Source organism: Nostoc sp. (assembly GCF_036916735.1).
Taxonomy (GTDB): domain Bacteria; phylum Cyanobacteriota; class Cyanobacteriia; order Cyanobacteriales; family Nostocaceae; genus Nostoc.
The window spans coordinates 1-57,671 of sequence record NZ_JBALFV010000036.1; the positions used below are offsets into that span (position 1 = coordinate 1).

General features: G+C 40.8%; 51 protein-coding genes and 3 pseudogenes. 35 read left to right on the forward strand and 19 right to left on the reverse strand.

All coding sequences use genetic code 11. From position 1 onward, the window contains the following. Positions 1-627 precede the first annotated feature (627 nt). The 3 genes from thiD to V7L20_RS08845 all read left to right on the forward strand — a co-directional run bounded on the left by thiD (position 628) and on the right by V7L20_RS08845 (position 2,945). Positions 628-1,449, forward strand: a complete 822-nt coding sequence (gene thiD, locus V7L20_RS08835; protein WP_334743769.1) for a bifunctional hydroxymethylpyrimidine kinase/phosphomethylpyrimidine kinase — start codon at positions 628-630, stop codon at positions 1,447-1,449. A gap of 190 nt (positions 1,450-1,639) precedes the next feature. Beyond that, on the forward strand, positions 1,640-2,248 hold the full coding sequence (locus V7L20_RS08840) for a hypothetical protein (RefSeq protein WP_334743712.1): 609 nt from the start codon (positions 1,640-1,642) through the stop codon (positions 2,246-2,248). Between the two features lie 358 nt (positions 2,249-2,606). Next, complete coding sequence (locus V7L20_RS08845; RefSeq protein ID WP_012410794.1) at positions 2,607-2,945, forward strand: P-II family nitrogen regulator; 339 nt, start codon at positions 2,607-2,609, stop codon at positions 2,943-2,945. 102 nt (positions 2,946-3,047) lie between these two features. Here the strand turns inward: V7L20_RS08845 and rdgB are convergent, their stop codons facing one another. Together rdgB and V7L20_RS08855 are read right to left on the reverse strand one after the other, a co-directional pair. After that, positions 3,048-3,623 (reverse strand): RdgB/HAM1 family non-canonical purine NTP pyrophosphatase, encoded by a 576-nt coding sequence (gene rdgB / locus V7L20_RS08850; RefSeq protein ID WP_334743713.1) that lies wholly within the window; start codon positions 3,621-3,623, stop codon positions 3,048-3,050. Positions 3,624-3,705: 82 nt separating this feature from the next. Next, positions 3,706-5,142: a phosphoglucomutase/phosphomannomutase family protein gene (locus tag V7L20_RS08855; protein WP_334743714.1), complete on the reverse strand. Its 1,437-nt coding sequence runs from the start codon at positions 5,140-5,142 to the stop codon at positions 3,706-3,708. A gap of 489 nt (positions 5,143-5,631) precedes the next feature. On the opposite strand from V7L20_RS08855, the gene V7L20_RS08860 reads away from it, so the two are divergent. From V7L20_RS08860 to V7L20_RS08875, 4 genes are all read left to right on the forward strand, one after another. After that, positions 5,632-6,372 carry a pyridoxine 5'-phosphate synthase gene (locus tag V7L20_RS08860; RefSeq protein ID WP_334743715.1) on the forward strand — a complete coding sequence of 247 codons (741 nt, stop codon included), beginning with the start codon at positions 5,632-5,634 and terminating at the stop codon, positions 6,370-6,372. A 143-nt stretch (positions 6,373-6,515) separates the two neighbouring features. Continuing rightward, a complete protein-coding gene (locus V7L20_RS08865; RefSeq protein ID WP_334743716.1) occupies positions 6,516-7,235 on the forward strand; it encodes a SnoaL-like polyketide cyclase in 720 nt (239 codons plus the stop codon). A gap of 65 nt (positions 7,236-7,300) precedes the next feature. After that, on the forward strand, positions 7,301-7,630 hold the full coding sequence (locus V7L20_RS08870) for an MgPME-cyclase complex family protein (RefSeq protein ID WP_334743717.1): 330 nt from the start codon (positions 7,301-7,303) through the stop codon (positions 7,628-7,630). Positions 7,631-7,869: 239 nt separating this feature from the next. Then, positions 7,870-8,544 carry a hypothetical protein gene (locus V7L20_RS08875; protein WP_334743718.1) on the forward strand — a complete coding sequence of 225 codons (675 nt, stop codon included), beginning with the start codon at positions 7,870-7,872 and terminating at the stop codon, positions 8,542-8,544. Positions 8,545-8,668: 124 nt separating this feature from the next. Here the strand turns inward: V7L20_RS08875 and V7L20_RS08880 are convergent, their stop codons facing one another. From V7L20_RS08880 to folD, 3 genes are all read right to left on the reverse strand, one after another. After that, positions 8,669-9,124 (reverse strand): divergent PAP2 family protein, encoded by a 456-nt coding sequence (locus V7L20_RS08880; RefSeq protein ID WP_334743719.1) that lies wholly within the window; start codon positions 9,122-9,124, stop codon positions 8,669-8,671. 301 nt (positions 9,125-9,425) lie between these two features. After that, entirely contained in the window at positions 9,426-10,358 is a 933-nt protein-coding gene (gene crtE, locus V7L20_RS08885) for a geranylgeranyl diphosphate synthase CrtE (protein ID WP_334743720.1), read from the reverse strand. 165 nt (positions 10,359-10,523) lie between these two features. Then, complete coding sequence (gene folD / locus V7L20_RS08890) at positions 10,524-11,411, reverse strand: bifunctional methylenetetrahydrofolate dehydrogenase/methenyltetrahydrofolate cyclohydrolase FolD (RefSeq protein ID WP_334743721.1); 888 nt, start codon at positions 11,409-11,411, stop codon at positions 10,524-10,526. 249 nt (positions 11,412-11,660) lie between these two features. Here folD and V7L20_RS08895 point away from each other — a divergent pair, with 249 nt between their 5' ends. The 3 genes from V7L20_RS08895 to V7L20_RS08905 all read left to right on the forward strand — a co-directional run bounded on the left by V7L20_RS08895 (position 11,661) and on the right by V7L20_RS08905 (position 14,170). Further along, entirely contained in the window at positions 11,661-12,131 is a 471-nt protein-coding gene (locus tag V7L20_RS08895; protein WP_334743722.1) for a hypothetical protein, read from the forward strand. Positions 12,132-12,147: 16 nt separating this feature from the next. Next, positions 12,148-12,585, forward strand: a complete 438-nt coding sequence (locus V7L20_RS08900) for an NUDIX hydrolase (protein WP_334743723.1) — start codon at positions 12,148-12,150, stop codon at positions 12,583-12,585. A gap of 481 nt (positions 12,586-13,066) precedes the next feature. Continuing rightward, complete coding sequence (locus V7L20_RS08905) at positions 13,067-14,170, forward strand: AI-2E family transporter (RefSeq protein ID WP_334743724.1); 1,104 nt, start codon at positions 13,067-13,069, stop codon at positions 14,168-14,170. 117 nt (positions 14,171-14,287) lie between these two features. Here the strand turns inward: V7L20_RS08905 and V7L20_RS08910 are convergent. Further along, a pseudogene (locus tag V7L20_RS08910) lies at positions 14,288-14,503 on the reverse strand (sensor histidine kinase); the annotation flags it as partial. On the opposite strand from V7L20_RS08910, the pseudogene V7L20_RS32570 reads away from it, so the two are divergent. Then, positions 14,503-14,694, forward strand: a pseudogene (locus V7L20_RS32570) (alkaline phosphatase D family protein); the annotation flags it as partial. The pseudogenes V7L20_RS08910 and V7L20_RS32570 overlap by 1 nt on opposite strands. Before the next feature lie 216 nt (positions 14,695-14,910). On the opposite strand, the gene V7L20_RS08915 reads toward V7L20_RS32570, so the two are convergent. Further along, complete coding sequence (locus V7L20_RS08915) at positions 14,911-16,005, reverse strand: 2OG-Fe(II) oxygenase (RefSeq protein ID WP_334743725.1); 1,095 nt, start codon at positions 16,003-16,005, stop codon at positions 14,911-14,913. A 479-nt stretch (positions 16,006-16,484) separates the two neighbouring features. On the opposite strand from V7L20_RS08915, the pseudogene V7L20_RS32575 reads away from it, so the two are divergent. From V7L20_RS32575 to V7L20_RS08945, 4 genes and pseudogenes are all read left to right on the forward strand, one after another. After that, positions 16,485-17,683 (forward strand): annotated as a pseudogene (locus V7L20_RS32575) (AAA family ATPase). Further along, on the forward strand, positions 17,677-18,306 hold the full coding sequence (locus V7L20_RS08935; protein ID WP_334743728.1) for a DUF4276 family protein: 630 nt from the start codon (positions 17,677-17,679) through the stop codon (positions 18,304-18,306). The pseudogene V7L20_RS32575 and the gene V7L20_RS08935 overlap by 7 nt, the downstream one beginning before the upstream one ends. A 101-nt stretch (positions 18,307-18,407) precedes the next feature. Then, the gene (mutS, locus tag V7L20_RS08940; protein ID WP_334743729.1) at positions 18,408-21,110 is read left to right on the forward strand and encodes a DNA mismatch repair protein MutS; all 2,703 of its coding nucleotides are present in this window, start codon (positions 18,408-18,410) and stop codon (positions 21,108-21,110) included. Between the two features lie 336 nt (positions 21,111-21,446). Beyond that, on the forward strand, positions 21,447-21,833 hold the full coding sequence (locus tag V7L20_RS08945; RefSeq protein WP_334743730.1) for a hypothetical protein: 387 nt from the start codon (positions 21,447-21,449) through the stop codon (positions 21,831-21,833). Positions 21,834-21,887: 54 nt separating this feature from the next. Here the strand turns inward: V7L20_RS08945 and V7L20_RS08950 are convergent, their stop codons facing one another. Beyond that, a complete protein-coding gene (locus V7L20_RS08950) occupies positions 21,888-23,249 on the reverse strand; it encodes a lipid-A-disaccharide synthase (RefSeq protein ID WP_334743731.1) in 1,362 nt (453 codons plus the stop codon). Positions 23,250-23,461: 212 nt separating this feature from the next. Here V7L20_RS08950 and V7L20_RS08955 point away from each other — a divergent pair, with 212 nt between their 5' ends. From V7L20_RS08955 to V7L20_RS08970, 4 genes are all read left to right on the forward strand, one after another. After that, positions 23,462-24,064: a hypothetical protein gene (locus tag V7L20_RS08955; RefSeq protein WP_334743732.1), complete on the forward strand. Its 603-nt coding sequence runs from the start codon at positions 23,462-23,464 to the stop codon at positions 24,062-24,064. A gap of 733 nt (positions 24,065-24,797) precedes the next feature. Then, on the forward strand, positions 24,798-28,784 hold the full coding sequence (locus V7L20_RS08960; RefSeq protein ID WP_334743733.1) for a magnesium chelatase subunit H: 3,987 nt from the start codon (positions 24,798-24,800) through the stop codon (positions 28,782-28,784). Between the two features lie 100 nt (positions 28,785-28,884). Further along, the gene (locus V7L20_RS08965) at positions 28,885-29,280 is read left to right on the forward strand and encodes a DUF262 domain-containing protein (RefSeq protein ID WP_334743734.1); all 396 of its coding nucleotides are present in this window, start codon (positions 28,885-28,887) and stop codon (positions 29,278-29,280) included. 150 nt (positions 29,281-29,430) lie between these two features. Continuing rightward, a complete protein-coding gene (locus V7L20_RS08970; RefSeq protein WP_334743735.1) occupies positions 29,431-30,687 on the forward strand; it encodes an AlbA family DNA-binding domain-containing protein in 1,257 nt (418 codons plus the stop codon). A gap of 197 nt (positions 30,688-30,884) precedes the next feature. On the opposite strand, the gene V7L20_RS08975 is transcribed toward V7L20_RS08970, so the two are convergent. The 4 genes from V7L20_RS08975 to V7L20_RS08990 all read right to left on the reverse strand — a co-directional run bounded on the left by V7L20_RS08975 (position 30,885) and on the right by V7L20_RS08990 (position 33,614). Next, complete coding sequence (locus V7L20_RS08975; RefSeq protein ID WP_334743770.1) at positions 30,885-31,304, reverse strand: type II toxin-antitoxin system VapC family toxin; 420 nt, start codon at positions 31,302-31,304, stop codon at positions 30,885-30,887. Beyond that, positions 31,295-31,558, reverse strand: coding sequence for a CopG family transcriptional regulator (locus V7L20_RS08980; RefSeq protein ID WP_334743736.1), 264 nt, complete (start codon positions 31,556-31,558; stop codon positions 31,295-31,297). Before V7L20_RS08980 ends, V7L20_RS08975 begins: the two co-directional genes overlap by 10 nt. A gap of 605 nt (positions 31,559-32,163) precedes the next feature. Further along, complete coding sequence (locus V7L20_RS08985) at positions 32,164-32,787, reverse strand: TenA family protein (protein ID WP_334743737.1); 624 nt, start codon at positions 32,785-32,787, stop codon at positions 32,164-32,166. Positions 32,788-32,843: 56 nt separating this feature from the next. Continuing rightward, positions 32,844-33,614 carry a pentapeptide repeat-containing protein gene (locus V7L20_RS08990; RefSeq protein WP_334743738.1) on the reverse strand — a complete coding sequence of 257 codons (771 nt, stop codon included), beginning with the start codon at positions 33,612-33,614 and terminating at the stop codon, positions 32,844-32,846. Positions 33,615-33,808: 194 nt separating this feature from the next. On the opposite strand from V7L20_RS08990, the gene V7L20_RS08995 reads away from it, so the two are divergent. The 3 genes from V7L20_RS08995 (at position 33,809) to V7L20_RS09005 (ending at position 36,761) form a co-directional block, all read left to right on the forward strand. Beyond that, positions 33,809-34,075 carry a type II toxin-antitoxin system HicA family toxin gene (locus V7L20_RS08995; protein ID WP_334743739.1) on the forward strand — a complete coding sequence of 89 codons (267 nt, stop codon included), beginning with the start codon at positions 33,809-33,811 and terminating at the stop codon, positions 34,073-34,075. Continuing rightward, positions 34,059-34,271, forward strand: coding sequence for a type II toxin-antitoxin system HicB family antitoxin (locus V7L20_RS09000; RefSeq protein WP_334743740.1), 213 nt, complete (start codon positions 34,059-34,061; stop codon positions 34,269-34,271). The genes V7L20_RS08995 and V7L20_RS09000 overlap by 17 nt, the downstream gene beginning before the upstream one ends. A 435-nt stretch (positions 34,272-34,706) precedes the next feature. Next, a complete protein-coding gene (locus tag V7L20_RS09005) occupies positions 34,707-36,761 on the forward strand; it encodes a bluetail domain-containing putative surface protein (protein WP_334743741.1) in 2,055 nt (684 codons plus the stop codon). 179 nt (positions 36,762-36,940) lie between these two features. Here the strand turns inward: V7L20_RS09005 and V7L20_RS09010 are convergent, their stop codons facing one another. Then, the gene (locus V7L20_RS09010; protein ID WP_334743771.1) at positions 36,941-38,002 is read right to left on the reverse strand and encodes an L-histidine N(alpha)-methyltransferase; all 1,062 of its coding nucleotides are present in this window, start codon (positions 38,000-38,002) and stop codon (positions 36,941-36,943) included. A 197-nt stretch (positions 38,003-38,199) separates the two neighbouring features. Here V7L20_RS09010 and V7L20_RS09015 point away from each other — a divergent pair, with 197 nt between their 5' ends. The 4 genes from V7L20_RS09015 to V7L20_RS09030 all read left to right on the forward strand — a co-directional run bounded on the left by V7L20_RS09015 (position 38,200) and on the right by V7L20_RS09030 (position 43,013). Further along, positions 38,200-39,993, forward strand: coding sequence for an ABC transporter ATP-binding protein (locus V7L20_RS09015; protein ID WP_334743742.1), 1,794 nt, complete (start codon positions 38,200-38,202; stop codon positions 39,991-39,993). A gap of 118 nt (positions 39,994-40,111) precedes the next feature. Then, on the forward strand, positions 40,112-41,899 hold the full coding sequence (locus V7L20_RS09020; protein WP_334743743.1) for an ABC transporter ATP-binding protein: 1,788 nt from the start codon (positions 40,112-40,114) through the stop codon (positions 41,897-41,899). 52 nt (positions 41,900-41,951) lie between these two features. Beyond that, entirely contained in the window at positions 41,952-42,206 is a 255-nt protein-coding gene (locus tag V7L20_RS09025; RefSeq protein ID WP_334743744.1) for a TIGR03643 family protein, read from the forward strand. Between the two features lie 255 nt (positions 42,207-42,461). Then, on the forward strand, positions 42,462-43,013 hold the full coding sequence (locus V7L20_RS09030) for a dihydrofolate reductase family protein (RefSeq protein WP_334743745.1): 552 nt from the start codon (positions 42,462-42,464) through the stop codon (positions 43,011-43,013). A 197-nt stretch (positions 43,014-43,210) separates the two neighbouring features. Here the strand turns inward: V7L20_RS09030 and trxA are convergent, their stop codons facing one another. Beyond that, on the reverse strand, positions 43,211-43,549 hold the full coding sequence (gene trxA, locus V7L20_RS09035) for a thioredoxin (RefSeq protein ID WP_334743746.1): 339 nt from the start codon (positions 43,547-43,549) through the stop codon (positions 43,211-43,213). A 215-nt stretch (positions 43,550-43,764) separates the two neighbouring features. After that, entirely contained in the window at positions 43,765-44,076 is a 312-nt protein-coding gene (locus tag V7L20_RS09040) for a hypothetical protein (protein WP_334743772.1), read from the reverse strand. A gap of 440 nt (positions 44,077-44,516) precedes the next feature. Here V7L20_RS09040 and V7L20_RS09045 point away from each other — a divergent pair, with 440 nt between their 5' ends. Further along, positions 44,517-44,666 (forward strand): hypothetical protein, encoded by a 150-nt coding sequence (locus V7L20_RS09045; protein WP_334743747.1) that lies wholly within the window; start codon positions 44,517-44,519, stop codon positions 44,664-44,666. 76 nt (positions 44,667-44,742) lie between these two features. After that, positions 44,743-44,952 (forward strand): hypothetical protein, encoded by a 210-nt coding sequence (locus V7L20_RS09050; RefSeq protein WP_334743748.1) that lies wholly within the window; start codon positions 44,743-44,745, stop codon positions 44,950-44,952. A gap of 112 nt (positions 44,953-45,064) precedes the next feature. On the opposite strand, the gene V7L20_RS09055 is transcribed toward V7L20_RS09050, so the two are convergent. Next, positions 45,065-45,388 carry a hypothetical protein gene (locus V7L20_RS09055; protein WP_334743749.1) on the reverse strand — a complete coding sequence of 108 codons (324 nt, stop codon included), beginning with the start codon at positions 45,386-45,388 and terminating at the stop codon, positions 45,065-45,067. A 673-nt stretch (positions 45,389-46,061) separates the two neighbouring features. Here V7L20_RS09055 and V7L20_RS09060 point away from each other — a divergent pair. Continuing rightward, complete coding sequence (locus V7L20_RS09060) at positions 46,062-47,732, forward strand: ABC transporter ATP-binding protein (protein WP_334743750.1); 1,671 nt, start codon at positions 46,062-46,064, stop codon at positions 47,730-47,732. 67 nt (positions 47,733-47,799) lie between these two features. On the opposite strand, the gene V7L20_RS09065 is transcribed toward V7L20_RS09060, so the two are convergent. Beyond that, positions 47,800-48,702, reverse strand: a complete 903-nt coding sequence (locus V7L20_RS09065) for a hypothetical protein (RefSeq protein WP_334743751.1) — start codon at positions 48,700-48,702, stop codon at positions 47,800-47,802. A 726-nt stretch (positions 48,703-49,428) separates the two neighbouring features. On the opposite strand from V7L20_RS09065, the gene V7L20_RS09070 reads away from it, so the two are divergent. The 4 genes from V7L20_RS09070 to patX all read left to right on the forward strand — a co-directional run bounded on the left by V7L20_RS09070 (position 49,429) and on the right by patX (position 52,707). Beyond that, the gene (locus tag V7L20_RS09070; RefSeq protein ID WP_334743752.1) at positions 49,429-49,605 is read left to right on the forward strand and encodes a hypothetical protein; all 177 of its coding nucleotides are present in this window, start codon (positions 49,429-49,431) and stop codon (positions 49,603-49,605) included. 166 nt (positions 49,606-49,771) lie between these two features. Then, a complete protein-coding gene (locus V7L20_RS09075; protein ID WP_334743753.1) occupies positions 49,772-50,350 on the forward strand; it encodes a hemerythrin HHE cation-binding protein in 579 nt (192 codons plus the stop codon). 189 nt (positions 50,351-50,539) lie between these two features. Next, entirely contained in the window at positions 50,540-52,399 is a 1,860-nt protein-coding gene (locus V7L20_RS09080; RefSeq protein WP_334743754.1) for an FAD-dependent oxidoreductase, read from the forward strand. Positions 52,400-52,506: 107 nt separating this feature from the next. Beyond that, positions 52,507-52,707 carry a heterocyst-inhibiting protein PatX gene (gene patX, locus V7L20_RS09085; protein WP_334743755.1) on the forward strand — a complete coding sequence of 67 codons (201 nt, stop codon included), beginning with the start codon at positions 52,507-52,509 and terminating at the stop codon, positions 52,705-52,707. Positions 52,708-53,542: 835 nt separating this feature from the next. Here the strand turns inward: patX and V7L20_RS09090 are convergent. After that, a complete protein-coding gene (locus tag V7L20_RS09090) occupies positions 53,543-54,601 on the reverse strand; it encodes a class I SAM-dependent methyltransferase (RefSeq protein ID WP_334743756.1) in 1,059 nt (352 codons plus the stop codon). A 286-nt stretch (positions 54,602-54,887) separates the two neighbouring features. Between V7L20_RS09090 and V7L20_RS09095 the strand changes: the two genes are divergently transcribed. Beyond that, positions 54,888-55,088, forward strand: a complete 201-nt coding sequence (locus V7L20_RS09095) for a hypothetical protein (RefSeq protein ID WP_100899525.1) — start codon at positions 54,888-54,890, stop codon at positions 55,086-55,088. A gap of 119 nt (positions 55,089-55,207) precedes the next feature. Here the strand turns inward: V7L20_RS09095 and glnA are convergent, their stop codons facing one another. Continuing rightward, positions 55,208-56,632, reverse strand: a complete 1,425-nt coding sequence (glnA, locus tag V7L20_RS09100; RefSeq protein WP_334743757.1) for a type I glutamate--ammonia ligase — start codon at positions 56,630-56,632, stop codon at positions 55,208-55,210. A 358-nt stretch (positions 56,633-56,990) separates the two neighbouring features. Between glnA and apcB the strand changes: the two genes are divergently transcribed. Next, a complete protein-coding gene (gene apcB / locus V7L20_RS09105; protein ID WP_334743758.1) occupies positions 56,991-57,500 on the forward strand; it encodes an allophycocyanin subunit beta in 510 nt (169 codons plus the stop codon). Positions 57,501-57,671 lie beyond the last annotated feature (171 nt).

Genomic DNA, 57,671 nt, shown 5'->3' on the forward strand with positions numbered 1-57,671 from the left:
TATCCTATTAACCGTTGATGGTTAAAGTAGAGATGTCAATACCGTCAATCGTCAGTGTTTTATTGAGGGTGATCGGACAATTTGCACGCAGACAAGGCAGCGCAAAGCCAAAGATATTTCCTGTCATCTCTGCGTTTTTTGAGTGGTCAAAGTTGAATTGGTTAAAACTTTAGTAGGTTTACCCTTTAACTTAAGGGAACTAATGTAACAACTTAGTCGAACTTGTTGTACGCGGTGTAATTGAGCCTTGTGAATTCATGTATTAAAACTAACCTTTACATAGGAAATCGTAATCAGTGAATATTCTGAATAAAGTTATTTTTTTTACAACATTAGCTAAAAATTTATGGAGATATCGTGGTAGAGTCCTGTTAATTTTCAGAGTGATATGGGAGTGGAGAGCGCTTTGTGGGAGGATTTGATGAAGTTTCTCTAAAAATTTTTAACCAAGCGATGCCTTCTTTACCAAACGCCCCGCTACCGCTAACAGCACTTTCAAGTCAGGTTGTCGTAAATTTTTGTAGTTGCGATCAGGAAGCAGGCTGGAAGCAAGAGGGTTTTAGCCTAGTTCATCAATCTTTGAGATATTTTGGTTTGATTGCGGCAACTTACTTAATTTTCATAACTATGAACACTGAAATAAACTCCAGAATACCCGTTGCTTTAACCATTGCTGGTTCAGATAGCGGTGGCGGTGCAGGAATTCAAGCTGATTTACGTACCTTTGCTTTTCACTGTGTCCACGGTACTAGCGCTATAACCTGCGTCACGGCACAAAACACTTTAGGAGTGATAAGGGTTGATGCCATGCCAACAGAGGCTGTTGTGGCACAAATTCAGGCAGTAGTTGAGGATATTGGCATACAAGCTGCAAAAACGGGAATGTTGCTTAATCAGGAAATTATCTTTGCTGTTGCCCAGCAGGTGGAAGCTTTACAAATCGATAATTTAGTAGTTGATCCAGTAATGGTGTCACGTACAGGGGCACAATTGATTGATGATGATGCTGTGAAGACTCTATGCCATACCCTGATTCCCAAGGCGGCTATAATCACGCCGAATCGCTACGAAGCCCAGATTTTAAGCGGTTTACAAATTAATTCCTTAGAAAATATGCAAGCTGCTGCTGAAATTATTCACAAGACTTTACGGACGAAGGCTGTTTTAGTCAAAGGCGGAGGTATGCAGGGAGATTTACGTGGTGTTGATATCTGGTTTGATGGGGACAAGTTGGAAGTTTTGACTTGTCAGCAAGTAGAGACAAAAAATACCCACGGTACTGGTTGTACACTATCGGCTGCGATCGCTGCTAATCTGGCTAAGGGAAAAAACTTGTGGCAAGCGGTACAACAGGCAAAGGAGTATGTCACTACTGCACTCACTTACGCCCTAGATATTGGCGAAGGGCAAGGCCCTGTAGGACACTTCTTCCCATTGTTGCGAAATTAACCTCGTGGTTAGTTATCAAGCTGTTGACTGACTATTGACTACTGACTACTAACCATATCCAAAATATAAATAAGAAATCTTTGCCCTTTCGCCATTTTTCTATTATTCTTGGGCATAGTTTCAGGGCTGACTATCTTTGTTAGCATCTCTGTACGATCTAATTACCTTGATTTTTAATACCAAGTCCCCGATGCGAACAACCATAGGTTCTGTTCACAGAAATTCGCCAACACCGACTACTCAAGCCTACCCTGCCTCTGTACCATTATCTGTATACAGGGAATTGTCAACAGAGTTGCAAGCAACACAGGCGAGGCTAGATGCACTCACCACCAAAAATCAGCAATTAGCACAAGAAAATCAACTTCTACGCCAAGAAATTGCCAAAGTTGTTGAGTCTTTTTCTTACCTGCAAAAGTTTGTAGATTCCCATGCTACACCCAGTTATCATCAAGTCCCCCAAGCTCCTGGCTACGCGAAAAGTGGTGCCAAACAGCCAGTAACCCAAGCGCGTCCACCTCAGCAAGTTTCTCGCCTATCTCCACCTGTTGTCCCCAAAGCCACACCCGAAAAAAGCAGTCGCCAAAACTTTTCTACACCTGTAATGGAAATAAATTTCCCGATACCAGAACCAGTTTTTATAGAAGAGCAACAAGTAAGTTATTATTCCACTACTGAGCCAGATGTTAAGGAACTCAATGGCTGGTGGTTAATTATTACCATATTGTTAATCATGCTTACTGCCTTTAGTGCTGGATATTTCGTTGTGCGTCCCTTGTTTGAACATCAGAAACGTTAGTTGACACTCCCACAATCAGCAGCAATAAGCATTTCGAGCTATCGAGCAATTTTTCTGCAATCACTCTCTAAATATCTGAGTATATCTGCTAAATGACGGAATTTATTTATTTTTAGGTTATAAACACTACATAAAATGCTAACTTGACAGCAACTTCTTTATGTTGGAGCCTCAAAGATTATCCAATTAATAAATTCTTGCCGCTTTTTATGTCCCAAACCTTCAGGCAAAGCATCTACACTTTAAAAAAGTGGTAATTATTACATATATTTTAGGAAAAGCACTGCTAGTTACAGCTTCAGACAACGGATCTGCTTAGATATATAAACGAAGCTAGTAAAAGTCAGGAGTCAAAAAGATGAAAAAAGTAGAAGCTATTATCCGCCCATTTAAGCTAGATGAGGTAAAAATTGCCTTGGTTAACGCTGGTATCGTCGGCATGACCGTTTCTGAAGTCCGGGGGTTCGGACGGCAAAAAGGCCAAACTGAACGGTATCGCGGTTCTGAGTACACCGTTGAGTTTCTACAAAAACTCAAGGTGGAAATCGTCGTTGATGACAATCAAGTTGATATGGTGGTGGACAAAATTATTGCTGCTGCCCGCACTGGTGAAATCGGCGATGGTAAAATTTTCATCTCGCCTGTTGAGCAAGTGATTCGGATTCGCACCGGCGAAAAGAACACAGAAGCAGTTTAAAAAAGTTAAGAGTTAAGAGTTAAGAGTTAAGAGTTACGATCTGTGAGTCAGAACTAAATGAGTCAAGATTTAGTAAAATTCATAAATCCAAACTCTCAATTCCTAACTCCTAACTCTCTCTAGCTGTGGAAGTAAAGCTGTAAAAGCCTTGCCTCGATGGCTAATTGAACCTTTCAACTCCCCTGTCATCTCAGCAAAAGTCAATTGCAATTCTTGCACATAAAAAATTGGATCATAGCCGAAACCACTATCACCACGCGGTGTATGGAGAATTTCGCCGCGACAAATACCTTCAGATTCTAATACGATCGCACCATCAGGACGAGCGATCGCTACTGCACAAACAAATTGAGCTTGTCGATTTACTTCGTTGCCTAATTCCCTCAAAAGCCTAGCAATGCGTTCTAAGTCGGTTTTGGCGTAACGTGCAGAATACACCCCTGGTGCGCCATTTAGGGCATCTACTTGCAAGCCCGAATCATCAGCAATTGCCCAGTTTCCTGTAGCTTTAGCAATTTGTGATGCTTTTAGGCAAGCGTTGGCAGCAAAGGTTTCGCCCGTCTCTTCAATTTCCAATTCTTCAGGTTTGAGGGTTAATTCCCAACCAGAATTTTCCAGGTAAGCTTGCATTTCCCGCAGCTTACCAGAATTTCCTGTGGCTACTACAAGTAATGTCATAAAAAGTTATCAGTTAGGAGTTAGGAGTGATAAGTTATGAGTTATTAATTCTTAACTCCTAACTCTCAACTCCTCACTAATTTTACTCCGCCCACTGTTTTGCCCAAGCAAGAGTTTGATGGACTTGCTCAATTGTTGGAGCTTCGCAGTACAGGCGTAAAACTGGCTCAGTACCGCTAAACCGAATCATTAACCAGCTTTTATCAGCTAGGCGATATTTGTAGCCGTCGATTGTCTGACAATCAATTACTGCTAACCCGGCAATTTCTGTTAAGGGTTGGGTTTGCAGTTGTTGTAAAAGACGCGATCGCACTTCCATACTTGCTAAGGGTAAATCAATGCGATCGTAAGCTGAAATAAACCCTGTTTGTTTTTGCAAGTAGCGGTAATACTCACCTAAATCCAAACCAGATTCTACAATCGCCTCTAGAACGTATAATGCTGAGAGCAGTGCATCGCGTTCGGGAATATGGCTGCCATAGCCAATTCCTCCTGACTCTTCGCCGCCCAGCAACACTTTTGCGACTAACATTCTATCAGCAATGTATTTATAACCAACTGCTGTCTCAAACACTGACAGATTATGTAGTGCTGCTACAAGGGGCATTAAGTCTGAACCACTAACAGTTTTGACTATTTCACCACTAAAGCCGCGCCGCAGGGTTAAGTGGTCAATTAATATCGGGATTAAGACTTGGGAACTTAGGAAGTTGGCTTCTGCGTCTACAGCCGCAATGCGATCGCAATCCCCATCAAATACTAACCCCACCGTTAAACCTGATTCATCTGTTTCTCGGTGAGTTTTAATAACTTCAAATAACTTTGAAAGGTATTTAGGCAAGGGTTCCGGTGCACCGCCACCAAAGAGGGGATCGCGTTCTGAGTTGATTTCTTTAACTTGATTGCCTAGTAGTCTCGCCAATCCGCCAGCCGCCGCACCATGCATAACATCGGCAAATAACGTCAATTTGCCAGATGCGATCGCTTCTCGAATTTTGGCAATATCAACTTTACCTTCTAATGCTTGGGTATAACTGGGCCAAGGATCAAATTTCTCTTGCTTCCCTGGAGTAGCTGCTAATGGTACTCCAACCGACAACTGCGCTTCGATCTCTTTTGTGACTTCTGGCGGTACCGATCCACCAAAACATCCCTTGACTTTTAACCCCAAATATCTGCCAGGATTATGGCTTGCTGTAATTACCAGCGCTCCCAAAGCATTGAGTTGTTTTGCTGCCCAGCTATAAGCTGGGGTTGGGGCATAAGTTTCGCTCAGTAGTACATCAAATCCTACAGAGGTGACAGTATCAGCAACAGCACGAGCAAAATCTTCAGCCATGAATCGGCGATCATAACCGACAATTATTGTCCGGCTACCCACCGTTGAAAAATATGTATCATATAATACTTTTGCGGCAACTGGCGCGACCAAGGCTAGGCGTTCAAAGGTGAACTCGTCACCAATAATGCCCCGCCAGCCGTCTGTACCAAACTTGATTGAGTTAGCTACAACTGGCATCTAAGTATCCTAACTGTCTACTTGAGGATTCTAGCATTTATACAGTGGAGAAAGTAAAAAAAGAATCTAGTAAGAATATTCAACAGAAAAGTGAGCAAATTTGTGCATTGTAGAGGTGCGCTCGTCTCGGAATTCTACTAATAATAATACAGACATTGTTTGAAGTCGTGTTAAATTCTAATCAGAACTTCGTTAATAAGTATTTGATACTTTGCAAACACAGAGCATAACTCTACTCTTGTGCCTTCAGCTATACTTAATCTTTGCTTTGACCAAATAATTATTAATTCATAATTCATATTTAAAAAATAGTTACAATAGCACCCACTGAATTTATAATAAGCGTGGTCTTAAAGAGCGTGAAGATTTTAGCAGTTCACACTGATTTAAATGATCAATTATGAATTATGTTGACTACTTCGCTATGCAAAACCAGTATTTCCGCTAAAATCAAATTCTGAAGGACTGTGGATTTGGGAGAAATTTGGGGTGCCTACACTTGGCGTTAACATTGACCATATCGCTACCATCCGGCAAGCAAGGCGGACAGTGGAACCTGACCCCGTGGCTGCGGCGGTGCTGGCAGAATTAGGGGGTGCAGATGGAATTACAGTGCATCTACGGGAAGATCGGCGGCATATCCAAGATAGGGATGTGCGTATATTGCGAGAAACAGTGCGATCGCATCTTAATTTAGAAATGGCCGCTACAGATGAAATGCTAGCGATCGCTCTCGATATCAAACCAGATTATGTAACTTTAGTCCCCGAAAAACGCGAAGAAGTCACAACAGAAGGCGGATTAGATATTATCGGGCAAATTGCTAGAATAGCTGAGATAGTCGATAAATTGCAAAGCGCTAACATTCCAGTTAGTTTATTTATTGACGCCGAACCAACACAAATCGAAGCATCTGTCAAGGTGCAAGCAAGATTTATTGAATTGCACACCGGACAATATGCTGAGGCTAAGGATGAAACAAATCGCCAGCGAGAATTAGCCGTATTAGCTAAAGGGTGTGAACAAGCGATTCAAGCTGGCTTGCGAGTCAACGCTGGTCATGGACTCACCTACTGGAACGTCTATCCGGTGGCTGCGCTTCTAGGTATGGAAGAACTGAATATTGGTCATACCATCATCAGTCGGGCAGCATTAGTAGGTATAGAAAGGGCAGTCCGTGAGATGAAACAAGCGATAAGAGGGAGTAGGGAATGGGGAATTGGGCATTAGGCATTGGGCATTGAGAATTAGTTATTTTTTCTTGCCTCCTCTACTCCCTGCCCCCTGCCCCCGCTCCCCACTCCCGTATCTTAAAAGAGGGGTTGTCACTGCGAAATCTAGAAATTGAGAGCAAACCTTCAGCAAAAACTTCTATGAGCGCAACACAATCTAACGACCTACCGCTTTGGGTACAGGATCGGGATAAGGTGATAGCAGAAAGCACTGATGTCGAGTGGCGCTATCAGACACCGCCTGATTATTCTCGTTCCAAGGAGAATCTCGCTCAAGAAAGTACTTATAATCACCTTGAAGGTACACTAGAAGCGATCGTGCAAAACTTGGTGCGAACCTTTGAGATGGAGGTATCCTTTAAAGCTAACCCGCAACAGTGGTTATCTATTGTGAATGACAAGTTTCGTGTGAGTACAAACGGCAAAGTAGAGTACACAGCAGCAGATGTATCAGCCCAAGGTACTTACAATTTGTTTATGGCTGATTCACAACATTACAAGGCTTCCGAAGAAAGCTTTGAATCATCCGGAAAACTCTTCCACACAACATTTCCCCAAGGATTTCCTTGGGAAGTACTGGAAGTTTTCTCAGGGCCACCAAATGTCACATTCAAATGGCGGCATTGGGGACATTTTAAAGGAGAATACAAAGGCTATGCACCTACTGGAGAGACAGTAGAAATTATCGGCATGAGCATTGCAAAAGTTACCGATGACTTGAAGATTATTTCCTTGGAACACTACTTTGACAATAATCTGTTCTTGGAAAAACTAACATCTGGTGGCAAACAGATAAATGCTCAAAAGCAGGGAAGTGCTTGTCCGTTCAGTTCTTGGTTCAAGAAATTGCACAAGAGTTAGTTTTTAGGGGTACAGAGTGCAGCACTGTGCCCTTAAATTATTCACATAGTAACCAAAGGATGAAAATGCAAACATATTATTACGTTTTGGCCAGTCAAAGGTTTCTTCTTGAAGAAGAACCAATACATGAAGTTCTCAAAGAACGCACCCGTCACTACCACGAACAAGAAAAACAAATAGATTTTTGGTTGGTTCAGCAACCAGCTTTCTTGGAAACACCTCAGTTTAAAGAGCAAAAGGCAAAGTGTCCTCAACCAGCAGTAGCAATTATTTCTACTAATCCCCAATTTATTACTTGGTTAAAACTGCGTTTAGAGTATGTCATCACTGGTGAATTCCAGGCTCCTTCTGAGACAATACCAAATGCTTTGGCATCACTTGCTACCGTATCTTAAGAATGGGAGATTAGGCATTTGGATTAGGGAAGAGGTGACAGGTGACAGGTTATAGGGAATAATCTCTACCCTGTAACCTGTAACCTATTCCCTTCTTTACTCCCACTCCTTAATTTTTTTCTTGAGTAAAAAAATATATTTTTTGACACTCCTTTTATTTCCATACTGAAGTAACTGGGTTTTCAGCTTTTTTCTTATAAAATCTTCTAAGACACCTTGATTTACATAATCTAACTTTTGTGCATAGATTTCAGATTTTACCAAGTGTTTTAGGATTAGCGATGTCTACGATGAGCTTCGCTTATGCAGGGTTGATTGGTAGCATGAGTTCTGTCTTTGCCCAACAAACCATTCCCCTTTGTCAACCACCAACTGCGGGTGAGTATCTTTTATTAGTAGTCAGTCCCACAGCAGATAATCAAAAGCAGTTGCGTAGTGCTTTACCGCCGGAACTGAAAACGATTACCTGCAAATATCTTAACGAAACTGTGACGCGGATAGGGGGCTTTAATAAAATTGATGATGCCAATCGATGGGCAAGGTATGTCAGCAATATTGTTGGCTTGTCTGCCATCATTACCACTCGACCAACAACGCCAGATGTGCAGCCACAGCAACAGGCACAGCTACAACAACCTCAGCAGACAGTTTATAATCCTCAAGCATTAGGAGAAGGTTATGCAGTGCTGGTAGATTATTACAATCGTCCAGAACTAGTAAATAGTGTGCAACAAGTAGTGGGAGGTAATGTAGGTTTTGTTTCTTATGGACAACGCCCTTACTTGTTGGCAGTGTATACGACTAACCAAACTGAAGCATACAATACTTTACAGAAGCTGAACAATGGCGGTTTTGTTGCCAGCATAGTAGATAGTCGTAAGGTAATTCTGCTGCGCTCAACTGTACGGTTGTAGTTATTAATCATTAGTCATTAGTCATTAGTCATTAGTCACTTGTACTAAGCGAACGTGAGTGCGTCTCGCACAGAAGCCGAAGTATTAGTCATTGGTTAATAAACTCTGGACTGTAGACTATTGACTAATAAGCAGACCTAGCTAACCAATAGATGGTCATGCCCAAAGCCGACCCAGCTATTACCTGAACTGGTGTATGTCCGAGTAATTCCTTCAAACGGTCTTGGCTAAAGTCTGGTTTTTCATGAAATAATTCATCAATCATTTGATTAAGAATACGAGCTTGCTTACCAGCCGCTTGGCGAACTCCGGCTGCATCATACATGACGATGATGGCAAAAACTATCGCAACGGCAAAATCAGGAGATGCCCAACCGAGTGTTTGCCCTACACCGGCGGCTAGAGCTGTAACTAAAGCTGAATGGGCACTGGGCATACCTCCAGTTGTCACCAAAACACGCACATTCAGTTTGCGATGTTTGACGATCTCGACTACGAGCTTTAGGGCTTGAGCAATTAAACAAGCTATCAGAGCAACCAGCAGCACCCGGTTGTCTAAAATGTTGCCTATGTCCTGCATAGTATTTTGGTTAAGTTAGTAGATATTAGCAGCAGTTGTTGGTTGAGGAAACATTTAGATTCAACCTAAAATCCAAAATTAACCTAGTACATCACGGTGGAAACTGACCAACTATTCAAATTCACCCAAAAGCTTATTAGGTAAACTTTTTGGATTTTGATATGAGTGAATTTTGATTTTTGCTAAACGGTGTAGTATAGCATGAGGTCAATCAACCACCCATTCAAAACAACCAGAAAGTTCAAAATTAAAACATGTGTGACTTTTGAATGCGTGAATGCGTGACTTTTGCCTTGCAGTACTAGTTATTGCGGCTGATGATAAAATGAGCGATCGCTTGGAGTGATTTGGCTTTCTCTCCAAATGGTTCTAATTCTGCACAAGCTGCTTTAACTAACTCTTGGGCTTTCGAGCGAGATTCTTCAAGTCCCCAAAGGCTAGGATAGGTCACTTTCTGCGCTTTTTGGTCTTTACCCGCAGTTTTGCCTAATTGCTCTTGGGTAGAAGTGATATCCAAAATATCATCTATGATTTGAAATGCTAACCCAATATTTTGAGCATAACGGGTCAGTCGCTGCACGTCTTCAGGTGATGCTCCAGCTATGATCCCACCACAAACTACGCAAGCTTCCAAAAGAGCGGCTGTTTTGTGTTGATGAATGAAATTTAGCGTTTCTAAGGAAATATCTAATTTACCTTCTGACTCTAAATCGACAACTTGACCACCGACCAAACCAGCTGCCCCTAGTGCCCGACCAAGACGGGCAATAACCTGCAATACTAGCTCTCTGTTAACGTTTTGAGGGGTTTCAATAGCAACAAATTCAAAAGCGAGAGCCAACAAGCCATCTCCAGCCAAAATTGCCACATCTTCGCCATAGACTTTATGATTCGTCAACTTCCCACGACGGTAATCGTCATTATCCATCGCCGGCAGGTCGTCATGAATTAATGACATTGTATGAATCATTTCTACAGCACAAGCTGTTGGCATGGCCATTTCGATGGTTCCACCGATCATTTCACAGGTAGCAAGGCAAAGAATGGGACGTACACGCTTGCCTCCAGCTAATAACGAGTAGCGCATCGCCTCATAAATCTTTTCTGGATAAATGATGGGGATAGCCCGATCTAAAGCAGTATCACAAAGCTTTTGTCGCTCTTTTAGATACGCTGTTAAGTTAAATGTGGCTTCCTCTGGAGGTGTCTTTTGAACGTTATCAGTTGCTACCATTCTTAAATTCCTGACATTTTAGGATTTTTGTCTTATACGTCACAATTTTAAGATGCTGTGGCGCTGAAAAAATGAAGAATTAGGAGACGCGATTAATCGCGTCTGTACAGGAGTTAGGAATTAGGATTAATAACTCTTAACTTTTAACTGATCACTCCTCACTCCTCACTTTTTTTCTTCTCTTACCGCCTTGGAATAGCTGGCAAATGTATTTTGCAACAATATGGCGACAGTCATAGGGCCAACACCACCAGGAACGGGGGTGATAAATTCTGCTACAGCAGCTGTTGATTCAAAGTGGACATCGCCAATTAAACGGCTTTTGCCACTAGCATCGGTGACGCGATTCATTCCCACATCTACCACAACAGCGCCCGGTTTTACCATGTCAGCAGTGATCAGTCCGGGACGACCTACTGCTGTAATTAAAATATCAGCATTTTGGGTGATGCTTTTGAGGTCATGCGATCGCGAATGAGCGATCGTGACTGTGGCATCAGCTTCTAGTAGCATCAGTGCCATTGGTTTACCCACCAAAATACTGCGTCCCACCACTACTGCCTGTTTTCCCTGCACAGGAATGTCATATTCTTCTAAAAGCCGCATTACACCAGCTGGGGTGCAGCTGCGTAAACCAGTTTCTCCGCGTACTAGTCGACCCAAATTAACTGGGTGCAGTCCATCAGCGTCTTTATCGGGATCAATTTGATGTAGCAGAGCCACAGCATCCAAGTGGTTAGGTAAGGGCAGCTGCACAAGAATGCCATCCACCCGTTCATCGTGGTTGAGTTCAGCTATGACATCTTCTAACTCCTCAAAGGTAGTTTGGGCGGGAAAATGCTTACCGAAAGAGGCGATACCAACTTTAGCGCAAGCTTTTTCTTTATTACGAACATAAGCTGCTGAGGCTGGATTATCACCAACCATCAGCACTGCTAAACCAGGCGATCGCCCCATTTTTGGTTGTAATTGTGTAATGGCAACAGAAAGTTCTTGCTGAATTTTTGCTGCTAAAGTTTTACCATCAAGGAGTTTGGCAGTTTTTGTTTCCATGAGAATTCCCAGCTATATTCGCCTTTTGTCAAAACACTTGCAACAAGTTTTTTCCCTTGTCCTCTTCCCCCTGCCTCTTAATTGGTGTCGTAGCCTTTTTCTCACAGTGAATCCATAATCTTTATTTTCTCAGATCAATGGCGTTATCTGAAGAATAAAGAATATAAGGATGAAATTCAGAACATTTTTTGCTCAGTTAAAAGTGTGTTTCTGAAAGTGCAGAGAATAGTATAGATGGGAACAGAGCTGATGAAACTGGCGACAAAGCAAGCAGTGAAGCAAAAATTTGCTCAATCGATGGCTTTCATGCAACAAACGAGAATGTCCCTTTCGTTCTTATACGGGCACAGTATTGTTCCTTACCGCCTGGGGTTGATTTTTTTATTGGTGGTGGGACTTTGTAGTTGTGGTAGTTTAACCTCGTCTGGCTTGAATGGGACTAATTTTAAAATTGGTAGCAATGTCACCCCAATTCGAGAAATTAAACCAGAACAAGACAATAAGGCTACAGTTTACATCCAAGGTAAGGTGGAAAAGAAAGCTCCTTTGATCAAGCAGTGGGCTTATCAAATTAGTGACTCAACCGGTCAAATTTGGGTTGTCACCAATCAAAAGAATCTGGACGAGGGGGCACAAGTGGTGATTAAAGGTAAAGTTCGGTACCGAAGTATCCCTTTAGCTGGGAAAGAATTGGGGGAAGTTTATTTAGAAGAAGATTAGCAATTAAAAATAACACATGAACAATCAACCGATACATGTAGCGATCGCAATTCTCTACCAAAAAAACAAATTTCTCATGCAACTGCGCGACAACATCCCCGGTATTCTCTACCCTGGTTACTGGGCGCTATTTGGCGGTCATATCGAACCTGGGGAAACGCCAGAAGTAGCAGTGAAGCGAGAAATTTTAGAAGAAATCGGCTATACCTTACCATCCTTTGTTGAATTTGCCTGTTATCCCAACGAAAGAGTTGTTCGTCATGTCTTTCATGCACCACTCTTGGTGGAATTAAATCAACTGGTTTTGAATGAAGGCTGGGATATGGGGTTATTGACCCTAGAAAATATTCACCAAGGTAACTGTTATTCGCAAAACGCTGGTGCAGTGCGACCTTTGGGGAATGTGCATCAAAAAATTATGTTGGATTTTATTCAGACAAACCAACAAACTTAGTGCCGTCAGGCAAAAGTCAGCCCCTTTGGGAAAGTCAAAAGTTAACACTAAGCGGACTTGTACTGAGCTTGTCCTGAGGTTGTCCTCTTGGTAGTCGTTCGCGCTAGCGTCTCTGAAAGAGAAGGGCATAGTCGAAGTAGTCGAAGTCTCAAAAGTCAAAAGAAAGTATTATGGTATGGGGTTTTGAGGGATTTTAAATGGTTGCTCGTCTTGCAAAGTTCTGATCGGCGGGAACCGCCGCTCAGACTTTCCGCTATTTACGCCGTGGCGTACTAGTTTACCCTGCTTCGGTATATTGCAATGGCAGCACTATCTCCTATAGGACTTACGCAAACTGTACGATTCTTGGCGCTCTTAGCGGTTCGATAAATTAAGCTTTTTAGCATTTTTTGTGTAAGTCCTATGCTAAATGATTATATGCTTTTTCATGAATCAAAATTAAAGCCAAAATAAAATTAGAACTTTTGTGGAGCGATCGCTAATGCAATCAGCAAATAAACTACCCCGATGGTTAACTATAGGATTGGCATTTCCCATTATTATTCTTAACGGCTGGCTATTACTCCAGGTTATACGATATTTTCAACCCTTAGTCGGCATTATCGCCGCCGCCATCCTGCTAGCTTTTGTTTTGAATTATCCAATCCAGTTTCTTCAAGAACAAGGGGTAAAACGCAACCTAGCGATCGCAGGAGTGTTGCTTTTGACTGTAGTGGTTTTAGTAGGTTTAGGCATTACCTTAGTTCCCCGGATTATCCAACAGCTCGTTGAGCTAGCTAATATATTGCCCAGTTGGATTGATTCTGGTACTCAACAGTTGCAAACTTTCCAAGATTGGGCGTTAAGTCAACAACAACTTCCGATTAATTTAAGTGGTTTATTTACCCAAGTTCTTGAACGATTATCTAACCAGCTTCAATCCTTCACTGGTAGGATTCTTGGTTTTGCTGTCGATACCATTGGCATTGTGCTGAACGTGCTGCTGGCGGTAGTGCTGACTATCTACTTAATATTGAACGGTGAACGTCTTTGGGACGGAATTTTTCAATGGTTTCCCCCTAATATTGGGTTAAGAGTCCGGGAATTACTGCGAGAGGATTTCCACAATTACTTCATCGGTCAAGCAACATTAGGAGCAGTGTTAGGAGTAACAATTACACTGGCATTTTTGGCGTTACAAGTTCCCTTAGCTCTACTTTTTGGTATCGGTATTGGTTTATTTTCTCTTTTCCCTTTTGGTACAGGAGTAGGTATCGCTGTAGTAAGTTTGTTGGTGGCGCTGCAAAACTTTTGGTTAGGAGTTGAAGTCTTAGGTGTAGCTGTTGCGATCGACCAAGTTAATTCTAATTTTATAGCACCGAGAATTCTCGGCAATTTGACTGGGCTAAATCCCGTGTGGGTGGTAATTTCTTTACTGTTGGGGGCAAAATTGGGAGGAGTTCTAGGTTTGTTAATTGCGATTCCTATTGCCAGTTTTATCAAGGATATAACAGATAGCTGGCGGGCTGGAGAGTTTCATAAGATAGATGATATCGTGTCAGAACCGATAAAGATTACAAGTGAAACAGCAGGAACTTATAGTTAAAATTCAATATCTAAGTTAAAGATAATTGATAATTTTGGCTATTTAGAAAAATGTTTATTCTTTGCTTATTGCTTGTTTTGTGCCATCATTTTTTTTTCGTAAACTTTCCTAAATCTGTTAAAAATTAAGTTGAGCAGTAATTTTAATAATAAACTCAGTTTCTTGGCAAAAAGTAGATATACATTGCAGTTGACCACCGTGTTTTTCTACAACAATTTGATAGCTGATAGATAGACCTAATCCAGTTCCTTTGCCAACAGGTTTAATGGTGAAAAATGGGTCAAACAATCGCTTTTGTGAACTCTCTGGAATTCCCGGGCCATTATCGGAGAGCTTTAAAAAATAGCGATTTTACAGCACGACTCTATTTAAAGAACCTACCATCAGACCAACAATTATTTTATCGGGTAATCTTTCAAGATTTAGATTATAAAGGCACTTACAGCGCTCCTGTCAAAGGCACTTTCCGAACTCCCCCCAAATCTGATCGAGATGTATTCTTTGTATGGGGTGGTAACACTGCGTAACTTGGTAGGAAAAATTGTTTACAGTGTAGATTTACCACCAGAAAAATAAATTCTCAAAAACTTAGCGAAATATAGCCAGTTAGATAGAGTAATTTCGCAATTTTTTACTCTGTCTAATCGCTTTACTGTTTTTCCTGAAAGAATATATTGCTCTTTTATTACTCTGAAAAAATAAAACATTTTAGTGTAGTTTTGATTGTGTATTCAGGTCAGTTATTCAGATGAAGCAGACCCAAGAAAATGCTGATTTGCCTGTCGGATTTTAGCCGCTGCCTCATCGTAGAGGAAGGGTAAATAAGCATAGCGCCGTCCTTGAGTTACAGGTGTTGCTTCGTGTAACAAGGAACAGGAAAAGACGACAGCTCCACCCGCAGGCGGTTGGTAGGTTTGCTGACCAAATTCTGGAAATCGCAAACATCCACCTTCGTATTCACCTGTATTCAAGTTCAAGGACACTGCAAAGCAGCGATGAGCAGTTCCTTTGGTGGTATTGTCTCGGTGGGGTCTAAAATGTCCACCAATTTGGCTGTCATAGCAAGCAACAATGTGGCGCTCCATTCGGGTTGCTTGAAACTGAAATGCTTTAAAAATTTCGGGAGCGAGGCGGTCGTGAATTCGATGCATCGCCGCATTCCGCAGTTCCTCATCAGTAATTTCTTGATCGTGCCGCCGTTTACGACCGTAATCGTACAGTAGGACTGTACGACCATCGATATCCCGCATAAAGCCGGAGTCTTCACCACCATGCAAGTTATAGAACTGAATCAGCGCCCGACATAGTTGTGGTTCAAATATCCTGGGTACAACCAAAACAGGTGCTTGAATTGGTGCCGATGCTTGTGATGGGATGGGTGGCAATTGGGCGAGAAATGCCATCAACTGAGGCACATGAGTTTCGGGTGACTCGTTAAATGGCAGCACCGCCAGCACTCGCAAACTGTAATCGAGTATTAGCGTAAATTGTCTGTAATCTCCTGTGGCAGTAATAGCACCGTACTGCTGGCTAATAGCTTGATTAAAATCCCAGAAGAACCGGATGCCCGGAATATGCTGCTGAACTCGGTGCTGCAATTCATCCTCTGGATCGATGCTTACACCAAAAAAACAGTAGTTCTGGTCATCAAAGAATGCCTGTTGGCTCCAGATATCTTCAATAATGCGCTGACTTGTCTTCACTTCTCCTGAACCGAAGAAGCACAGCACAATGTAACGACCCGCAACTGTGTCGAAGTGATAATTAGCATTGCTTGTAGAACGGGCTGTGAACCACGGGGCTGGCTCACCAATCGTCAGAAGTGTCTGGCGCATGGATATAGGCTTGTTCCAGTTCCTAGTCTAGGTAGTTTTCGGATGCAGCGTTCTTGAGGGAAAACGGTGTTACTAGAATATTATCTACCTATGTATCGTTTATGTCTACGACTTTCAACCTAAAGCCAACTGCATCAACGAACAATTAGGCTACCCCAGCAATGGATGCAACCAACTGGATGAACAGTGGGTATCAAGCTGAAGGGACGGTGAAAACTCATGTGACTCACCTTTTAAGCCGTCTCAATTTGCGTAACTGATCGCAGATAGCAATTTATGCTAACTCTGTTTATAGTGTTTAAATTTTTTTGGATAATTTATGCACTGTAGCGATCGCACCAAAAGGGTAAGAATGCTTGAGCGATCGCCATTCACCTCTAACATCACGTTATTATTGGATATTATGGGATTTGTCTGCATAATTACTAGCATCTATAACATTAATAAAATATAGATGATTAGCTAAATAGGAAAACCTAATGGACGGTAAAAGATTTATCTATTCTATTCAATTAGAAAATTTCCTTTCTTATGGAAATGAAGGTGAAAAAATTGAACTGCAACCGCTCAATGTCTTAATTGGGGCTAATAGTTCGGGCAAATCAAATTTAATTGAAGCAATTGAAATTTTAAGAGCAACACGCACAGACTTACCCGCACCATTTCGGCAAGGGGGAGGCATTACCGAGTTTCTGTGGAAGAGTGGACAGGAAAATCCAGTAGCGAAAATAAAAGCTATTGTTAATTATCCAGAAGGACTTCAACCCTTACATTATCAGTTGATGTTCACGTCTAATAGTAGAGGTAGGCTAGATTTAATAGACGAAATAATAGAAAATCAGTACCTAAATTCTGTTGATAATGCTCTCATTTCTTATTATCGTTATTACAGTGGATATCCAGAATTAATGGTACAAAAAATTAACTATTTACAACAAAATGGTAACTATATTTATCCGAAAATTTAATACCAGATAAGTCTATTTTATCTCAGCGAATAGATCCAGATTTGTATCCAGAACTTTCTTATCTCAGCACTAATTTTTCTAATATAACTTTATATCGTGACTGGCAGATGGGGAAATATTCAGAACCAAAAAATGCTCAGAAAACTGATTTGCCCCAACATCATTTACTAGAACATGGGAGTAATTTTGGGTTATTTTTAAATGATTTGCAATCAAAAATAGGTAGAAGAAAAATTATTGAAAATCTGAAAAAAATTTATGAGCCAGCAGAGGAACTGGATGTAAGAATATATGGCGGTACAGTACAAATATTTATTCGTGAAGAGGGACTTATTCAACCAATTTATGCTAATCGTTTATCTGATGGTACACTTCGTTATTTATTTTTGATGGTTTTACTGCTTGATCCAACTCCACCACCACTGATATGTATTGAAGAACCAGAAATAGGTTTGCATCCAGATATTTTACTGACTATTGCAGAAATGTTAATAGAAGCATCAGGGCGAACTCAAATCATAGTTACTACCCATTCTGATGCTTTAGTTTCTGCTTTGAGTGAATATCCTGAATCAGTCTTGGTGTGTGAACGTGATGAAAAAGGCTCTCACCTCCGCCGCCTTGAACCTGATAAACTAAAAAATTGGTTAGAAAATTATACTCTTGGCGACCTCTGGCGGATGGGTGAAATTGGGGGAAATCGATGGTAACAGAGGTAAGAATTTATATAGAAGGTGGTGGAGATGGAAAAAATACAAAAGCTTTAATTAGGCAAGGATTTAGCCAATTTTTCAAACAACTTGTAGAAATAGCTAAAAATAAAAAAATTAAATGGGATATTACTATATGTGGTTCTCGTAATAACGCTTTTCGTGATTTTAGGAATGCGTTAAAATATCATCCAGAAGCCTTTAATGTCTTGCTTGTTGATGCAGAAGAATGTGTTACCTTACAGTCTTCTTGGAAACATCTGAAGCTTAGGGATAATTGGGATGAACCACCAGATATTGATGATAGCCATTGCCATTTAATGGTACAAGCAATGGAAGCTTGGTTTATTAGTCATATAGCAACGCTGAAAACATTTTACGGACAGGGATTTAAAGAAAATGCTATTTCCAAGAATACTAATGTGGAGACTATCGACAAGCATAGTTTAGAACCAAGTTTAAAAGCTGCAACTCGTAGCACTACAAAGGGTGAGTACCACAAAATAAAACATGCCTCGAAGCTTCTAGAATTGTTGGATCTGAACAAAGTACGTCAGGCTTCACCATACTGCGATCGCCTGTTCACCACACTAGCCGCAATAATGGGTACATCAGCAAGCTAATATAACGAAGGGTAAAATATCCTTGAGCGATCGCTATTCAACTTTCACATCACGTTATCATCGGATCTTGGGGAATTTCCGTGCGTAACTCGATAGCATCTATGACTGCCTCTCACTCTGAAACTCCATCTACCAAGCCTGATGCAAGTACTTTTATTTCTGACCATCAACAGGTGGATCGCAGTAAGCTAAGTCAAATGTACCTGCACTATGTCGAGACGAAGGATAAATATCCTCACGCGGTATTGCTGTATCGGGTAGGAGATTTCTTTGAATGCTATTTCCAAGATGCTGTAAAACTAGCGCAAGAATTGGAATTAGTTCTCACAAGTAAGCAAGCTGGGGAACAGGGACGAGTTGCGATGTCTGGTGTTCCGCACCACGCTTGGGAACGCTACGCAACGCTGCTGGTAGAAAAAGGCTATGCAGTGGTAATTTGCGACCAAGTGGAAGATGCTTCTGAAGCTGCTGGTAGATTGGTGCGACGAGAAGTAACGCGCATTCTCACCCCAGGCACTTTGCTAGAAGAGGGAATGCTCAAATCAAGTCGCAATAATTACTTAGCAGCAGTAGTAATTGCCGCAAATCATTGGGGTTTAGCTTATGCAGACATCTCTACAGGCGAATTTCTCACGACTCAAGGTAGTGATTTAGAACATCTGACACAAGAGTTAATGCGTTTGCAACCTTCAGAGGTGCTAGTTCCGACAAATGCGCCTGATTTGGGTAGTTTACTGCGTCCAGGAGAAACTTCGCCGCATCTTCCAGAGTGCTTGCCACGATCATTTTGCTATAGTTTGCGATCGCAAGTTCCCTTTTCCCAAAACGAAGCTAGACCGAGATTATTGCAGAAATTTAAGGTGCGATCGCTCGAAGGACTTGGTTGCGATCATCTTCCTCTTGCCGTTCGTGCGGCTGGCGGTCTTCTAGAATATTTGGAAGATACTCAAAAAGAAAACCCTGTCACCCTTCAAAGACTCCGCAGCTACACTGTCACCGACTACCTAATTGTTGACAATCAAACCCGCCGTAACTTAGAAATTACCCAAACGGTTCGGGATGGTACTTTTCACGGTTCCCTACTTTGGGCATTAGATAAAACTAGTACAGCGATGGGTGGGCGGGCTTTGCGGCGGTGGTTGTTGCAACCCTTACTCGATATTAAAGGCATTCGAGCGCGGCAAGATACTATCCAAGAATTGATGGAAAATACGCCCTTGCGGCAAGATTTGCGGCAATTGTTACGCCAAATTTATGATTTGGAACGTTTGACAGGAAGGGCAGGTTCTGGTACAGCTAATGCTAGAGATTTAGTAGCTTTGGCAGATTCTCTCTCACGCTTACCAGAGTTATCTAACTTAGTAATTGAGGCACGTTCTCCATTTCTCAAAGCTTTGCAAAAAGTCCCAAATGAGTTGGAAGAATTAGCACACAAGTTACACGCGCATCTTGTGGAGTCGCCACCCATACTAATTAAAGAAGGCGGATTGATTCGCCCTAGTATAAATCCCTTATTGGATCAGAGAAAGGCAACTGTAGAAGCGGATCAGCAATGGATTGCTAATTTAGAAGTTGATGAGAGAGCTAAAACAGGTATTTCCACACTGAAGGTAGGATTTAACAAAACCTTTGGTTATTATATCAGCATTTCCCGCACCAAAGCTGATCAAGTACCCGCTAATTATATCCGTAAGCAAACCCTGACCAATGAGGAACGTTACATCACCCCAGATTTGAAGGAACGAGAAGCTCGGATTCTCACAGCGCGGGATGATTTAAATCAGTTGGAATATGAGATTTTTACGACGTTGCGGGAAGAGGTAGCACAAGAGGCGGAAGTAATTCGCAATCTGTCTCGTGCAGTAGCGGCGGCGGATGTATTATGTGGTTTGGCTGAATTGGCGGTGCATCAAGGTTACTGTCGTCCAGAAATGTTGTCAGGAAGGGAGATAAACATTGTTGATGGGCGTCATCCAGTGGTGGAACAGTCTTTACCTGCGGGTTTCTTTGTGCCGAATTCGACGCAATTGGGTCAAGAGTCATTAGCAGATGACCAAGAACAAATGACCAATACTTCTCTACCAGAGGCTGCACCAACAGCTACGCCCTTCTCTACGAGAGGCTGCGCCAACGACTACGCTCAGGACAAGCTCAGTACAAGTGACAAAGGGCAAATGACAAATGACAATCCCGATTTGATCATCCTCACCGGGCCAAATGCGAGTGGTAAAAGTTGTTATTTGCGTCAGGTGGGATTGATTCAGTTAATGGCGCAAATTGGTAGTTTTGTACCAGCTAAGTTTGCCAGATTGGGAATATGCGATCGCATTTTCACCCGTGTAGGTGCAGTTGATGATCTTGCAACTGGTCAATCTACGTTCATGGTTGAAATGAATGAAACGGCGAATATTCTCAACCATGCCACATCTAGGTCGCTAGTACTGTTAGATGAAATTGGTCGAGGAACAGCAACATTTGATGGTCTTTCCATAGCTTGGGCGGTGGCGGAATATATCGCAGTGGATATTCGGGCGCGAACGATTTTTGCTACTCACTACCATGAATTGAATGAACTGGCAAGTATTTTGCCAAATGTGGCTAATTATCAAGTGACAGTAAAAGAATTACCCGACCAAATTATCTTTTTGCATCAAGTCCAACCGGGAGGCGCTGATAAGTCTTACGGTATTGAGGCGGGAAGATTGGCAGGTTTACCAGCTGTAGTTATTCAACGAGCAAAACAAGTGATGGGGCAAATTGAGAAGCATAGTAAGATTGCAATGGGACTGCAAAATCTGGATTGATGTCTCACTGCATTTCCTTAACATTGCAAGCCCATGCATTAAGATTGCAAGCTGACGCATTAAAATTGCAAGCCGATGCATTAAAATTGCAAGCCGATGCATTAAGATTGTAAGCCGATGCATTAAAATTACAAGCCGATGCATTAAAATTACAAGCCGATGCATTAAAATTGCAAGCCGATAAGTCATTAATCAAATCCGATTCCTAGCTTAAAGGAGCAGGATATGTGCCAAATAGTTGAAATATTGTTAACTTTTATGCTTAAAATTGCACAAGAGGTTTATTTAGCATCTACTGACAGCTAAAGTCAACCCTTTGCAGGACTCCCATAAGCAATGCTGACTGAAATTTTGCCTTTTTCCTTTGAGTTAGACACGATCGTGATCGCCGGAGCGAGTTTGTGGTCATTGGCGCTATATCTAGGTTTTTCCCAAGTCAATGAATGGGTAATCGAGCAACTCAATCGCTGGTTTAACTTTGCCGAGCGATCGCTTTATACCAGCCAATCAGAATTTGAAAAGACTCGTAAAGCTAGAGAATCTCAAAACTCTTTCTACGCTTCATTATTTAGCATTGTGCCTTTTTTGGTAGTTGGTGCTTTATGTAACTGGGTTCTGGAAATTAGTTTAGGTGAGAGTTGGGGAATTAGTACAGGTATATTAGCTTGTATGGGCGCTGGCATTTATGAACTTGGACGCAGGGATGGAGAATCTTCGGATTAGGTAGAAGAAAAAGTGAAGGAATAATTTTGAATTTTGAATTGTTTCCCATTCCCTTTACTTTTCAATTTCCTCACTAACAATCTGTGCTATCTTTTGGGCTGCACCACTTTCGCCACGAATCTTACGGAGTTTAGCGCGAATATCGTCCAATTTTTCTGGATGTGCCAAAAAGTCTAAAACCATTTCCCCAACTTCTTGCGGTTGAAGTTTACCAATAAGTTCTGGCACTATCTCTTCCTGTGCCCAGATATTTGGCCATGCTAATAAACCTTTGCGTCTTACAAATCTCAGAAATAACCAATTAATCACCTTAGCGCATAGCGTACCTACTCCTGGCAGATTTGCCAACAACCCAGGTAAACCATCCCAAGAACGCATGGCGTCAAGTTGCTGTGTTGGCAGCAAAACAATCATTGGCACTCCTAAAGCACCGAGTTCGGCAGTATTTGCCCCCACTGTAGTCAAGCAGATGCAGCACTGGGACAATAAGTGATATGCAGGGTTTTCTTGCCACAGTTCCACAGTTAAGCCCGTTGTTGTTTTGAGCAATGGCTTACTGCTAGCGTCCTCTGGGACAATTAACGAAGCACCGCCAAAGCCAAAGATTTCAGCAATAGGGTTCTTTTTGGGATCATCAAAACTAGCTAAAGTTTGTAAATCTAAAGTTGGGGCTACAGAAATTACAAATTTAGTTTGAGGTCTTTTAGCATGGATGTATTGGGCGATCGCTAAAGATAATGGTACTCCTTGAGCTAATTTTGCTGCTTTTGAACCAGGGAGTAAACCAATTAATTCAGTCTTTTGTCCTACCTTGTTGTCATTAGTCATTTGTTCTTTGTCGTTTGTTAAAGATAAATGACCAATACTTCGACACTTCGGCAAGCTCAGTGCATCGCTACGCTCAGTACAAGTGACTAATGACGAATGACTACTAGCTTCTAACATCAAATCACCGACAACGGTGAATTTGTAAACATATTTCTGGGGGACATCGGCAGCAACTTCAGGTTTCATCACCCCAAAACGATCAATCCACTTATGCCAACGGGCTGACCATTCAGCGTAAACTACTGTGCGATATCCTAGCTTTTTGCCTATAACTACAGGGAAAATTTGATCGCCACCGAGAAAAACAACTACACCGTGACTTCTCCAATCCCAATTCTCAAAGGTTTTACCCCAAAGCAAAAATTGCCAAAAATACTCTGCTTTCTGTACTCTATCTACTTCTGGGTAAGAAAGAGCGATCGCAGCTTCTTTACCAGTAGCATTTGAGCAAGGCGATAGAACTACACTGATTCTAACTTGATTTCGGTCATCGCCGAATTTTTGCCGTAACGCCTTTACTACTGGGCGTACCCAGGTTGTTACCTCACCTGGGCCATTTGATAGGATGAGAATATCTACTTGAGTCATTAGTTAATATTCAAGATTTAGGGGTCATTAGTCAAGAGGGAAATATTACTTAATTCGTTCCTAATTTTTAGAGGTGCAACATCGCTGATGTAATTGCAGGCTATATTCGATAACATCTGCAAGTTTTTGGCAAAATCATTTTCAGTCGAATAATTCTTAAAATACTAAATTCTCAATTTATACTTATAGATTAATATTTAATCATCTTTATAATGTCTTATAGTGACTTCTCGTTGTCAAAAGTTAAACGCGACTTTAACTTAACTACAGTTGAAAATGGACGGTTTTTACCCGAAACACAGTCCATAGAACCTAGTTTTTACCTAAAAGAAGCACTAAGTGAAGGACTACCACTAGCAACAGCAACTGGTTCAGAAAAAGCTCGCTCAGAGTTAATTATTAGTCCTATTCTTGTAGAACTTAGAAAAATTCTCGAACGCAAAGTCAGCTTTTTTTCGGGTGAAGATTTTACCGTCGCATCGGAGCTAGGCTTAAGTGGAGTATGTGATTTTTTAATTAGCCGCTCACCCGAACAAATATTTATTGAAGCTCCTGCAATAGTGATTATTGAAGCGAAAAAAGGTGATTTAAAACCTGGATTAGGACAATGTGCAGCAGAAATGATTGCCGCACAAAAATTTAATGAAATCAATAATATACCGATTAAGACAATTTATGGCAGCGTCAGTAGCGGTACGGCTTGGCGATTTTTGAAATTAGAAGGGCAAACATTGATTATTGATTTGAATGATTATCCGGTTCCACCAGTAGAAATACTATTGGGAATGTTGGTTTGGATGGTGCGCGAAGGTTAAAGAAGAATTTAGAATCAATTAGTAGGGGATTCAGCAGAAAGTTAAGCCAGTTGCTTGGGCAGGTTTTGAGCAAAAAGTTTAGGATATTGTAACAAATATACTGAATAAATATGTTGCGATCGCATTAATTGTCTGTGTCACAGGTTGGACTGTCGAGCAAGTTCAATAATTACAGGCTTAAACGAAGGATAATCAAGCTGAGTGACATAAAAGGCAGAGAACTCCACACCTACAAATGCATCTATAGCATCCTTATTGTGAATTATAAAAGTTGCTTGTTCGTAAGCAGATATCAATTTTCTGTTGTTTGGTATTAGTGTTGATATAGCGGTTTTCAACTAAACTGTATTCTTTAATAATTTCTCAGTTTAACCTCAAAGAAACCCTGTCTCTCTGCTACTTAGCATAACTCGCAACTAGATAATTTTAGTCAGCATAAGCAAGTTTTATTTTGTAAATGGAAAAATCGTTAAATAGTTATTTAACTCTACATCTAACAAAATATAACAAAAAATTTACATAAATTGAGCAAATACTTTTAGATACAGTCAACAATTACAAAGAAATATTTCGTTTTTTATATCGATTTGTATCAGATAGACGATAAAATGCCCAGTGGGTAAGTGTTTTCTGATAAAAAACACATATTGCCTAAAAATCACAAGTTACCTGTGGCTGCTGATGCCGCTAGGAACTTCCTGTAGAGAACACGCATCAAAGGAGCCGAAGAAGCATGTTCACACACGTCAAGTCCACCATTAGACACATTGCGCCAGATAACTTACGCGGACGTAATTTAATCAAGGTGGTCTATGTCGTGCTTGAGTCCCAGTACCAGAGTGCATTATCGCAAGCAGTTCGCACGATTAACGCGAACAATCCCAACTTGGCGATTGAAATCAGCGGGTACTTGATTGAGGAACTCCGCGACCCAGAGAATTATGAGGAGTTTAAACGAGAAATTGAGAGTGCGAATATCTTCATCGCTTCCCTCATTTTCATCGAAGACTTAGCACAAAAAGTAGTAGCAGCAGTAGAACCACACCGCGATCACCTGGATGTTTCCGTTGTCTTTCCCTCCATGCCAGAAGTAATGCGCCTGAGTAAAATGGGCAGCTTTTCCTTGGCACAATTGGGTCAGTCAAAAAGTGCGATCGCCCAATTCATGCGGAAACGCAAAGAAAAATCCGGTGCGGGATTCCAAGATGGAATGCTGAAGCTTTTGCGAACCCTGCCGCAAGTGCTGAAGTTCCTCCCAATGGACAAGGCACAAGATGCCCGAAATTTCATGCTCAGTTTTCAGTACTGGCTAGGTGGTTCACCAGAAAATCTGGAGAACTTCTTACTGATGCTAGCTGATAAATATGTATTTAAAGGTTTAGAGAAACAAAATTTTGCACCTTCTACATATCAACAGCCTGTGGTTTATCCCGATTTAGGGATTTGGCATCCTTTGGCTCCCAGTATGTTTGAAGATGTCAGAGAGTACCTCAATTGGTATACAGCTCGTAAGGATATTTCTAATGATCTAAAAGATCCCCTAGCTCCTTGTGTTGGGTTAGTATTGCAACGCACTCACCTAGTTACAGGGGATGATGCCCATTATGTAGCAATGGTGCAGGAGTTAGAAGCACTAGGCGCACGGGTACTACCTGTATTTGCTGGTGGTTTGGATTTCTCCAAGCCTGTGGATGCCTACTTTTATGAACCAAATACCAACACACAGTTGGTAGATGCAGTAATATCACTGACTGGTTTTGCTTTAGTGGGTGGCCCAGCCAGACAAGACCATCCCAAGGCAATTGAATCACTCAAACGCTTAAACCGTCCTTATATGGTGGCGTTACCCTTAGTATTCCAAACCACAGAAGAGTGGATGGATAGCGATTTAGGGTTACATCCGATTCAAGTAGCTTTGCAAATTGCAATTCCTGAATTGGATGGGGCAATTGAGCCGATTATATTATCGGGTAGAGATGGGACTACAGGGAAAGCGATCGCCCTACGCGATCGGGTTGAAGCTGTAGCCGAACGTGCCTTAAAATGGGCAAATCTCCGCCGCAAGCCGAAGCTGGAGAAAAAAGTTGCCATCACCGTTTTCAGCTTCCCGCCAGATAAAGGCAACGTTGGAACCGCCGCTTACTTGGATGTATTCGGTTCCATCTACGAGGTGATGAAAGCCCTCAAAAATAACGGCTACGACTTGCCAGATTTGCCAGAGTCAGCCGAAGCGTTGATGCAAGAAGTCATCCACGACGCACAGGCGCAGTACAACAGCCCAGAACTCAACGTTGCTTATAAAATGTCGGTTCCTGAGTATGAGGCACTTACCCCATACTCTCAACGCCTAGAGGAAAACTGGGGCCCACCTCCCGGACATCTCAACAGTGATGGGCAAAACTTGCTAATTTATGGTAAGCAATTCGGTAACGTCTTCATCGGTGTCCAACCCACATTTGGTTACGAAGGCGACCCGATGCGGCTGTTGTTCTCCCGTTCAGCTAGTCCTCACCACGGTTTTGCAGCCTACTACACTTACCTAGAGCAAGTTTGGAAAGCTGATGCTGTACTGCACTTTGGTACACACGGTTCCTTGGAATTCATGCCAGGTAAACAGATGGGGATGTCTGGCGATTGTTATCCAGATAACTTGATTGGCTCAATTCCTAATCTGTATTACTACGCAGCCAATAATCCGAGTGAGGCGACAATTGCCAAACGTCGGAGTTATGCCGAAACAATTTCTTACTTGACACCGCCGGCAGAAAATGCTGGTTTGTATAAAGGTTTGAAGGAACTCAGCGAGTTAATTGCTTCCTACCAAACTTTAAAAGATAGTGGACGTGGCATTCCCATTGTCAACAGCATTATGGATAAATGCCGAATCGTGAATCTGGATAAGGATATCAACCTACCAGAAACCGATGCCAGAGAGATGAGTACCGACGATCGCGATCATATTGTTGGCAACGTCTACCGTAAGTTGATGGAAATCGAGTCTCGGTTGTTGCCTTGTGGGTTGCACGTCATTGGTAAACCACCAAGTGCAGAAGAAGCGATCGCAACTCTCGTCAATATCGCCAGCTTGGATCGTCAGGAAGAAGGACTTCAAGGCTTACCGGGAATTATCGCCAACAGCATTGGGCGTAACATTGACGATATTTATCAAAATAATGACCGGGGTATTTTACAAGATGTCCAATTACTGCAAGACATCACCTTAGCAACCCGTGTAGCAGTTAGCGCCCTTGTACAAGAGCAAACCGACGCAGAAGGGCGAGTTTCTCTAGTTTATCGGTTGAATTTCTTTAACATGGGCAAAAAAGAACCTTGGGTAGAATCATTGCATAAAGCAGGTTATCCCAAAGTTGACACAGCCACACTCAAACCCTTATTTGAGTATTTGGAATTCTGCCTCCAACAAGTTTGTGCCGACAACGAACTGGGAGCATTACTCAAAGGCTTAGAAGGTGAGTATGTCCTACCTGGCCCAGGTGGCGATCCCATCCGCAACCCGGATGTATTGCCCACGGGTAAGAATATCCATGCACTCGATCCACAATCCATCCCCACAACCGCAGCAGTACAATCAGCCAAAATCGTTGTAGACAGGCTTTTGGCACGTAACAAGGCAGAAAATGAAGGAAAATGGCCAGAAACCATCGCCTGTGTCCTTTGGGGAACCGATAACATCAAAACTTACGGCGAATCCCTAGCGCAAATTATGTGGATGGTGGGCGTGCGTCCAGTTCCCGATGCCTTGGGACGGGTGAACAAATTGGAATTAATATCTCTAGAAGAGTTAGGACGCCCCAGGATAGATGTAGTAATCAACTGTTCTGGTGTATTCCGCGACTTGTTCATCAACCAAATGAACCTGCTAGACCAAGGCGTGAAGATGGCGGCTGAAGCAGATGAACCCTTAGAAATGAACTTTGTTCGCAAACACGCTTTGCAACAAGCTGAAGAAATGGGGGTTAATCTCCGTCAAGCAGCAACTCGCGTCTTCTCCAATGCTTCTGGTTCCTACTCGTCAAATATCAACTTGGCAGTAGAAAACAGCACTTGGGATAGTGAAGCCGAGTTGCAGGACATGTATCTCAAGCGGAAATCCTTCTCATTCAATTCCGATAACCCCGGAATAATGGACGAATCCCGACAGATTTTTGAAAGTACTTTGAAAACTGCTGATGCAACTTTCCAAAATCTGGATTCTTCCGAGATTAGTTTGACGGATGTTTCTCACTACTTCGATTCAGATCCCACTAAGCTTGTGGCAAGTCTGCGGGGTGATGGTAAAAAACCAGCATCTTATATTGCAGATACAACCACAGCTAACGCTCAAGTGCGGACATTAACAGAAACCGTGCGCTTAGATGCTCGTACCAAATTGTTAAATCCCAAGTGGTACGAGGGGATGCTGAATCACGGTTATGAAGGTGTGCGCGAACTCTCCAAGCGATTGGTAAATACAATGGGTTGGAGTGCAACAGCCGGCGCTGTAGATAACTGGATTTACGAGGATACTAACGAAACCTTCATCAAAGATGAAGAAATGCAGAAACGATTGATGAACCTTAATCCCCATTCTTTTCGCAAGGTTGTATCAACTTTATTGGAAGTGAATGGACGCGGTTATTGGGAGACTAGCGAGGATAATTTAGATCGCCTGCGCGAGTTGTACCAAGAAGTTGAAGACCGGATTGAAGGGATTGAGTAGTTGGAAGGAGTAGAATCAGCGTAAATCATTAGGGTGGGCAAATAGCCCACCTTTAAGTTTAAATGGATTGCACACTAATAAAGATAATTAAGAAAACAGTATGAGTATTACACCTAAAGGGATAAGCATATTGGAATTATATCGTCTTTATAGAGAAAATAATCTTATTGTAAATCGTAGATACCAACGTAAACTTGTATGGGCGAAAATAGAAAAAGCATCTTTAATAGAAAGCATCCTTTTAAAATATCTTATTCCACTAATTTTATTTGGCAAGTTCAAAAAAGATGGAAAAGATATGTATGAAATCATTGATGGGATGCAACGATTAAATGCCATTTTTTGCTTTATCGAAAACCAATTTTCGATTGATGGTAAGTTTTTTGATGTTAAAAAGCACCCATTAGCTAATGAACTAAGTAATCAAGGAATATTTAAACCAGTAAAAACAAGTATAGAAAATTTATTGAATGCTCAAGAATGTATAGATTTTTGAGAATATTCATTAGCTGTTACTATCTATGAGGCTAACACTAACAAAGAGATTGAAGATGTATTTAATAGAATTAATTCCAATGGAAAACATTTATCCGCTCAAGAAGTAAGATCAGCTGGAGTTACAAGCAATTTTGCAGAATTAGTTAGATTGTTAGCTTGTGAAATTCGAGGTGATGTATCAAGAGAAATTGTTCCTCTTTCAGAAATGCCTGAGATTAGTATTGATTCTAAATCTATTAATTTAGGATATGGGGTTCTTGCAGAAGATACATTCTGGTGTCGTCAAGGTATTATAAGTAACTCTGATTTGCGAGAAAGTGCAGATGAACAATTATTAGCAGACATAATACTTTCTATAGCTTTAGGAAAACCTTTCCCAGCCAGGAAAGAAAACTTTGATAATTATTATGGCAAGGGAGATGCAGATAAATCAGATGAGATAGAATTAGCAGTTACACGATATGGAACAGACCACCTTAAAGAAGATATTAAAGCTATACTCTCACACATAAAAAATGCTGGGAATTCAGTCTCTTTAATAGACTCAGGGAACGATAAAAATTTCCTCAGAAGGATTCTTAGTCGTGATGGAGGAGTTAGCAATCCAGTTAAAGAGCCGTTTTATACATTATTTATGGCTTTTTATGATCTAATTATCCAAGAATCTAAAGAACCTTTTGATTACCAAGCAATTTTTAATGCGGTAATGGGACTTATGACAAAAATAGAAGTAAGTGCTAGTATTACAGCAGATAAAAGAACAAGAAATATTGGTCTTACCAAAGGACTAATTCAAAACTATTTTAAATTATCAACATCAACAACTCGTAGTAGTGGTTCTTATGCAATAGATTTGGAGAACTATTTAAGACGCTCCAAAACAGAAGCTCCAAATTATGATTTTAAACAAGGATTATTTTCATTAAACCGTTCTAATCGGAGTTTTGATAACAATTGCTTTGAAAAAATTTGTCAAAATATTGCGGCAATAGCAAATTTAGGCAAAGGAAAAAGAGGATACATATTTCTGGGAATATCTGACAATGACAAAGATACTCAAATTATTGAGGCACTTGATCAAATATCTGCACCTAGATTTTTCCCATTCGGTATTGTTGGAATAGAAAGAGAGGCTAAAATTAAAAGCATAACGCTCGATCAATATATACTAAATATTAGTCGAAAAATTAGGGATTCTAAATTACCAGAATGGCTAAAAACCAGCGTTAACACAGGATTAACACCTATTACATATCATGATCATACAGTATTAATGATTGAAATACAAGCAGGAAAAGAGCCTGTATGGTATGAAAATAAGCTCTATATAAGAGACGGACATGAAAAACAACCTCAAGAGTTATCTGGTGAAAAAATTAGTGCCGTATATAACTTGTTTCAATAGCAAAATATTATTGGCAACTTCGCAAAATTGAGAATTGAATGCCTAAATAACTAAATAAAGTAATAGCTTACCCTTCCAGAACAGGCGATGTCTAACGACAAGCCCTGAGGTAGAGCGTCTCCGGCTTTGCGCTTGCGTCTACGCCTTATTTTTGAGGTTTTTTGCAAGGCGATCGCTCTTTTGTTAACTATTTTTCTTTAGGGCAAAATTTCAAAGCTATCGCAGCCCTTAGGTCGAAATAATCTAAAGTCTCGCTGATCTAAAGTAAATATTTTTTTAATACCATAGCGTTCAGCTATAGCCATAACGCTTGCATCTACAAAATCAATCCGACTATCTGCATACTCATTCAAGATTTCCGCCACACGAATTACATCTTGGTCTGTTAAAGCTACTAAACTAAATCGACTCACAGATAGTCCTTGCAAAAAAGCTACAACTATAGCTACACCTGCATTACGTCCTACCAAATAAGCTAATTCTGCCAATACTGTTTGTGGTAACAGAATTTGTTTTTGTTGTGTATATACTATTGCAGCAATACTGTGCATTGCATCCGAACGGTTCAACAATGCTACAACAAAACCCGTATCAGCTACTGCTAAGGTTATTTCCACGTCCAACCAGATTTTTCAGTAATCTCTTGTTGGAGAATATCTTCCGACTTTGTAGCTAAATCAGGTGTTCCTGCAAATAAGCCAATTAATGGGTCAGACACAGCATTATCAACTGTTTCTAGCAATTGGGTTTCAAGATATAGCCTAACAGCTTCGCTGATAATTGATTTAGGAGATTGCCCTCGTTCAGTAGCCAGATTTATGACTTTTTCTAGTAAAGTCTGTTCCAGTTTCCAGTTAAATGTAGAGTCCACCAGATAACTTCTCTTTTTAGTAATAAAAAATATTCTAACAAATAGGGGTTTGATACTCACTATTATACTTTTTTTATCTTTAATAAGACTTACGCAAAAATCGCCAAAAAGCTTAATTTATTAAACCGCCAAGACCGCCTTCGCGGAGCGTCTCGTAGAGAAGAACGCCAAGAATCGTAGTGTGTGCGTAAGTCCTATTTAAGTTAAATATACACAGCGATACTTACGGTAAGCTACGCTAACGTACTACTTTTCCACAACAGGCAATGTATAACGACAAGCTACTATGCGTCTACGCTTTGTTTTTAAGGTTTTCTGTAAGGCGTAGACGTAGCCCGCACTTCAACTGCGCTCAGTGACCTCGTAGACATCGCCCACAATGCCATCATACAATCAGCGATCGCTTTGGAAATGTGGGAGCGCGATCGCTTCTATATTAAATTTTATGGGAATATTCAAGTTTAAATTTTTCTATGGATAGCTAGTGTAGAAGTGAATATTCAAGTTTAAATTTTTCTATTTCTCTAGATTCTAAGTCAAATATACACAGACAGATTGCATTTCTTTATTTTACAAACAAGCGATCGCTGTTTAAATTAAACAAACTAATCCAAAATCCACGCAGCCTGAAAAAAGTCACGTTCGCAAAACATTGCATAACGATAGGTTGAATACACAACAGAATTGGTATCGGCATAATTGTCAACTAAATTTTCTAATTGTTGTGTTAGTGGTTGAAAATCTGCACTACTGTAAGTACGAATCCAGTCTGCATATTGATGATCAGGAATGCCGTTACCAGCTAACTGTTCTCCCAAAAAGGCATACAAACGCATACAGGGAGACATCGCCGCAGCTGTTAAGCCCACATCTCCACCCCAAGCAGTTGCTAATAAAAAGTCAGTATAGCGGCGGGTATTGGCTCCTGGTTGTACAGAATGCAAATTGATTCCCCACCTAGAAGCATAGCCACCATGCAGCCGTAGTTCTTCTAAAACTCCAGTAGCTAAGTTATGAAATGTGGTGAAACCTAACCAGTCTGGTGCTTTAGCTGCGGCGATACTGTACGCACGGGCAAAAGCTTCTAAAAAAAAAGCATCTTGCCCCACGTAGTAAGCAAATTTAGCTTGCTCAAGAGTACCAGTGCCAATGCCTTGAACGAAAGGATGCTCTAGGCAAGCTTGGGCTAAATCTTGATTTGCTGCCCATAATTCGTTAGATAAAGTCATTTGTTATTTGTCATTTGTCATTTGTTATTATCCCTCTGTTGTTTCAACTCTCACTCTTAAAAAGGGAAGAACTGGAGCAAGACTGAACCAAGACTTCCTAAAAAGTCTACGAAACTGGGTTTACCAACACTTACCTTTTCATTTACGGGTGTTTGCAGTTCTTTAATAAAAGCTTGGGCTGTTTGCGTTCCAGGGGTATTGTTTTGAGATGTAAACAATTTTTCAGCAACTTGGGCATCTTGAAATGCACCTTGTCTATCTAGTATTTGGTAACGGGCGACACCACGAGCTAAATAAGCACCCGCAAATTCTGGTTTAATAGCGATCGCTTGATTAAAATAACTGATTGCTTGCTGTTGGTTGCCTTTTTGCCCTTCTGCTACACCCAAAGCATAAAATTCCTCTGGTGAAGCAATTTGTGATGGTATACCAACAGCACCTTGGAAGTTAGCGCCATTCAAGTTTGCACCAGTCAGTTCTGCATTTGCTAAATAGGTATTTCTCAAATCAGCACCCGCTAAATTTGCCCCACTGAATTTAGCTTGGCTTAGGTTAACACCAAATAAACTCGCGCCATTCAAGTTTGCACCCCGTAAATCTGCGCTAGTTAAGTTTGCCCGACTGAGGTTAGCACCTGTGAGATTAGCACCGCTCAAATTGGCTCCAGATAAGTCAGCCATCACTAAACCTGCATTAGTCAAATCGCAGTTTTGACATTGCTTGGTTGCCAATAACTGTTTAACGTGTTCAGAATTTGCTGCTTGTACGGTGGTTGTCAAACTAATCGTGGTTAAAAAAGCAGCTATAGCTAAAATTTGCTTCTTCATGTTTTTTGTAAAACTTATTACTCAGTATTAAATTAACTGAGACAGATTTATACCTCAGCATTATGATATGAGCAATCTGAACAGTTTGCCCTCTGTAGTTGCCTATATCACTTGTAAATTTGAGTAAACATTTACATATACCCTGATTTTAAATAAATATGAGACTATAGAAGCATTAAGACAGCCATAAAAACGTGAGTCAGCAAGACAAACTCGTAGAAAAAATTCTTTCTGGGACTTCTGATACAGACATCCCTTTCGCCCAACTGTGGCAACTTTTATATCGACTAGGCTTTGAGGAACGGATTCGTGGGGATCATCGTATTTTTAGCAAAGCCGATGTTGAGGAAATATTGAACCTGCAACATAAGATCGGAAAAGCTAAAAGTTATCAAATTAAACAAATTCGTGCAGTAATTCTTAAGTATAAGTTAGGAAATAAAAATGATGTTTCGCTATGAAGTTATTCTCTATTGGAGTGAATTAGATCAAGCCTTTATTGCTGAAGTACCAGAATTACCAGGCTGTGCTGCTGACGGAAATACTTATCAAGAAGCTCTGCATAATATAGAAGTAGTGATGCAGGAATGGATAGAAACGGCTAAGGATTTAGGGCGACCAGTTCCTGAACCTAGACCGCGTTTAATGTACATTTAATTGATACACAAGCCAAGTCAAACTTATTTTTTAAGAGCATCATAAATATTTAACACCATATTAGATATGGAGCAGAAAAATCTTGGTTAAAAGACCAAAAAAATTCTACCGACTGTGATTATCGTATCTAAGTTATAGATAGCGATTATGATTAGCTACATGGCTTGTAGCCAGAGAATTCAAAAGTTGTTTGACATTGGCAAACTATGCCATTGAGGGAGCTTAAGACTCTTATTCCCCCCTTTTAAGGGGAGCGAGCGCGGTCTTCTCCCATTCGTGAGAAGCTAGCGCCTGAGGATGCACGGCTGTAGGGGTCTCCCCAAGTGGAACGACTGGCGTGGGTTAGGGGGGATCAACAAATATTTGATACTTCTCAGACATCCTCTTAGAAAATTTGCACAAGTTATACAAGTATTTATTCAGGAATATAACTTTATGACCTCAATCACAACTTATACTTACGATGCTGGCAAACTGATATCTCAGAGCATAGACAACAACAGCGATGGGACAATAGACTCAGTTATTACCTACAGCTATAACCTGACATTCAGTAGCTATGATTATTATAGCTTTGACGCCAGTGCTGACGGCATCGCTGCTACTGTTACAAGTTATACTTACAATGCCAACGGCAATCAGACATCCGAAAGCATTGACAACAACGGCGACGGCATTGCTGATTACGTAAAAACCTCTACTTATGATGCCAACGGCAACAAGACATCCGAAAGCATTGACGACAACGGCGACAGCATTGCTGATTACGTGGAAACCTTTACTTATGATGCCAACAGCAATCAGACATCCTATAGTCGTGACGAAAACGGCGACGGCATTGCTGATTACGTGGAAACCTTTACTTATGATGCCAATAGCAATCGGATATCTAAAAGCATTGACAACAACGGCGACGGCATTGCTAATTACGTGGAAACCTCTACTTATGATGCCAACGGCAAGGAGACATCCGAAAGCACTGATTACGACAGCGACGGCATTGCTGATTACGTGAAAACCTATACTTATGATGCTAACGGCAACAAGACATCTGAAAGCACTGACAGGAATGGCGACGGCATTGCTGATTTTGCTTACACTTATACTTATGATACCAACGGCAACAAGACATCCGAAAGCACTGACAGCAACGGCGACGGCATTGCTGATGGGGTCATAACCTATAGTTATACTTATGATGCCAACGGCAACAAGACATCCGAAAGCCTTGACTACAACAGCGACGGCATTGCTGAAGAGGTCACAACCTCTACTTATGATGCCAACGGCAACGAGACTTTCTCTAGTCAGGAAATAGCGGGCTACGTTACAAATAGCAGAACCGCTACATATGACGCCAATGGCAGGTTGACATCCAAAATTGTAAGTATTTTTAACAGCAACGATGGCTACGGTAACTATATCACAAACTACATTTATGATGACAACGGGAAATTGACATCCAAATTTGAGGCTGATCCTTATTCTAAAGCAACCTATACTTATGATGCTAACGGCAACGAGACATCCTATAGTCGTGACATCAATAGCGACGGCAAAGCTGATATTGTCAGTATCTCTACCTATGGACGCGCTACCGCCAGCTATGACTTTAACAATGATGGTGTAATTGATGCGGTTGGTACTTACATCTACGATTTTAGCGGCAAGCTGAAATCACAGGAGATTGACAATAATCAGGATGGCATTATTGATCAGGTGACTGCTTACAGCTACGATGATAACAACAGACTAGCAGCACAGGTAGTTGACAAAAATAATGATGGCATTGCTGATGAGATTACCAGTTACAACTATGATGCCAATGGCAAACTGACTACGGCAGATATTGACAACAACGGCAATGGTACTACTGATGCAGTTGCCAGTTATCTGTATGATGCCAACTCTCAACTGATCAGCCAGACTACTACACAAAGAAATGTTCCTGATAAAACCTTAAACGGTGGCAACTGTACAGATATACTCACAGGTAATGTTGGCAATGACAAAATTTCAGGTAAAAACGGCAACGATCAACTCTTTGGATTAGCTGGAAATGACAAACTAGTTGGTGGTAACGGTAATGACATCCTCAACGGCGGCGCTGGTAGTGATATTCTGACAGGCAGTAAGGGCGCTGATAAATTTGTATTTAACAACTTGAGTGATTCATTGCTGTCTGGCTTTGATAGAATTACTGATCTTAACATTTGTAAAGACAAAATTGTTGGTCTAAATGCAGTTTCAGCCGATAATTTGGTTCAACTTGGCACTGTTGCAAGTCTGAATCTTTTCGATGTACAACAGATATTGACTGCAACTGCTTTTGTGGCTAAAGGTGCGGCAACTTTTACCCTTAGTACAGGCAATAATGGGCGGACTTTTTTGGCACTTAATGACAATATTAATGGATTTTCTGCCCTCACTGATGCCGTGATTGAGATTAGTGGGTACAAAGGCAATTTAACTAACTTAGCCATTGTCTAAACCATGTGTTATCGATTGAATGAGAACACCAAAGTCCTTGCTGTAAAATCATTTCAGAATATTCGTAGGTTGGGTTAAGGCTTTGTAACAGAGTTTTAGCCTTAACTGAACTGTATTGTACCCTAATGTTCTGTAAGTTCAGTGTTTTGGATATGACAGAGAAAGTCTCATTGAAAAGGTTAGTTACTGGCAATTTTACAAATCACCATAATATGTGATTTGTATTTGTCAGTACTATAATGAATAAGTTGTAGTCCAGAACGTTCTAGTTCTTGCAAAAGTTTAGGTATTTCATACTTATGATGTCGCCAGATAGTAATTTCTTCACCTTGAGATATTTCAATCTTCTTATCTATCCCCATTTGAATAAAATTTAGAGTGTAACTATGGCGAAGTTTCATATTAGCAACTATACTATCTGTTTTTAAATCATACTTTCTGATCAATTCACAATCTTCAGATTTAATTCCAATCTTGCTTTTAACCCATCCATATATTTCTTCTACATGATACTTGCAGCCACCTCTAACGTTTCCATCCCATTGAGAGGTAGAACCAGTTTCATTAGTAAACACCAGAAAATCATTTTTTTCCATGCTATCTCTAAAGTTTTTTAGTACCTTATCTCTATTTTGATGATTACCGATAGTAACACCTAAGTGGAAAAAGATTTTTGCTGTGTCGTCAAGTTCAAGGCTAACTTTATTTTGGAATAAACTTTTGGGCACACAACTATTTTCTATGTCAATTGTGGAACTGATGAACTCGACTAGAGGAAACCATTTGGTAAAATTATTTTTGGATACATGAAGCAATTCTTCGCTGATATCTAAAGCTATATATTTATTAATTTTTCCTAGTTTATTAAGTCTTTTAATAAACTTTTTCACTGGATATGAATTTCCTGCACCAACATCTACAATATTGACTTTATTACCAGTTTGGATATTGCAATTCAAGTATTGAAAATTGTCCTTTAAAAGTTCAATTTCTACATTTGATGTTCGATACCATGTTGGAATCACATATTTTCGATAAAAATCATCCCATATTTTTGCTCCTCTACCTTTATAAGAATACTTTAGAGGGATTTCTCGTCTAACTTCTAATGCATGAATTATCCCTAAAACTTCTTCTTCAGAAAAAATAGAGTAGAACTCAGAACTTGGCTTTGCTGTGCGATTGATAGCAGTTGACATATCCGAGGGAAGTTGGGAATTGCTATGAAAATTTTGAGCCATTATTCTTGTTCTTTGGTTTTCTTCGGTATTTAAGATTAGCCGCAATGCTTGCCAAAGAGGTATTTTCCCATACCGTTGTCCCAAAATTTGGAATTTCCACCATAAATAGATGATACATTCCCCCCTCTCAACTGACCAATTGTTTTTTTACAATCAAAATACGAGATAATTTTCCAAAGATACAGGGGTGAATTCCAGTGGTTCAGCAACCAGAACTCCAGGAAACTTCGTCGATACAGTCAATCCAGCGTGTGCTTAAGAGTTTAAGCACTTACCGATGGACTTCGCTAGGAGCATTAGTTAGCTTGTTGCTGTTGACGATCGCAAACGCAGTTACCCCACAACTATTTCGGTGGGGAATTGATCAGGGCATTATTCAACAAAACCTCCAAATTGTGCTATATAGCGCCGCTTGGATGGTACTCGCCGCGATCGCTCGTGGTGTATTTAACTTTGGACAAAGCTATTTAGCAGAAGCAGTGTCTCAAGGTGTAGCTTATGAGCTGCGAAACAAAATTTTCAGCAAAATTCAAAATCTCAGTTTCAGTTATCATGACCAGGCGCAGACTTCCCAACTGTTAACCCGTGTCACCAGCGATATTGAGCAGATCCGTACCTTTGTTGGCACTAGCTTAATTCAGGTCGTCAGTTCAATTGTGACATTGGTGAGTATTTCAGTGATTTTGCTGATAATGAACTGGAAACTAGCACTGATTACACTAACGGCAGTGCCCCTAAATGCATGGTTGATGGCACAATTTGTGACTCGGAATAACAAACTTTTTCGGCAAGTCCAAGAGCAACTAAGCGACCTCAATGCTGTATTGCAAGAGAACTTGTTAGGAATACGGGTGGTAAAAGCTTTTGTGCGGGAATCAACCGAAAGGTCGCGTTACACGACCATGAATGATGGTCTAGTCAAGGCAAACATGAAGACCATTAGCGCCATCCACAATATCTTCCCCTTCATCTTTTTGGTGAGTAACTTGGTAACACTGGCAGTTTTCGCCTACGGGGGAGCACAAGTGATTGGGCGGAGGTTCTCCATTGGCGAACTGGTGGCGTTTAACTCCTACTTAGCATTGATTCTCCAACCAATTTTGTTAATTGGATTTGCTGCACCGGCGATCGCTCAATCAGCTGCTTCCGCCGAACGAGTCTACGAAGTTGTAGACGCACAAGTAGAAATTCACGATTGCCCCGGCGCTGTCCCATTTGACACCTGTGGCGGTAGAATCACCTTTGAAAATGTTTCCTTTCGCTATCCGGGATCTAGCATTGAAACTCTTAAAGAAGTTTCCTTTGAAACCAAACCCAACGAGCTGATTGCCGTTTTAGGGATGACTGGTTCCGGGAAAAGCACAATTATGAATTTAATTCCCCGCTTTTACGATGTCACGGGGGGAGCGGTTCGCATTGACGGACGAGATGTAAAAGGTTTCACCCTCAAAAGCCTCAGATCGCGGATTGGTATTGTATTTCAGGAAACCACCCTTTTCTCTGGTACAATCCGCGAAAATATTGCCTACGCAAAACCCGATGCAACTCTAGATAAGGTGATTGAGGTTGCCAAAACTGCACAAATACACGATTTTATCAGTAGTCTACCCGATGGCTACGAGACAATTGTGGGTGAACGGGGTGTAGGCTTATCTGGTGGACAAAAACAACGAATTGCGATCGCTCGTACCTTACTGACTGATTACAGCATTCTGATTTTGGACGATAGCACCTCGGCTATAGATGCTAAAACGGCTGCCCATATTCAAGCCGAACTAGATAGCTTAATGCGCCAAAAAGCTTGTACAACTTTTGTAGTAGCTCAACGCATCAGCACCGTCAAGAATGCCGATCGCATTTTTCTCATAGATAAAGGACGATTGGTAGCACAAGGCACTCACGAAGAATTAATGCAAACCAGCCCACTCTACGGTGTGATTTTGGAATCTCAAGTAAAGACGAAAGAAAAAAATGATACCAAACTAAAATAAATAGTCTTGCGTAAGATTTTTTCACAGCCTTGTAATCAAGACAAAGACTTTTAATCCAAAATCCAAAATCGTTCGACTGAGCGTAGCCGAAGTCCAAAATCTCAAATTCAAAAATGCTATGAGAGGCACAGTTTCCGTTGTTGCATCTGAGGATGAAGCGAGTCAGCAACTCTCTACCCTGCGGCGCTTTTTGCAATACCTGCTACTTTATCGCAAAGAAATTCCCATTGCCCTAACATTAGTATTTATTGGTGCTGTAACCCAGGCAATTGGGCCGTTTTTCCTCGGTTGGTCGATTGATCACCTTATTAAACAAGGTAATTTGCAAGGACTACTAGTTTTATTAGGACTACTAGCTCTAAACTACGCACTTAGCGTATTAGCAATCCGGGGTCAAATTATTCGAGTCGGCTGGATTATGCAGCGATTGCTGGCTCAACTAAGGCAAGATATTTTTACTAAAATCCAAAGTCTGCCACTTAGCTTTTTTGATCGCAGCGAAGCAGGCGATTTAATGAGCCGCCTACTGAATGATGTTAATACCGTGAATCAGGCATTTGGACTGACGATCGCCCAAATGCTGGGCAACACTTTCAGTTTGGTAGGTATTATCATTGCGATGCTCTCAATCAACTTAAAACTTGGTTTGTTGAGTAATCTGGTTGTGCCACTGATGATTTTTACCACAAGCTTGTTTGCCCGTTGGGCAAGAGCCAGATTTCGCGTTACCCGACAAACTATTGGGCAGCTTTCCGCCAAGTTAGAAGAAGATATTAGCAGTGTCAGAGAAGCACAAGCATTTAATCGTGTACAGATGAATATTGCAGAGTTCGACGTTCTTAACGCTGCCAATAGAGATGCTAACGTCGAGGCTGTAGCAATTACTTCGGCTTTTTTACCCTCCATTGATTTTTTGAACACACTGGCAACCGCAGGCGTGCTGGCTTATGGTGGTTATCTCGCGGTCACGGGAGGTGCAACAGTAGGTGTAATAACATCTTTTTTACTTTACGTCCAGCAGTTCTTCCGCCCGATCCAAATTCTCAGCCAGTTTTACACCCAAGCTCAATCTGCCTTCGCCGGATTAGAGCGAATCTTTCTATTGCTAGATGAACCCTCACAACTCAAAGATGCACCCGATGCCACAGAAATGCCGCCTATTCAGGGTGAAGTGACATTCGAGAATGTCAAGTTTGGCTACAACCCAGATCAACTGGTTCTCAAAGGGGTGAATTTACACGCCTATCCAGGACAGATGATTGCATTGGTAGGGCCGACTGGTTCGGGAAAAAGTACAATTATTAACTTGATTTTGCGCTTCTACGATGTATCTGGCGGTGCAGTGAGAATTGATGATATTGATGTGCGTAGTGTTACTCAAGCAAGTCTGCGGCGACAAATTGGCATCGTTCTGCAAGACAATATTTTGTTTAGCGGCACTGTAGCCGAAAATATAGCTTTTGGCGCTCCTTACGCCACTCAAGCTGATATCGAAGCGGCTGCACAGCTAGCAAACGTGCATGAGTTCATTACCTCACTACCACAAGGTTATACAACTCAATTGGGTGAACGGGGCGCACCATTGAGCCAAGGACAGCGACAACTAATTAGTATTGCTCGTGCAGTGTTGATTAATCCCCGAATACTGATTCTTGATGAAGCGACCAGCAGCATTGACACGCGTACAGAAGCGTTAGTACAAACTGCGATTGCTCGCTTGCTGCAAAATCGTACCAGCTTCGTAATTGCTCACCGCCTCAGTACAGTTACCCAGGCAGATCAAGTATTAGTAATTCAGCAAGGACAAATTGTAGAGCAGGGTACTCACGCCGAACTCATCAATCAGCAAGGTGTCTATGCCAACCTTTATGCTCTGCAACTGGGTGCAGCAGACAACGATTCTTGAAAAGGAAAAGTAAAATATATATAGCTCTAATTTATCAATTGCCAGCAAAAAAATGAAGCTACCTGACCTCGATTCACAAACCATTGATCGCATCATTGAGATGGCATGGGAAGATAGAACATCTTTTGATGCTATTGAGGCTCAGTTTGGGCTGCTGGAGAAACAGGTAATCGCCCTAATGAGGCGCGAAATGAAAGAATCTAGTTTCCAGATGTGGCGAGAGCGAGTCACCAAACGCGGTACAAAACATTTATCTAAGCGAGAATTTCTTGTAGGTCGGTTTAAATCGCACAATCAAAAAACGTAAGTAAGTAGGAGAGCGACGCCGAATAGCCCGCACTTCTCTACGAGACGCTGCGCGTAGCTTGCTTCCCCGTAGGGGTACGACTGCGCTCAGTGACCGTCGTAGACATCGCTTTTTTGTGATATGTTCAATTAAAATATCGTTCACAACCATCAAAGACTAAAGTGCTGTAGAACAAATAAGCCCGCATCGTGCTTCTCCCTGCCGCAGGCATCGCGAAGCATTAATTGAGTGAAAACTATCAAATTCAGAAGCACAATGGCAAAAGTTACACTCTACATTGCAGCTAGTTTGGATGGCTACATCGCTCGCAGTCTTGGCGGAATTGATTGGCTATCAATCCTTGATACAGAAGGTGAAGACTACGGTTACACTGCTTTCTACGAATCTATTGATGCTATTGTGTTAGGTAGCAAAACCTATGAAGTAGGGCTTGGTTTTGATGAATGGCCTTATCCAGAAAAAAAATCCTTCGTTTTCACCCAGCGCCCTCTCCAATCTGACCGTGAGGACGTTATATTTGTTTCTGATACAGTGAAACTCGCCTTAGCAAATATACAGGCTCAAGGTTATGAAAACATCTGGTTAGTTGGTGGTGGATCATTAATCAATTCGTTTCTTCAGCACAGCTTGATTGACGAATATATTGTTTCAATTATTCCAATTCTCTTAGGTGGCGGTATACAGCTTTTCCCACCCCCTAGCCCTGAAGAAGAATTGGAACTGATTAGCTCAAAACAATATTCTACCGGCTTACTTCAGGTACATTATAGGCGAAAACAGAAGGTTGAAAAAATTCATAATTCATAATTACGTGACTGCCATCATTAGGCAATGGAATCATATCATGTTCAGTTTAACACTTATGATTATGATTGACGCAAGGAAACTTTCATAATAAGTGATTAGCTGGACTTAATATCAAACACTTTTGAATTACGAATTACGAATTACATTAGCGTTCGCGTAGCGTCTCGTAGAGAGGAACAAGCGTCATTACGAATTAGCTAAAGAAGTTTCTCAACAGCGTTGCTGAAGTCCTCGTATGGTGAAACTCCTACGATAGTTTCTGCTAAAGCACCATCTTTAAACATTAAAACTGCTGGGATACTGCGAAGACCGAATTTTTTGAAAATTGGCTTGTTGCTGTCAACGTCTACCTTAACAACTTTGGCGCGACCTTTGTATTCCTCGGCAAGTTGATCCATTAACGGACTGACCAAGCGACACGGGCCACACCATGTAGCAGTAAAATCCACAACAACAACTTTCTCTTCACTTTCAGTTAAAACAGTATCAAATTCACTTTCTTGAACGTAAGCAACTATGTTAGTATCTGTAGACATTTTTAATCCTTTACTGTCAAACTAAAATTTCCGCAAAAAGCTAACTATACAAACTATACTCCCTTCTGCCTGTCAGATTCACCAGTAATTTACATTGGGAAACCCCTGCAACTGAACTTTTGCTGAATAATATAGATTTAATAACATACAAGTTTCTGACGTAGGGTGCGTTAATACACCTTACGAACCGACATAATCCAAAAGGCGTAGACGCGTCAAGAGTCATTCTCTGGATCAAACAGCTCTAACAAGCCAATTGTGCCTACAAAAAAAGTATAAGTAGCATATTTTATTGGCATCTTTTTTCTTAAAGGTGCATAAAAAGCTGCTACAATGCTTTCGATAAAATGGCTAGTCATGGCAAAACGCTCAATCCAAAAAATTGGATTAAGGCTGCTTGGTAGATTAGTATTAGTTATTAATGCATAAATATTCCATGATTCCAATCCAATCGCGCTTGTTATAAGCACTGTAGATATAATTTTTATAAATGTAAAAATATCTCTTTTTATAAGCTTTAAGTTCATAGCATTTACAAAAAATTGTTTAAAATATCTAGTAAGACTCGGTGAAGTAACAGACAAGTTCATCTGTAAAGAGTTATGTAAAAACTCTCTAAAACTGTTATTTAGCCGTATCCTCTGTGGTAGCCTGCGGCAAACCAATTCTCTACAAGACACTTTGCGTAGCTTGCTTCGATCTAGGAGTATGCGTCTAGGTTTTTCCGGTACTCATACGTAAGTCCTATGTATTATCTAAAATTTCTCTCAAGTCAACCAATCTTATATCATGATTTCCATTTTTGTAAAAGGCTCTACAAATACGGGCATGGTATAATTAAGCCTGCTATACCCGTAAACACTACTACCGCAAGGCAAAAGCCAAAAGTCACGCATAATAATTGTATTTCAAGCTTTTGCGCCATTTGAAATGCTATGTTTATTTACGCTGTGCTGTACTACAAGTAATGAAGATTAAAACAGTCAACACTCAACAGTCAACAGTTATCAGTTATCACGGTTTGAGTCGGGAATTTAACCTCGACTTAAACACACCACTTCTATTCGTGGGGGACTCTGACTCCCAACTGATAACTGTTAAATCACCAGATATTTAAAAAATGGTGAACTGTGGAATAATACATAGGTGGTAAATTTAACTGTATTCAGTAGATTGATAAAAAATGTAAAGCCATGATTGCTCAACATTACAACTCAACTCGTCTTGAAAATAACTTGCTTAAACAAATCAAGATTAAAGAAAATCAACTAAAAATTGCACAAGAATCTAATCTGCTCCATGTAGCAGACGCATTACAAGATGAATTATTAAAGTTACAAGGTCAATTATCAGAGTCGCAAGACGTTGAAGTTCAAGCGCTAATGAGTTTACTAGACGATTAAGATTATAAATTTGTGTTACAAAGTTTATTGAAACCCAAAAACTCTGTTAAGGCAAGCAGAGCATAGTGATTGTGATGACTGGGGCTTCTAAGGTTTCATCAACGCATGATTTTTACCTAATTAAGATATTAGGGTTTTGCTGAGTATGAGGTATTTTTATCTGCGGTAGTGAATCAATCTTAAGAACAGGTTTAATTGAGCGCAGTTGCCTTTGCCTTAAAATTTGAATTTCTCTTTCCATCAAATTTTTTCCTTGCCTAAAAAATTCTTGAGAGTTATATGGAACTAAGTCACGGGATAAATGTTGAGCTTGTGCTGGAGTCAAACTAGGAAGGGGTTGTTCAGCATTGGCAGAAGTTTGTATAGCCAGTAAAAAAGCTGTTGATAGCACCAAGGGTTTTATTTTTATACATCCGGTAAATATCAGGTTTAACATAATTGATACATCTGTTGCGTAAGTGCTATTTCAACCATCTTGTGGTGGTCTGATTATAAACAAAGTATACTTATTGGCTTACTAATTACTTCCCACAAATGGGTGAATTAATCAGCTAAAGTTTTATCGAAGAGCAATATTGGCATCAGTCATCAGAATATAGGAACTGAGCTATGACTAAACGATTATCATCAAGATCATGAACATTAATTAGATAAATAGTAAAATACTTGTTTGTCTCCTAAATGAACGGATAAAAGTTGAGACAAGCAGTAGAAATCAGTATGATAGAAGATTGGCGGATCTGGTAGCTCCCTTTGGGTTGGTTGCTGATAGATACATTAGGTTAATCCAGCTTAAGGTTTCTCTTGTAGAGACGATGTTTTTGGCGGGCTACGCCTACGCTAAGAGGATGTTTGAAAAGCTATATTTGTTACCCAAAGTGTCTAATTCCCTCCTAACCCCCCTTGTAAATGGGGAGAATAGTCTCTTAGAGCAAGCTTTTATAAGGGGGGTTGCGGGGGTAATATCAAAATTTAATGTGTTATACGACACTTTTCAAACACCCTCTAAGACAATAAAGAGTTTGCACAACGGAGGTTTAATACTAATCTGATAGACTATCTTAAATTTGAAATTATAAAACTGGTAGCTCAGGGCTGATAACTAAACTATGAGTGATGCCTTATTCTGTATCGAAAATCTGCAAGTTGCCTATCCTGGGCGCAGTGGAGAACAAGCAACCTGGGCGGTTGATGATGTATCTTTCACCTTGCAGCCAGGTGAAAGAATGGGATTGGTAGGAGAGTCGGGTTGTGGTAAGTCAACTATAGGACGGGCAGTAATGCGTTTACTACCAACCTCTAGTCGGATTAAGGGACGGGTGACATTTCAAGGACAGTCGGTGTTTGACTTGATGCCTAATCAGTTGCGGAAATTTCGGGGAGAAACGATCGCCTTAATTTTTCAAGATCCCATGACACGCCTCGATCCGTTAATGACGATTGGTAAGCATTGTATCGAAACCCTCCAGGCGCACTCACCAGAATTATCAACGCAACTAGTCAAAGAAAAAGCACTTGCTACCTTGGCAAAGGTGAATATTCCAGCTAGTCGGTGGAATCAGTATCCCCACGAGTTTAGCGGCGGAATGCGCCAACGGGTAGCGATCGCTTTAGCTTTACTCCTCAACCCCAAGTTAATTGTTGCCGATGAACCCACCACCAGTTTAGATGTTACCGTTTCCGCGCAGATATTGAAAGAATTAACTCGTCTGTGCGGTGAAGAAAACATGGGATTGTTGCTGATTTCTCACGATTTGGCAATGGTAGCTGAGTATTGCGATCGCATTGGCGTTATGTACAACGGTAAGATGGTGGAAATGGGTTCTACAGAAACCGTATTTAGACACCCTCAACATGAATACACGCAATCGCTCTTAAAAGCAGCTTTACATATTCAAGCAGTAAATAATGACGGAGAATTGATAATTGTCAATGACTCAGAAAAGCAATTACCGATTATTAATACACAATCCCCAATTTTGAGTGTCAGTGAACTCAAGCAACACTATACTATAGAACCTAACTTTATCGAACGACTGTTTAAGGCACAAGCCCAGACAATTAAAGCAGTAGATGGTATCAACCTAGATATTTATCCCGGAGAAATTCTCGGCTTAGTTGGGGAATCAGGTTGTGGTAAAAGTACACTATCACGAACAATTTTGCAACTAATTCGTCCCACTAGTGGCAAAGTTGAGTTTTTAGGACGGGATTTAACTAAACTGTCGCCTCAAGAAATTCGCTCCTCACGGCGACAAATACAAATGGTTTTTCAAGATCCCCATGCTTGTCTCAATCCAGCCATGACAGTGGGGCAAAGTATCGCTGATCCTTTATTTATCCACAATTTAGCCGATCCTGTTCAGGCAAAAGAACAGGTTTTATGGATGCTAGAGAAAGTTGGGTTAACACCACCAAAAGTGTATTATGAGCGTTATCCATCAGATTTGTCTGGGGGACAACAGCAAAGAGTTGCGATCGCTCGTGCTTTAATTACTCACCCTAAACTTTTGATCTGTGATGAACCAGTGAGTATGTTAGACGCTAGCGTACAGTCGCAAGTGCTGGATTTGATGTTGCAATTAAAAGAAGAATTTGAGTTAACTTATCTGTTCATCACTCACGATCTTTGGTTAGCTCGATTTTTGTGCGATCGTATTGCCGTGATGAATAGCGGTAAAATTGTCGAACTCGGTCTGACAAAAACCATTTTTGCTAATCCTCAGCATCCTTATACCAAAACCTTACTAGCTGCTGCCCCTTTACTAGCACGCGCTTAACTAAACAAAGCGAGGAGTTATGAATTACTAACTCCTGTACAGACGCGATTAATCGCGTCTCTAACTCCTAACTCTCTTCCCTCCCTTCAAGTAATTTAGTTGGTTCTCCAGTCGAACCATATAGCTCAACATATCTTTTAAACAGCAACGCAGTCTCGTGATTTGAAGTCCTGCTTAAATTGAATAAACGTCCTATATTTTTATCAGCTAAAGCTCTCAGATACGGCAAATCTTCAAATAGTGTCAAACAAGAAGCAAAATGCAATATTATTTGTAATAATGGCTTTGGCCACTCTAAATCACTATAAATATCTATAAAAAAGTGATGCTCTAAGTCATTTAACGGGAAAGCATGAAATATAACAAATATCCTTTTGTTATTGTAGACTGGGATACTCAGTTCAACACTGTAGGGAGTATGTAATATTAAATCCACCTCTACAATCGGTTGTCGCCAAATTCTCAGAGCATTAGCTGGTGAATCTAATATTGTTTGGAATTTAATTATTCCACCAGTATTTGTGGGCTGAAAGTGGCTAATTTGAAAAATTTTCAGGTTATTAAGGCTAAAGCTATGAACTGTTTCCAAATGCCTTAAATTCAATAAATGATAAATTTGGCAAATATAAGGAAAGGGTAAAATATACTCCTGGCTAATCATGTGGAGCTTTTTTAATTGAAGCTTGTTAGCTTGGGTTCGAGCGAGATATTCTTGATATTGACTAGGCCCTAAATCATTGCTATTAAAGCTTTCATCTGGCTTGAGATATAGCCAACTCAGAAAAAAGAAAGAGGCTGTAAATAGCTGAAATATTTCTAGAGGAGATAAATAACCATCAGCAAATGCAGCTATGCTTCTATCGGTTATGCCAAAAAGCCAAGATGGAATACCAAATAGCCAGATATTACTTTTGATTTGATCTATAAAAAGTGCTATCTCAACATTTGAGACATTCCTATCCTTATTCATACTTAAATCATTATTATTTTTAAAGCAATTAAGAAACATATAGCAATCCGATTTGATTCGGTGAATTACTTGTAGAGACTGGGGACACAACGACAAGCGGTAGTTGAATCTCGACTTGGCGGCAGTTGAATCTCGACTTTGCTCGATTACCGCGTAGCCGAAACTCGATTTTTGCGCAGTCGAAATTCAGTGCATCGCTAGAGACTGAGCAATAAAGATATACTGAGTTTTTTAAAATTAAATATGAGTACTATAATAAATACTTTTATTTTACTTAATAGTAGTTATTCATATTATGTATATTTATTTTAAGTTTAAATCTAAATATATAGTCACAACCTCTATCTTTAGTTGGATATACAAATTTTATTTAGTTAGATGGACTTAAAAGAAGTTATCATGAGCCGGGCTAAATAATACAAGTCATTGTTATATGCATATTCAGCTACAATAAAATTCTTTGAAATCTTGTTATTAAAGGAATCGATATTGTATTCTCTAATGCATAAATTAAAAGTAACAACCTTGCTACAATATTTCTGCTAGCTGAGTACAAAAATTTAAATTATTTATTAGAAAAGCGATATATAAATATTTAGATAAAAAAGTTGATTTTTCCTGATGTGAAAAATTTATATAATACCCTTTCTTTGTTAAAGCTGCATATATTTACCTCTGGAGCAAGACTTAGATTGTTTGCTCTCTCCTCATTCTCAGTTTGAAAGAGTGAGTATAAAGGTAAACGCAGTTTCAGTACCTTTGATGGTTTGTAGTAGCTTAAACGACATTTTTGTAGAAGCAGAGGCACTGCAAGGATGGCGATCGCATTTGAAGGAGGGTGATCGCTTCTGGTATTGTTTAGAAGGAGGGCATTTTTTCACTTTTCCCAGTATCAGCTTCTAGCAGAACAGCTACTCGACTTTTGAAAGTTTATATATGTGTCAGATTCGCTGTATGCCTGTTTGCGACTTGAAGGATTAGATGAGAATACATCTCAAGAAAGATGCGGCAAGTTAAATAATTGTGAGAGCTTAATCGTGTCCTAAATTATTTCAGGAAAGTCTAACAAATGGTTGTAGCTTTAGATGATACCAAGCGTAGCGCCATTGCTACAGAACTAGCAGATTTGAAAGCTATACAAGAGTTGTTAATTGCTAATGAACAAAAAGTACTACCTGCCGTAAGCAACGATCAAGAAATTAGCAAGCGCCTAAACGACTTTCTCAAAGATGACCAAGAAAACCTCACAGTGATCGAGGGAGTTATTTCAAAATTTGGTGGTGGTTCAGCACAGCCTAGAGACACCATACAGCAGTACATTGAGCAAGTAAAGCGTATAATAGATGGGGATGAGCTGACGCTGTACCAAAAGGTTTCTATTCACGAAAGGATTAAGCACCAAGCCGTAATGACTGGCTTAATTATCCATAAAGCTTCACAGGTGGTTGGTGATGATGTCAAAGAAGCTATTGGACCACTTAATCAAGTAAACTTTGAAAATCGTGCCCATCAAGAACAGTTGAAAGGTGTGCTAGAAGTGTTAGGTACAAGAGAACTTACAGGTCAAGACCCAGATCAAGGTGTTTGGGCGCGGACTCAAGATGCCGTTGCAGCTTTGAGAGGTGTATTTGATGGTCTAACAAAGTAGAAAAGTAGGCTGCTAATACAATGCAACACTTTCTTAACTTTTAGTTGAGTAAGTATCAATTAATAAATAATTCGAATAATTCCTTGTGATTTAAGGAAACTAAGAGCGATCGCACTCAGTTTGACATAAAAACTGAAATGCGATCGCTTTTTTTAGGAAAATATGTCGGAAACTCAGAGAGGTTAAAAGATGGTTCATCAGACATATACAGTTGATGTCCTAGTTGTCGGTGGGGGAACCGGAGGCAGTGCGGCTGCTATCCAAGCAGCGCGACGGGGAGCCAAAACGATTTTGGTGAGTGAATTTCCTTGGTTGGGAGGAATGCTGACTTCGGCTGGAGTATCTGCACCCGATGGCAACGAATTAGAAGCCTTTCAAACGGGATTATGGGGTGCATTTTTGCAGGAATTGCGACAACGACAGGCTGGAGGATTAGATAACAGCTGGGTAAGCTTTTTTAGTTACGATCCTCGGATTGGGGCAGAGATTTTTGCAGATTGGGTGCAGGAATTGCCAAATCTGCACTGGATTTCTGGACAAGTGCCAATAGAAGTGTTCCGACAGGGTGATTCTATTACTGGTGTGCGCTTTGCTGATTTTGCTGTCATAGCCAAAATTATTCTCGACGGCACAGAATTAGGAGATTTATTAGCTTTAGCTGAGATACCTCATCGCTGGGGCTGGGAATTGCAATCTGAGTGGGGAGAACCCAGCGCCCCAGTAGCTTTTAACTCTTTAACTGAAAGATATCCAGTGCAAGCGCCCACTTATGTAGTAATTATGCAAGACTTTGGTGAAGCAATGTCTAAGACGGTCACTGAGCGACTTGTGCCGAGCGAACTTGTACTGAGTGAAGTCGAAGTAGCCGAAGTAAGTCGAAGTGCGGGTGTAATTGTGGCACCAGAAATTCCGCCTGCGCCTAATTATAATCCATCCCAGTTTACAGGTGCTTGGGATGGCTATGGCGCAAAAACATTTTTGAATTATGGACGTTTGCCTGGTGGCCTGTTTATGATGAATTGGCCAATCTGTGGCAATGACTACGGCGAAGGAGTAGAGCGGTTGATAAAGTCAGATGTATCCAGAGGTGAATTTATTCAAGAATCTCGCTGGCACAGCCAAAATTTTGCCTATTTTATCCAAAATCAGCTTGGGCGTCGTTATGGTTTAGCAGAAAAAGTATTTCCTCACACTCCTACAGCTTTTGCACTGCATCCCTATTACCGGGAAAGCCGCCGCTTAGTGGGGTTAACTACTGTCCGAGAACAGGATATTTTGCCGATCGCTGGAGGTAAAGTTGCATCTATACATGAAGCGATCGCAATTGGTAACTACGCCAATGACCATCATTATCCTGGTGTTCAATTCCCACTGCAACCTAAATCTATCCGGTGGGGAGGACGTTGGACTGGTACTCCTTTTACAATTCCTTACAGTTCCCTCATTCCAGCCACAACAGATGGTTTTTTGGTTTGCGAAAAGAATATTTCTGTCTCCCACATTGCCAATGGGGCCACTAGATTACAACCTGTGGTTATGGGCATTGGTCAAGCAGCTGGGATGGCGGCAGCGATGTGTGTTGAGTTAAACTGCCAACCGAGGGATTTACCTGTTAAGGCGCTGCAAACGGCTTTATTAGAAGATAATCGCTCAAAAGCAGCAATTATTCCTTTATTTAATCTACCACCCAATCATTCGGATTGGCTGCACTGGCAATTGTATTACTTAAATAACCCACAAGCCTATCCAGCTAGTGGTGATTGCCCTTGCCCATCGTGGAATCAGTACTCTGACTCTACTTTTGGTAAGGCATTAGTTCGGGAAAGTAACTGTTTCCAAGGCATTTTTTACCGCTTGGATCAGCAGGAAAACAGATTCACTGTTACAGCACCAGCCATATATCAAGGGCAAAATTGGCAGCTTGTGACTTTGCGATCGCATATCGACGAGCAATTACGCGCTTATCCTCACGAACAATTAATTACATTGTGGGGCTATCAAAACCACTCTGGTAATTGGTTATTAGTCGAACATTTAAACGGAGGATAAGAAGAGTTTATTTTCAGTAAAACAGAATACTTTTTGATGAATTGTCCGGATATCAATCAAAAAGCTAAGTATCAGTGAAGTGGAGAGTTCCAAAATAGACATCTGCTATGCGTGTTGCCATTTCACTTTTAGTCTCAAGTCTGGTATTCGGCCCCTTAGCTATTAACTGCCAAGCAATGGTTAATCACTTATCAACTGGGCTGCATTCCACGCCTGCTTCAAAACAGTTGCTCTCGGCGGCATCTGACGAACAAGCTTCAGATGACGCGCCACGTCATCGCGGTAGTGGGCGTAGAGAAGTGACGTAAAAATCTGAAAATATCTATGTTGTGGTTTAACTACCGTAAGGTAATGCCTTTTTTTCAAAACAAACAAAGTACCAGAAAACATAGTGTTGTAGTAACATTAGTTACACAGATTTTTTAGCACATATATATACAGTTGACACACGAAAATCTTTAGCGATCGCTTAGAATTTCAACTGCAAGCTTTGTATATATAGTTATCGTCAATCCTGGCGATCAAAACGCAAATTAAATTGAGTGCCTTGATCAACAGCATCACTAACTTCTCAAAAGGTACATAACTGCTCATATTCGATGGAAAGCTTTGCGTCTCAATCCTCAACTGTTCCAGAAATAGATGTTACTTAAGCTATGACTTAATCCAAAACACATCTAATTCAGACACCTTGCTTGTTGAGGAAACAGTCTTAAGGCAACTTCACTTTATTCCCAAATAGGTTTTCTCATAGATTGAGTAGCTGGCTATTTACATCAAGAAATAATTGCTCTTCGTTTTGGCATTTGTTTGGCGTCCTTTGCCGAAGCACAAAACCTCTTGCACCGCATCTGAGCTTATCTATAGTATAGATTTGCACAAGTAGTAGAGGTTTATTACACTTGGCAGCAAATCTTGCTATTTTTGACTTTTGACTTTTGTCTTCCCCAAATGAGCTGACCTATTCTTGCTCCTAGTTCCTTCTTCTTGCAGATGGCTCCCGACAAAATAAACATTAAGAAGAATCTGCTAGCCCCTCTTAGTCCTCCTAATTATTCTACATCCAAGGGCAGATGCAAAATTTCGCATTTGCCCTTTTTAGGTAAAGTTTATTTAAAGATAAGGAAATGAGAAGGTTTTATCTCAAGTTGGCTTATGAGCAATGAAATACTTACTCATAAAATGAACTTGCATCTCAATATTCTCAAAGCCTACTCTCTGTAAACGTTCTAGCAAGTTATCCGTGGTGTAATTCCTGTAATAGGGTTCATGGAATGTTTCAGGAAAAGAATCCATTATATGTTCCAACTCAGGTGAATCACTTAACTGAATTGAGTCACAGATAATAAAGACTCCTCCTGGTTTTGTTACCCGGAAGCATTGCTCAATAACTGTCTGACGTACAGTTGCTGGTAACTCATGGAAAAGAAAAACAGAAGTTACAGCATGAAAATAGTTATCTAGATAGGGTAACTCTTCGGCATTCGCTTGTAAAAGTTGCGGCAATTCTCCAGGAATTTGGGATAGTAGTTCATTTGCTTTACGTAAATAAGCTGGTGATAAATCCGTGCCAAACAGAGATGCTTGAGGCAAGGCTGCCCGAATCAACTTTAAAGTCCGCCCAGTTCCACAAGCTACATCCAAAATACGAGCTTGCCGTGGTGCAACCGAATCAATTGCTTTCAGCCCTTGCTTAAGAGGAGCAAGAATCCGCCGCCGCATTGGATCAGCCCCCCCACCAAAAAGAATTTCTACTTGTAAGTCATATAAATTGGCTGACAAATCACTCAAGTAGCCATTGCTCTGGTGATGGAAGTTCTGCACATAGTAGCTGGGATAACCATCTATATGAATTTCGCGCGAAAAATCTTGGTAATTCTTTTGTTGAAGCCGCTCCCAGGTTTGAGGATAATCTAGCCATATCAAAGGATAGTAGCGGAAAAAGTCATCCCAAGGGTTGTCAAACAGCAAACTTTCCGGGTATACACCTTTTTCGGCATCTTGCCAGTCTGTTTCCAGCAACTGATTCAATCTCTGTTGAAGTTTGAGTAAAAGCTCATTCGGGATTGGTTTGGTCTTTTGTTCGAGTGTCGGATACACTAGGTTCTTCAACCGTGAACTTAATATTTTGTGAGCCAGACCAAAGTAATTTTTGCTCTGCTGAAAGGTCTGATAAGTCAGCTTAGTTAAACTCTCAGGCATAAAAATAGCTCAAGTTTTGGTTACTTCTATGTAAATAATTGTAACGAAGAAATTTCTTACTGTTGGAAAGGTCAAGGCTCCCAGATGAGACTAATCTGAAGCCAGATGATTTTAGCCATCAACGGTAGATTAAGGAAGATTTTTCGAGTTTTGGGAAAAAATAGCTAATATTGTCAGCAAAGCCAAACATAAATTTATATAAAAAGTAGCTTATGTTACAGATTTTTTGTTATATTAGTTCATGTAAAAACAAAAAATATATAACAACATAAAGAGGACTATGGTTATGTCTATCGCAGATAAATCTCGTGCGTTAATGGTGCGTGAACATCAGCAAGTCAAGAATCGCCAACAATCAATGCTGATGCGGGCTGCACAAGAACTTGGTCTTCCTGAAGAAGCATCCCACTACTGGAACCCGATTCAAGGGAAGGTAGATGCTAACACTCGGATGATTTATGGGCCAAGTCATGCTTCCATGAGCTAAGTTTCAAGAGTTTTAAGGTTGATTTTTTGAGTGAATGTCTCAACTGACAACTCTGAAAAAAAGCCACCCTCTACTCTAGGGTGGCAAAACTTATATATTTAGATAGATACGGTACTTAATTAAGCATCGTAATAGAGATAAAACTCGTAGGGATGAGGGCGCAGCTGTAACTGCTTGACTTCGTTACCTAGCTTGTAGTCAATCCAATTTTCGATAAAGTCTTCCGTGAACACGCCTGATTCGGTTAAGAAGGCATGATCTTTTTCTAGTGCTTGCAACGCTAGTTCTAAAGAACCTGGAGTTGAAGGAACCTTTGCCAGTTCTTCTGGAGAAAGTTCATAGATATTCTTATCTAACGGTTCACCAGGATGGATTTTGTTCTTGATGCCATCTAGACCAGCACAAAGCATTGCAGCAAATGCCAAGTAGGGGTTAGAAGTAGCATCTGGACAACGGAATTCTAAACGCTTGGCTTTGGGGTTAGTGCCAGATAGAGGAATACGGATAGAAGCAGAACGATTACCTTGGGAGTAAGCCAAGTTTACTGGTGCTTCATAACCAGGTACTAGGCGCTTGTATGAGTTGGTGCTAGGATTGGTAATTGCTAATAGCGCTGGTGCGTGTCTGAGAAGACCACCAATGTAGTACAACGCCATATCACTCAAACCAGCATATTTATCACCTGCAAACAGAGGTTGACCGTCTTTCCAAATGGACTGGTGACAGTGCATTCCCGAACCGTTATCGCCAAAAATCGGTTTTGGCATGAAGGTGACGGTTTTACCATGTTTTTTGGCAACGTTCTTGATGACATATTTGTAAATCATCAACCAGTCAGCCGCTTCGATTAACTTGCCAAAACGAAAACCTAGTTCGCACTGACCACCAGTAGCTACTTCGTGGTGATGCTTTTCAATGGGTACACCTAACTGCGCCATCATCAACAGCATTTCTGTACGGATATCTTGAAAAGAATCCGTTGGTGAAACTGGGAAGTAACCTTCTTTGAAACGTGGTTTGTAACCCAAGTTGGGTTTTTCATCAGTACCGGCTTTACCAGAATTCCAAGCACCTTCTTGGGAGTCTAAGAAGTAGTAGCCTTCGTTGGCGGTTTGGGCAAACCTAGCATTGTCAAAAATAAAGAACTCAGCTTCAGGGCCAAAGAAAGCTGTGTCACCAAGACCAGTGGAAACCAGGTAATCTACTGCTTTTTGGGCAATAACGCGTGGGCAACGATTGTACCATTCACCCGTGCGGGGTTCTTTAATACTACAAATTATACTTAGCGTTGGCTCTTCCATGAATGGGTCGATCCAAGCAGTGTTGGGGTCGAGTACCATCGTCATGTCCGATTCGTTGATTGCTTTCCAACCCCGAATGCTGGAACCGTCAAAAGGTACGCCATCAGTGAATGCAGTTTCATCGATTTGGTTTTGGTACACTGTGAGGTGCTGCCAAGTCCCTACTGTATCGATGAATTTGAGATCAATCAGTTGAATTTTTTCATCTTGAATTCTCTTCAAGACTTCTTGCGGTGTTGTCATTGTTACTCCTTCTTTACCAATTTCCTAAAGTAATACCAGAATCTTCCAAAGCATCGTAACCCTGCTGATCTCAATCAGACCGTGACACACCTGAAATATCTTAAATACTAGACATTAGCGGATTTTGTAGCTTATGTTACAGATATCTGGATTGTCAGGTTATATTAACCTTTCGGCGATCATCTGCACAAAACTGGAAAGTTCATCATATAAGGGTCAACTTTGGCATAGAATCCATAGATAGTGGATAAATTGTTTTTGTGCCGAATCTATTTTTAATAGCACAAAAATTTACTGGTGCATAAGTGCAGCCAAATAAATATCAAACCATAAATAGTAATGATTGGGAGAAGAAGGAATGCGCGATGCAGTAACAAGTTTAATTAAGAATTATGACTTAGCTGGTCGGTATTTTGACCGGAATGCGATCGATAGCCTGAAGTCTTACTTTAACAGTGGTACAGCACGAGTACAAGCGGCGGCGGCGATAAACTCTAATGCAGCTGCACTTGTCAAGCAAGCTGGTTTAAAGTTATTTGAAGAACTGCCAGAATTGATTCGCCCTGGTGGAAATGCTTATACAACTCGTCGTTATGCAGCTTGTCTGCGGGATATGGACTACTATCTGCGCTATGCCACCTATGCGCTGGTTGCTGGAAACACGAATGTGTTGGATGAGCGTGTACTACAAGGGCTACGGGAAACTTATAATTCTTTAGGAGTGCCTATTGGGCCTACGGTTCGCGGTATCCAAATTCTCAAGGATCTGATTAAGGAACAAGTGGCAGCAGCAGGTGTGGGTAATACTGCTTTTGTGGATGAACCATTTGATCACATCACACGCGAGTTGAGCGAAGAGGATATTTAGCATCTAGTCCTGGTGACTAGAAATTGCAGAACTATACAAACAAAGTTCGCATAAGTGGACTTAATATTTATCGCACTTTGGCTTGATTGGCAAGGTGCGTTTACTTTTATTAATGCAAAAAATTTTTATCTGATGAATTAATTAGTAGTACTGGGAAAATTTTATACCTGC

What these genes read in the sequence shown, in the direction of transcription:
- thiD (WP_334743769.1), top strand. Translation starts at nt 628, where the DNA reads ATGAACACTGAAATAAACTCCAGAATACCCGTTGCTTTAACCATTGCT.
- V7L20_RS08840 (WP_334743712.1), top strand. Translation starts at nt 1,640, where the DNA reads ATGCGAACAACCATAGGTTCTGTTCACAGAAATTCGCCAACACCGACT.
- V7L20_RS08845 (WP_012410794.1), top strand. Translation starts at nt 2,607, where the DNA reads ATGAAAAAAGTAGAAGCTATTATCCGCCCATTTAAGCTAGATGAGGTA.
- rdgB (WP_334743713.1), bottom strand. Translation starts at nt 3,623, where the DNA reads ATGACATTACTTGTAGTAGCCACAGGAAATTCTGGTAAGCTGCGGGAA.
- V7L20_RS08855 (WP_334743714.1), bottom strand. Translation starts at nt 5,142, where the DNA reads ATGCCAGTTGTAGCTAACTCAATCAAGTTTGGTACAGACGGCTGGCGG.
- V7L20_RS08865 (WP_334743716.1), top strand. Translation starts at nt 6,516, where the DNA reads ATGAGCGCAACACAATCTAACGACCTACCGCTTTGGGTACAGGATCGG.
- V7L20_RS08870 (WP_334743717.1), top strand. Translation starts at nt 7,301, where the DNA reads ATGCAAACATATTATTACGTTTTGGCCAGTCAAAGGTTTCTTCTTGAA.
- V7L20_RS08880 (WP_334743719.1), bottom strand. Translation starts at nt 9,124, where the DNA reads ATGCAGGACATAGGCAACATTTTAGACAACCGGGTGCTGCTGGTTGCT.
- crtE (WP_334743720.1), bottom strand. Translation starts at nt 10,358, where the DNA reads ATGGTAGCAACTGATAACGTTCAAAAGACACCTCCAGAGGAAGCCACA.
- folD (WP_334743721.1), bottom strand. Translation starts at nt 11,411, where the DNA reads ATGGAAACAAAAACTGCCAAACTCCTTGATGGTAAAACTTTAGCAGCA.
- V7L20_RS08895 (WP_334743722.1), top strand. Translation starts at nt 11,661, where the DNA reads ATGAAACTGGCGACAAAGCAAGCAGTGAAGCAAAAATTTGCTCAATCG.
- V7L20_RS08900 (WP_334743723.1), top strand. Translation starts at nt 12,148, where the DNA reads ATGAACAATCAACCGATACATGTAGCGATCGCAATTCTCTACCAAAAA.
- V7L20_RS08905 (WP_334743724.1), top strand. Translation starts at nt 13,067, where the DNA reads ATGCAATCAGCAAATAAACTACCCCGATGGTTAACTATAGGATTGGCA.
- V7L20_RS08915 (WP_334743725.1), bottom strand. Translation starts at nt 16,005, where the DNA reads ATGCGCCAGACACTTCTGACGATTGGTGAGCCAGCCCCGTGGTTCACA.
- V7L20_RS08935 (WP_334743728.1), top strand. Translation starts at nt 17,677, where the DNA reads ATGGTAACAGAGGTAAGAATTTATATAGAAGGTGGTGGAGATGGAAAA.
- mutS (WP_334743729.1), top strand. Translation starts at nt 18,408, where the DNA reads ATGACTGCCTCTCACTCTGAAACTCCATCTACCAAGCCTGATGCAAGT.
- V7L20_RS08945 (WP_334743730.1), top strand. Translation starts at nt 21,447, where the DNA reads ATGCTGACTGAAATTTTGCCTTTTTCCTTTGAGTTAGACACGATCGTG.
- V7L20_RS08950 (WP_334743731.1), bottom strand. Translation starts at nt 23,249, where the DNA reads ATGACTCAAGTAGATATTCTCATCCTATCAAATGGCCCAGGTGAGGTA.
- V7L20_RS08955 (WP_334743732.1), top strand. Translation starts at nt 23,462, where the DNA reads ATGTCTTATAGTGACTTCTCGTTGTCAAAAGTTAAACGCGACTTTAAC.
- V7L20_RS08960 (WP_334743733.1), top strand. Translation starts at nt 24,798, where the DNA reads ATGTTCACACACGTCAAGTCCACCATTAGACACATTGCGCCAGATAAC.
- V7L20_RS08965 (WP_334743734.1), top strand. Translation starts at nt 28,885, where the DNA reads ATGAGTATTACACCTAAAGGGATAAGCATATTGGAATTATATCGTCTT.
- V7L20_RS08985 (WP_334743737.1), bottom strand. Translation starts at nt 32,787, where the DNA reads ATGACTTTATCTAACGAATTATGGGCAGCAAATCAAGATTTAGCCCAA.
- V7L20_RS08990 (WP_334743738.1), bottom strand. Translation starts at nt 33,614, where the DNA reads ATGAAGAAGCAAATTTTAGCTATAGCTGCTTTTTTAACCACGATTAGT.
- V7L20_RS09000 (WP_334743740.1), top strand. Translation starts at nt 34,059, where the DNA reads ATGATGTTTCGCTATGAAGTTATTCTCTATTGGAGTGAATTAGATCAA.
- V7L20_RS09005 (WP_334743741.1), top strand. Translation starts at nt 34,707, where the DNA reads ATGACCTCAATCACAACTTATACTTACGATGCTGGCAAACTGATATCT.
- V7L20_RS09010 (WP_334743771.1), bottom strand. Translation starts at nt 38,002, where the DNA reads ATGGCTCAAAATTTTCATAGCAATTCCCAACTTCCCTCGGATATGTCA.
- V7L20_RS09020 (WP_334743743.1), top strand. Translation starts at nt 40,112, where the DNA reads ATGAGAGGCACAGTTTCCGTTGTTGCATCTGAGGATGAAGCGAGTCAG.
- V7L20_RS09025 (WP_334743744.1), top strand. Translation starts at nt 41,952, where the DNA reads ATGAAGCTACCTGACCTCGATTCACAAACCATTGATCGCATCATTGAG.
- V7L20_RS09030 (WP_334743745.1), top strand. Translation starts at nt 42,462, where the DNA reads ATGGCAAAAGTTACACTCTACATTGCAGCTAGTTTGGATGGCTACATC.
- trxA (WP_334743746.1), bottom strand. Translation starts at nt 43,549, where the DNA reads ATGTCTACAGATACTAACATAGTTGCTTACGTTCAAGAAAGTGAATTT.
- V7L20_RS09040 (WP_334743772.1), bottom strand. Translation starts at nt 44,076, where the DNA reads ATGAACTTAAAGCTTATAAAAAGAGATATTTTTACATTTATAAAAATT.
- V7L20_RS09045 (WP_334743747.1), top strand. Translation starts at nt 44,517, where the DNA reads ATGAAGATTAAAACAGTCAACACTCAACAGTCAACAGTTATCAGTTAT.
- V7L20_RS09050 (WP_334743748.1), top strand. Translation starts at nt 44,743, where the DNA reads ATGATTGCTCAACATTACAACTCAACTCGTCTTGAAAATAACTTGCTT.
- V7L20_RS09055 (WP_334743749.1), bottom strand. Translation starts at nt 45,388, where the DNA reads ATGTTAAACCTGATATTTACCGGATGTATAAAAATAAAACCCTTGGTG.
- V7L20_RS09060 (WP_334743750.1), top strand. Translation starts at nt 46,062, where the DNA reads ATGAGTGATGCCTTATTCTGTATCGAAAATCTGCAAGTTGCCTATCCT.
- V7L20_RS09065 (WP_334743751.1), bottom strand. Translation starts at nt 48,702, where the DNA reads ATGAATAAGGATAGGAATGTCTCAAATGTTGAGATAGCACTTTTTATA.
- V7L20_RS09075 (WP_334743753.1), top strand. Translation starts at nt 49,772, where the DNA reads ATGGTTGTAGCTTTAGATGATACCAAGCGTAGCGCCATTGCTACAGAA.
- V7L20_RS09080 (WP_334743754.1), top strand. Translation starts at nt 50,540, where the DNA reads ATGGTTCATCAGACATATACAGTTGATGTCCTAGTTGTCGGTGGGGGA.
- patX (WP_334743755.1), top strand. Translation starts at nt 52,507, where the DNA reads ATGCGTGTTGCCATTTCACTTTTAGTCTCAAGTCTGGTATTCGGCCCC.
- V7L20_RS09090 (WP_334743756.1), bottom strand. Translation starts at nt 54,601, where the DNA reads ATGCCTGAGAGTTTAACTAAGCTGACTTATCAGACCTTTCAGCAGAGC.
- V7L20_RS09095 (WP_100899525.1), top strand. Translation starts at nt 54,888, where the DNA reads ATGTCTATCGCAGATAAATCTCGTGCGTTAATGGTGCGTGAACATCAG.
- glnA (WP_334743757.1), bottom strand. Translation starts at nt 56,632, where the DNA reads ATGACAACACCGCAAGAAGTCTTGAAGAGAATTCAAGATGAAAAAATT.
- apcB (WP_334743758.1), top strand. Translation starts at nt 56,991, where the DNA reads ATGCGCGATGCAGTAACAAGTTTAATTAAGAATTATGACTTAGCTGGT.